Annotated in this window: 58 protein-coding genes and 1 tRNA gene (2 of these 59 only partly in view); 41 read left to right on the top strand and 18 right to left on the bottom strand. The window is 60.8% G+C overall.

What is annotated here, in order from left to right:
- Positions 1-578 carry the 5' portion of a Rossmann-fold NAD(P)-binding domain-containing protein gene (locus ACEWMW_RS03730; protein ID WP_409412547.1) on the bottom strand. Its footprint begins 265 nt before the window's first position, so only the first 578 of its 843 coding nucleotides appear in the window; it begins with the start codon at positions 576-578; the stop codon falls past the left edge of the window.
- A gap of 51 nt (positions 579-629) precedes the next feature.
- Here ACEWMW_RS03730 and pepN point away from each other — a divergent pair, with 51 nt between their 5' ends.
- The 9 genes from pepN to ACEWMW_RS03685 all read left to right on the top strand — a co-directional run bounded on the left by pepN (position 630) and on the right by ACEWMW_RS03685 (position 10,292).
- The gene (gene pepN / locus ACEWMW_RS03725; RefSeq protein ID WP_409412546.1) at positions 630-3,287 is read left to right on the top strand and encodes an aminopeptidase N; all 2,658 of its coding nucleotides are present in this window, start codon (positions 630-632) and stop codon (positions 3,285-3,287) included.
- Positions 3,280-4,053, top strand: coding sequence for a peptidoglycan editing factor PgeF (gene pgeF / locus ACEWMW_RS03720; protein WP_409412545.1), 774 nt, complete (start codon positions 3,280-3,282; stop codon positions 4,051-4,053). Before pepN ends, pgeF begins: the two co-directional genes overlap by 8 nt.
- Positions 4,054-4,238: 185 nt before the next feature.
- Positions 4,239-4,814 carry a ubiquinol-cytochrome c reductase iron-sulfur subunit gene (gene petA / locus ACEWMW_RS03715; RefSeq protein WP_409412544.1) on the top strand — a complete coding sequence of 192 codons (576 nt, stop codon included), beginning with the start codon at positions 4,239-4,241 and terminating at the stop codon, positions 4,812-4,814.
- Between the two features lie 17 nt (positions 4,815-4,831).
- Positions 4,832-6,124, top strand: coding sequence for a cytochrome b (locus ACEWMW_RS03710; RefSeq protein ID WP_409412543.1), 1,293 nt, complete (start codon positions 4,832-4,834; stop codon positions 6,122-6,124).
- 21 nt (positions 6,125-6,145) lie between these two features.
- Complete coding sequence (locus ACEWMW_RS03705; RefSeq protein ID WP_409412542.1) at positions 6,146-7,003, top strand: cytochrome c1; 858 nt, start codon at positions 6,146-6,148, stop codon at positions 7,001-7,003.
- A gap of 88 nt (positions 7,004-7,091) precedes the next feature.
- On the top strand, positions 7,092-7,628 hold the full coding sequence (locus ACEWMW_RS03700) for an adenine phosphoribosyltransferase (protein WP_409412541.1): 537 nt from the start codon (positions 7,092-7,094) through the stop codon (positions 7,626-7,628).
- An 83-nt stretch (positions 7,629-7,711) separates the two neighbouring features.
- Complete coding sequence (locus ACEWMW_RS03695) at positions 7,712-9,568, top strand: cation:proton antiporter (protein ID WP_409412540.1); 1,857 nt, start codon at positions 7,712-7,714, stop codon at positions 9,566-9,568.
- Complete coding sequence (locus ACEWMW_RS03690) at positions 9,565-10,155, top strand: OmpA family protein (protein ID WP_409412539.1); 591 nt, start codon at positions 9,565-9,567, stop codon at positions 10,153-10,155. Before ACEWMW_RS03695 ends, ACEWMW_RS03690 begins: the two co-directional genes overlap by 4 nt.
- A 63-nt stretch (positions 10,156-10,218) precedes the next feature.
- Positions 10,219-10,292, top strand: a tRNA-Gly gene (locus ACEWMW_RS03685).
- A 20-nt stretch (positions 10,293-10,312) separates the two neighbouring features.
- Here ACEWMW_RS03685 and panC read toward each other — a convergent pair.
- The gene (gene panC, locus ACEWMW_RS03680) at positions 10,313-11,161 is read right to left on the bottom strand and encodes a pantoate--beta-alanine ligase (RefSeq protein ID WP_409412538.1); all 849 of its coding nucleotides are present in this window, start codon (positions 11,159-11,161) and stop codon (positions 10,313-10,315) included.
- 71 nt (positions 11,162-11,232) lie between these two features.
- On the opposite strand from panC, the gene ACEWMW_RS03675 reads away from it, so the two are divergent.
- The 7 genes from ACEWMW_RS03675 to ACEWMW_RS03645 are packed head-to-tail and all read left to right on the top strand — an operon-like array spanning position 11,233 to position 18,932.
- A complete protein-coding gene (locus ACEWMW_RS03675) occupies positions 11,233-12,045 on the top strand; it encodes a division plane positioning ATPase MipZ (protein WP_409412537.1) in 813 nt (270 codons plus the stop codon).
- Between the two features lie 3 nt (positions 12,046-12,048).
- A complete protein-coding gene (locus ACEWMW_RS03670; protein ID WP_409412536.1) occupies positions 12,049-12,351 on the top strand; it encodes a J domain-containing protein in 303 nt (100 codons plus the stop codon).
- A complete protein-coding gene (pgmG, locus tag ACEWMW_RS03665; protein ID WP_409412535.1) occupies positions 12,348-13,775 on the top strand; it encodes a phosphoglucomutase/phosphomannomutase PgmG in 1,428 nt (475 codons plus the stop codon). The genes ACEWMW_RS03670 and pgmG overlap by 4 nt, the downstream gene beginning before the upstream one ends.
- Positions 13,776-13,802: 27 nt before the next feature.
- Entirely contained in the window at positions 13,803-14,474 is a 672-nt protein-coding gene (locus ACEWMW_RS03660; RefSeq protein WP_409412534.1) for a crotonase/enoyl-CoA hydratase family protein, read from the top strand.
- A gap of 59 nt (positions 14,475-14,533) precedes the next feature.
- Positions 14,534-15,397 carry a DUF2059 domain-containing protein gene (locus tag ACEWMW_RS03655; RefSeq protein ID WP_409412533.1) on the top strand — a complete coding sequence of 288 codons (864 nt, stop codon included), beginning with the start codon at positions 14,534-14,536 and terminating at the stop codon, positions 15,395-15,397.
- A gap of 45 nt (positions 15,398-15,442) precedes the next feature.
- Positions 15,443-16,429, top strand: a complete 987-nt coding sequence (locus tag ACEWMW_RS03650) for a calcium/sodium antiporter (RefSeq protein ID WP_409412532.1) — start codon at positions 15,443-15,445, stop codon at positions 16,427-16,429.
- Between the two features lie 37 nt (positions 16,430-16,466).
- Positions 16,467-18,932 carry a ligase-associated DNA damage response DEXH box helicase gene (locus tag ACEWMW_RS03645; protein ID WP_409412531.1) on the top strand — a complete coding sequence of 822 codons (2,466 nt, stop codon included), beginning with the start codon at positions 16,467-16,469 and terminating at the stop codon, positions 18,930-18,932.
- 11 nt (positions 18,933-18,943) lie between these two features.
- Here ACEWMW_RS03645 and ACEWMW_RS03640 read toward each other — a convergent pair whose 3' ends face one another.
- The 5 genes from ACEWMW_RS03640 to ACEWMW_RS03620 form a co-directional block, all read right to left on the bottom strand.
- Positions 18,944-19,324, bottom strand: a complete 381-nt coding sequence (locus tag ACEWMW_RS03640; RefSeq protein ID WP_409412530.1) for an ExbD/TolR family protein — start codon at positions 19,322-19,324, stop codon at positions 18,944-18,946.
- Between the two features lie 232 nt (positions 19,325-19,556).
- Positions 19,557-19,997: an ExbD/TolR family protein gene (locus ACEWMW_RS03635; protein WP_409412529.1), complete on the bottom strand. Its 441-nt coding sequence runs from the start codon at positions 19,995-19,997 to the stop codon at positions 19,557-19,559.
- A 30-nt stretch (positions 19,998-20,027) separates the two neighbouring features.
- On the bottom strand, positions 20,028-20,567 hold the full coding sequence (locus tag ACEWMW_RS03630; protein WP_409412528.1) for an ExbD/TolR family protein: 540 nt from the start codon (positions 20,565-20,567) through the stop codon (positions 20,028-20,030).
- A gap of 87 nt (positions 20,568-20,654) precedes the next feature.
- On the bottom strand, positions 20,655-21,446 hold the full coding sequence (locus ACEWMW_RS03625) for a MotA/TolQ/ExbB proton channel family protein (RefSeq protein WP_409412527.1): 792 nt from the start codon (positions 21,444-21,446) through the stop codon (positions 20,655-20,657).
- A 43-nt stretch (positions 21,447-21,489) separates the two neighbouring features.
- Positions 21,490-22,140 (bottom strand): energy transducer TonB, encoded by a 651-nt coding sequence (locus ACEWMW_RS03620; protein WP_409412526.1) that lies wholly within the window; start codon positions 22,138-22,140, stop codon positions 21,490-21,492.
- 343 nt (positions 22,141-22,483) lie between these two features.
- On the opposite strand from ACEWMW_RS03620, the gene ACEWMW_RS03615 reads away from it, so the two are divergent.
- Together ACEWMW_RS03615 and ACEWMW_RS03610 are read left to right on the top strand one after the other, a co-directional pair.
- On the top strand, positions 22,484-23,344 hold the full coding sequence (locus ACEWMW_RS03615; RefSeq protein WP_409412525.1) for a hypothetical protein: 861 nt from the start codon (positions 22,484-22,486) through the stop codon (positions 23,342-23,344).
- A gap of 98 nt (positions 23,345-23,442) precedes the next feature.
- Positions 23,443-24,753, top strand: coding sequence for a homoserine dehydrogenase (locus ACEWMW_RS03610; RefSeq protein ID WP_409412524.1), 1,311 nt, complete (start codon positions 23,443-23,445; stop codon positions 24,751-24,753).
- Here the strand turns inward: ACEWMW_RS03610 and ACEWMW_RS03605 are convergent.
- Entirely contained in the window at positions 24,750-25,223 is a 474-nt protein-coding gene (locus ACEWMW_RS03605; protein WP_409412523.1) for a hypothetical protein, read from the bottom strand. The genes ACEWMW_RS03610 and ACEWMW_RS03605 overlap by 4 nt on opposite strands.
- A 104-nt stretch (positions 25,224-25,327) precedes the next feature.
- On the opposite strand from ACEWMW_RS03605, the gene glpX reads away from it, so the two are divergent.
- On the top strand, positions 25,328-26,308 hold the full coding sequence (gene glpX, locus ACEWMW_RS03600; RefSeq protein WP_409412522.1) for a class II fructose-bisphosphatase: 981 nt from the start codon (positions 25,328-25,330) through the stop codon (positions 26,306-26,308).
- Positions 26,309-26,406: 98 nt separating this feature from the next.
- Here the strand turns inward: glpX and ACEWMW_RS03595 are convergent, their stop codons facing one another.
- Complete coding sequence (locus ACEWMW_RS03595; RefSeq protein ID WP_409412521.1) at positions 26,407-26,538, bottom strand: hypothetical protein; 132 nt, start codon at positions 26,536-26,538, stop codon at positions 26,407-26,409.
- A gap of 112 nt (positions 26,539-26,650) precedes the next feature.
- Between ACEWMW_RS03595 and ACEWMW_RS03590 the strand changes: the two genes are divergently transcribed.
- Positions 26,651-27,586 carry a ribose-phosphate pyrophosphokinase gene (locus ACEWMW_RS03590; protein ID WP_409412520.1) on the top strand — a complete coding sequence of 312 codons (936 nt, stop codon included), beginning with the start codon at positions 26,651-26,653 and terminating at the stop codon, positions 27,584-27,586.
- A 56-nt stretch (positions 27,587-27,642) separates the two neighbouring features.
- The gene (locus tag ACEWMW_RS03585; protein ID WP_409412519.1) at positions 27,643-28,029 is read left to right on the top strand and encodes a cupin domain-containing protein; all 387 of its coding nucleotides are present in this window, start codon (positions 27,643-27,645) and stop codon (positions 28,027-28,029) included.
- Between the two features lie 53 nt (positions 28,030-28,082).
- Here the strand turns inward: ACEWMW_RS03585 and ACEWMW_RS03580 are convergent, their stop codons facing one another.
- Positions 28,083-28,856, bottom strand: coding sequence for a helix-turn-helix domain-containing protein (locus ACEWMW_RS03580; RefSeq protein WP_409412518.1), 774 nt, complete (start codon positions 28,854-28,856; stop codon positions 28,083-28,085).
- 275 nt (positions 28,857-29,131) lie between these two features.
- Between ACEWMW_RS03580 and hisN the strand changes: the two genes are divergently transcribed.
- The 13 genes from hisN (at position 29,132) to ACEWMW_RS03515 (ending at position 41,838) form a co-directional block, all read left to right on the top strand.
- Positions 29,132-29,905 (top strand): histidinol-phosphatase, encoded by a 774-nt coding sequence (gene hisN / locus ACEWMW_RS03575; protein ID WP_409412517.1) that lies wholly within the window; start codon positions 29,132-29,134, stop codon positions 29,903-29,905.
- A gap of 13 nt (positions 29,906-29,918) precedes the next feature.
- Positions 29,919-30,854 (top strand): oxidoreductase, encoded by a 936-nt coding sequence (locus ACEWMW_RS03570; RefSeq protein WP_409412516.1) that lies wholly within the window; start codon positions 29,919-29,921, stop codon positions 30,852-30,854.
- A gap of 134 nt (positions 30,855-30,988) precedes the next feature.
- A complete protein-coding gene (rpmI, locus tag ACEWMW_RS03565) occupies positions 30,989-31,192 on the top strand; it encodes a 50S ribosomal protein L35 (protein WP_409412515.1) in 204 nt (67 codons plus the stop codon).
- A 106-nt stretch (positions 31,193-31,298) separates the two neighbouring features.
- Entirely contained in the window at positions 31,299-31,658 is a 360-nt protein-coding gene (rplT, locus tag ACEWMW_RS03560; RefSeq protein ID WP_409412514.1) for a 50S ribosomal protein L20, read from the top strand.
- A 116-nt stretch (positions 31,659-31,774) separates the two neighbouring features.
- Complete coding sequence (locus ACEWMW_RS03555; RefSeq protein ID WP_409412513.1) at positions 31,775-32,686, top strand: helix-turn-helix domain-containing protein; 912 nt, start codon at positions 31,775-31,777, stop codon at positions 32,684-32,686.
- 44 nt (positions 32,687-32,730) lie between these two features.
- Positions 32,731-33,837 (top strand): phenylalanine--tRNA ligase subunit alpha, encoded by a 1,107-nt coding sequence (gene pheS / locus ACEWMW_RS03550; protein ID WP_409412512.1) that lies wholly within the window; start codon positions 32,731-32,733, stop codon positions 33,835-33,837.
- A complete protein-coding gene (pheT, locus tag ACEWMW_RS03545; RefSeq protein WP_409412511.1) occupies positions 33,834-36,230 on the top strand; it encodes a phenylalanine--tRNA ligase subunit beta in 2,397 nt (798 codons plus the stop codon). Before pheS ends, pheT begins: the two co-directional genes overlap by 4 nt.
- A gap of 20 nt (positions 36,231-36,250) precedes the next feature.
- Entirely contained in the window at positions 36,251-37,795 is a 1,545-nt protein-coding gene (locus ACEWMW_RS03540) for a peptide chain release factor 3 (protein ID WP_409412510.1), read from the top strand.
- Between the two features lie 36 nt (positions 37,796-37,831).
- Positions 37,832-38,701 (top strand): alpha/beta fold hydrolase, encoded by an 870-nt coding sequence (locus ACEWMW_RS03535; protein WP_409412509.1) that lies wholly within the window; start codon positions 37,832-37,834, stop codon positions 38,699-38,701.
- Positions 38,701-39,255, top strand: coding sequence for a pyridoxamine 5'-phosphate oxidase family protein (locus ACEWMW_RS03530; RefSeq protein WP_409412508.1), 555 nt, complete (start codon positions 38,701-38,703; stop codon positions 39,253-39,255). The genes ACEWMW_RS03535 and ACEWMW_RS03530 overlap by 1 nt, the downstream gene beginning before the upstream one ends.
- A gap of 39 nt (positions 39,256-39,294) precedes the next feature.
- On the top strand, positions 39,295-39,990 hold the full coding sequence (locus ACEWMW_RS03525; RefSeq protein WP_409412507.1) for an endonuclease/exonuclease/phosphatase family protein: 696 nt from the start codon (positions 39,295-39,297) through the stop codon (positions 39,988-39,990).
- A gap of 157 nt (positions 39,991-40,147) precedes the next feature.
- Entirely contained in the window at positions 40,148-40,486 is a 339-nt protein-coding gene (locus ACEWMW_RS03520; protein ID WP_409412506.1) for a P-II family nitrogen regulator, read from the top strand.
- Between the two features lie 32 nt (positions 40,487-40,518).
- Entirely contained in the window at positions 40,519-41,838 is a 1,320-nt protein-coding gene (locus tag ACEWMW_RS03515) for an ammonium transporter (protein ID WP_409412505.1), read from the top strand.
- A gap of 130 nt (positions 41,839-41,968) precedes the next feature.
- Here the strand turns inward: ACEWMW_RS03515 and ACEWMW_RS03510 are convergent, their stop codons facing one another.
- From ACEWMW_RS03510 to ACEWMW_RS03495, 4 genes are read right to left on the bottom strand one after another with little or no spacing between them, the layout of a single operon-like run.
- Positions 41,969-43,558, bottom strand: coding sequence for a GMC family oxidoreductase (locus ACEWMW_RS03510; RefSeq protein ID WP_409412504.1), 1,590 nt, complete (start codon positions 43,556-43,558; stop codon positions 41,969-41,971).
- A gap of 24 nt (positions 43,559-43,582) precedes the next feature.
- Positions 43,583-44,509: a sterol desaturase family protein gene (locus tag ACEWMW_RS03505; protein WP_409412503.1), complete on the bottom strand. Its 927-nt coding sequence runs from the start codon at positions 44,507-44,509 to the stop codon at positions 43,583-43,585.
- Positions 44,502-44,912: a hypothetical protein gene (locus ACEWMW_RS03500; protein ID WP_409412502.1), complete on the bottom strand. Its 411-nt coding sequence runs from the start codon at positions 44,910-44,912 to the stop codon at positions 44,502-44,504. The genes ACEWMW_RS03505 and ACEWMW_RS03500 overlap by 8 nt, the downstream gene beginning before the upstream one ends.
- A 7-nt stretch (positions 44,913-44,919) precedes the next feature.
- Positions 44,920-45,360 carry a protein tyrosine phosphatase family protein gene (locus ACEWMW_RS03495; RefSeq protein WP_409412501.1) on the bottom strand — a complete coding sequence of 147 codons (441 nt, stop codon included), beginning with the start codon at positions 45,358-45,360 and terminating at the stop codon, positions 44,920-44,922.
- Positions 45,361-45,667: 307 nt separating this feature from the next.
- On the opposite strand from ACEWMW_RS03495, the gene ACEWMW_RS03490 reads away from it, so the two are divergent.
- The 7 genes from ACEWMW_RS03490 to ACEWMW_RS03460 all read left to right on the top strand — a co-directional run bounded on the left by ACEWMW_RS03490 (position 45,668) and on the right by ACEWMW_RS03460 (position 52,531).
- A complete protein-coding gene (locus ACEWMW_RS03490; protein WP_409412500.1) occupies positions 45,668-46,420 on the top strand; it encodes a cold-shock protein in 753 nt (250 codons plus the stop codon).
- A gap of 123 nt (positions 46,421-46,543) precedes the next feature.
- Positions 46,544-47,731, top strand: coding sequence for an aspartate aminotransferase family protein (locus tag ACEWMW_RS03485; protein WP_409412499.1), 1,188 nt, complete (start codon positions 46,544-46,546; stop codon positions 47,729-47,731).
- A complete protein-coding gene (gene argF, locus ACEWMW_RS03480; RefSeq protein ID WP_409412498.1) occupies positions 47,731-48,696 on the top strand; it encodes an ornithine carbamoyltransferase in 966 nt (321 codons plus the stop codon). The genes ACEWMW_RS03485 and argF overlap by 1 nt, the downstream gene beginning before the upstream one ends.
- A gap of 46 nt (positions 48,697-48,742) precedes the next feature.
- The gene (hslO, locus tag ACEWMW_RS03475) at positions 48,743-49,651 is read left to right on the top strand and encodes an Hsp33 family molecular chaperone HslO (protein ID WP_409412497.1); all 909 of its coding nucleotides are present in this window, start codon (positions 48,743-48,745) and stop codon (positions 49,649-49,651) included.
- Between the two features lie 134 nt (positions 49,652-49,785).
- Positions 49,786-50,148 carry a DUF3617 family protein gene (locus ACEWMW_RS03470; protein ID WP_409412496.1) on the top strand — a complete coding sequence of 121 codons (363 nt, stop codon included), beginning with the start codon at positions 49,786-49,788 and terminating at the stop codon, positions 50,146-50,148.
- Positions 50,149-50,205: 57 nt separating this feature from the next.
- Entirely contained in the window at positions 50,206-50,913 is a 708-nt protein-coding gene (queC, locus tag ACEWMW_RS03465) for a 7-cyano-7-deazaguanine synthase QueC (protein WP_409412495.1), read from the top strand.
- The gene (locus ACEWMW_RS03460; protein ID WP_409412494.1) at positions 50,891-52,531 is read left to right on the top strand and encodes a spinster family MFS transporter; all 1,641 of its coding nucleotides are present in this window, start codon (positions 50,891-50,893) and stop codon (positions 52,529-52,531) included. Before queC ends, ACEWMW_RS03460 begins: the two co-directional genes overlap by 23 nt.
- Before the next feature lie 8 nt (positions 52,532-52,539).
- Here the strand turns inward: ACEWMW_RS03460 and ACEWMW_RS03455 are convergent, their stop codons facing one another.
- From ACEWMW_RS03455 to ACEWMW_RS03440, 4 genes are all read right to left on the bottom strand, one after another.
- Entirely contained in the window at positions 52,540-53,088 is a 549-nt protein-coding gene (locus ACEWMW_RS03455) for a superoxide dismutase family protein (protein ID WP_409412493.1), read from the bottom strand.
- A 108-nt stretch (positions 53,089-53,196) separates the two neighbouring features.
- Positions 53,197-54,306, bottom strand: a complete 1,110-nt coding sequence (locus ACEWMW_RS03450; protein WP_409412492.1) for an OmpA family protein — start codon at positions 54,304-54,306, stop codon at positions 53,197-53,199.
- Positions 54,307-54,506: 200 nt separating this feature from the next.
- Positions 54,507-54,959, bottom strand: a complete 453-nt coding sequence (locus ACEWMW_RS03445) for a DUF2793 domain-containing protein (RefSeq protein WP_409412491.1) — start codon at positions 54,957-54,959, stop codon at positions 54,507-54,509.
- Positions 54,960-54,999: 40 nt separating this feature from the next.
- A protein-coding gene (locus ACEWMW_RS03440) for a phage tail protein (protein ID WP_409412490.1) crosses the window boundary here: on the bottom strand, positions 55,000-55,004 show its 3' end. 2,185 nt of this gene lie beyond the right edge of the window; 5 of the gene's 2,190 nt are visible here — the last part of the coding sequence; its start codon lies off the right edge, out of view; its stop codon occupies positions 55,000-55,002.

Here is a 55,004-nt window from a genome sequence, read left to right as displayed (position 1 = left end):
CTGGCGGGCAAATCATCGGCCAGATTGTAGGCACCGGGAGGGGCGTCTCGCTCGATTCCTGCAAGGATTCCGCTAACGATATCATCGACATGCACCCGGCTGAAGACCTGTCCGGGCATATCGATCCGGCGGGCCTTCCCCTCGCGCACCCGGTCGAGCGCGCTGCGCCCCGGACCGTATATTCCGGGCAAGCGAAACACTCGCGAGCCCAGATCTAACCATTTGAAATCGCAGTCAGATCGGGCCGAACGTCGACCTGTTCCGGTGGGTGAATTCTCGTCTACCCACGCCCCTTTGGCGTCGCCATAGACCCCCGTAGATGACAGGTAGACAAGCCGAGATGAGGCGAGATGGTTGCCAAATGTCTCGAGAACCGGGTCGGATCCCGAGCCCTTTTCGGGAGGTACGGAAGACAGCACCCAATCGGCCTGACGTAGTGCTTCGATAACCCCGTTGCGATCATCGAAATCGACATTGCCCGCGCTGCCGGTCGCATCGACATTCCAGCCGCTGTCCTTCAACCGCCCGGCAATGCGCGAGGCGGTGTAACCCAGCCCGAAAATAAACAGATTCGCCATCGCGGCATCCTATTGCTGGAACTTAGTCCAAAAGCCACTAGTTCACTCACCATGGATATTGCCAACACCCCCGCATCGCCCGACACCACTGCAACTTTGGCCGATGCGCCGCCTGAGCCCAAGGACCCGCCAGTGATCCGGCGCGAGGACTACAAACCTTTTCCCTGGACGATTGCCAAGACCCGGCTCGATTTCGAACTTGGGCTGGAAAAGACGCGGATCACTTCGAAGCTCTCCGTCGCCCCCAATGAGCAGGCCGAAACTTCCGATTCGATTCTTCTCAATGGCGACGGGATCGAGCCACTGGCGATCAGCGTCGATGGCGAAGCGGTCAATGACTGGACGATGCAAGAAGGCAACCTCGTCCTCCCGCTTTCGCAAGCAGCGCATGAGCTGGAGATAGTTACCCAGATCGATCCCTCTGCAAACAGCCAGCTAATGGGGCTATTTGCCTCGAACGGGATGCTCTGCACCCAATGCGAGGCCGAGGGCTTTCGCCGGATCACATTCTTCCCCGACCGCCCCGATGTGCTGTCGACCTATACCATTCGAATGAGCGGGCCGAAAGACAAGTTCCCTGTGCTGCTGTGCAACGGCAATAACACCGATAGCGGCGAGAACGCTGACGGCACGCACTGGGCCGAATGGCACGATCCCTGGCCCAAGCCGAGCTATCTTTTCGCACTTGTTGCCGGGCAGCTGGTCGCCAATTCGGACACTTTCACGACTATGAGCGGGCGCGAAGTCGAGCTTAATATCTGGGTCCGCGAAGCCGATCTCTCTCGCACCGACCATGCCGTGGAATCGCTCAAGAAGAGCATGAAATGGGACGAGGAGGTCTTCGGCCGCGAATACGATCTCGATCTCTACAACATCGTCGCCGTCTCCGATTTCAACATGGGCGCGATGGAGAACAAGGGTCTCAACGTCTTCAATACGAAATACGTCCTGGCCGATCCGGAAACCGCGACCGATGGCGATTTCGACGCGGTCGAAGGCGTGATCGCGCACGAATATTTCCACAATTGGTCGGGCAACCGCGTGACTTGCCGCGACTGGTTCCAGCTCTCGCTCAAGGAAGGGTTTACCGTTCTGCGCGACCAGCTGTTTTCGCAGGACATGCAGGGAGAGGCTGTCAAGCGGATCGAAGACGTGCGGATCCTGCGCGCCGCGCAATTCCCGGAAGATTCGGGGCCACTTGCGCATCCGATCCGGCCGGACAGCTACCGTGAAATCTCGAATTTCTATACGGCGACGGTCTACAACAAAGGCGCCGAAGTGATCCGCATGATGCGCACGATGGCCGGTGAAGAGCGCTTCCGCCAAGGCACCGATCTCTATTTCGACCGCCACGATGGTGAAGCGGCGACTTGCGAGGATTTCGTCACGGCAATCGAGGATGGTGCTAGCCTCGATCTGGAGAAATTCCGCCAGTGGTATCGCCAAGCAGGGACGCCGAAAGTGTCGGTCTCGCTCGATCACGAAGATGATACGGCGCTTCTGACCTTGAAACAGACGGTCCCGGCGACACCGGGCCAGCCCGACAAGCAGCCGATGCCGATCCCGCTGAGGCTTGCGCTATTCGATCGGGAAAGCGGCAAGCACGATGGCGAAGAGCTGGTCGTGCTGGATGAGGCCGAAAGCACTCTGGCGTTCTCCGGCTTTGCGAAGCCGCCGGTGCTCTCGATCAATCGCGGCTTCTCGGCCCCGGTTTCGATCGACCGCGAAGTATCTGGCGAAGACCTCGTCTTCCTCGCGGCACATGATGACGATCCCTTTGCACGCTATGAAGCGACGCAGGACCTGGCTGTGCGTCATCTCGTTGCTGCTGCATCGGGGGATGGCTTGTCCGAAGAGGCGAGAGGGCTGGGCCGTGCCGATATCCTGAAAGCCTTTTCTTCGACTTTGGCCGACACCTCGCTCGACGATTCGATGCGCGGCGAATTGCTGTCGCTTCCGGGCCAGACCTACCTTGCCGAACAGATCGAACAGGCCGATCCAGGCCGCATTCAGGACGAACGTGAAGGCCTGAAGACATGGCTTGGTCAGCAGCTCGAGCGGGAACTTGTCTCGCTTCATGAGCGCGCAACCGAAGTGCCTTTCGGCTTTAGCCAGGAAGCGCGCGGCAGCCGCAAGGTCAAGACCGCGGCGCTGATCTACCTTGCGGCATCCAATCCCGAGCTCGCTTCCAAACTTGCTGCCGCACAGTATGAAGCAGCCGACAATATGACCGATCGCCAAGGCGCGCTCGCAGTGCTCTCGGGTCTCGGAACGGCGGCACGCACCGACAAGCTGATCGACTATCATCGCCGCTACAAGGGCAATGAGTTGGTGATCGACAAATGGTTCGCCATCCAGGCGAGCTCGCTCCACCCGAGCGTGCTTGAGCATGTGAAGGCGCTGGCCGATCATCCCGATTTCACGATCAAGAACCCCAACCGCGTGCGCTCGCTCTACATGGCTTTTGCCGCGAGCCCGCACGCCTTTCACGCTGTCGATGGCGAGGGTTATCGCATGATTGCGGACCTTATCCTCGCGCTTGATCCGATCAATCCGCAAACTGCGGCACGTTTCGTTTCACCGCTCGGGCGCTGGCGCAGGATCGAGGAGGGGCGTTCGGCCATGATGCGCGAGCAGCTTGAGCGAATTGTCGCTGCACCGAACCTGTCGCGCGATACCGCCGAGCAGGTTACGCGCAGCCTTGGCTGATGTGCCTCCCCACCTTCGGGCTGAATGCCTGGAACCGGTCCCGCACGGCTTCTTCGGAAGCCAGGGCGGGGTGTCGATTGGCGCAGTTACGGGGCTCAATTGCGGCTTTGGCGCGGGCGATGATCCTGATGCAGTCGCCGCCAACCGTGATGCGGCGGCGCAGGCGATCCTTCCGCATGCACCGCTCGTTTCGGTTCACCAGATCCATTCGCCGACCGCTGTGGTGGTGGAGGAGCCCTGGGGCGACGATTCACGCCCGCAAGCCGATGCGCTGGTTACGGCGCAGCCTGGCATCCTGCTTGGCATTGTCACTGCAGACTGTGCACCTGTGCTGCTGGCCGATAGCGAAGCCGGCGTTGTCGGGGCGGCCCACGCCGGATGGCGCGGCGCGCATGGCGGTGTGATCGAGGCGGCGGTAGCCGCGATGGAAGGGCTGGGAGCCCAGCCCTCGCGCATCGCTGCCGCAATCGGCCCCGCCATCGCCCAGCAAAGCTACGAAGTGGATGAGCGATTCCGCGCAAATTTCACTGCGGCCGAGGACCGGTTCTTCGAGGCTGGACGCAAAGACCATTTCCAGTTCGATCTCGCAGGCTATGTCCACTCGCGGCTTGAACGCTGCGGCATTCACCGAATCGAAGACTTGGCCGCCGATACATACGCTAATGAGGCGCGCTATTATTCGTTTCGCCGTGCCACTCATCGCGGCGAGCCCACCTATGGGCGCCAGCTCAGCGTAATCGGACTTCCCGCCAGCGCCCGCAGTTAGTTGCACAGATGCGCACAGCTAGTGCCGAAAAGGCGGTTGGCATCGCGAACCTTTGCGTCTATCAGCCCGCCCAAACCGGCGCTTGATCGAGAGCGTGCGGTCGCGCGCCGCAGGTGCGTTCAACGATCCGATATTGTGTTTGGCGGGTTCGCCGGGCGCAGGAATAACAGGGCAAGGCAAGGCTGATGGCTGAAACTTCTGGCACCGCGTCACCCGAGACGCTCGCAGCGAGCGAAGAGGATGGCGTAAGGCGGCGCGACTTCATCAATATCGCGGCGGTCAGCGCCGCAGGTGTAGGCGGAGCGGCGACGCTCTATCCGCTGATCAGCCAGATGTCCCCTTCAGCCGACGTGCTGGCCGAAAGCTCGACCGAGCTGGACACGGCCGCCATTGAAGCCGGCCAGGCGATCAAGGCCATCTTCCGCAAGCAGCCGCTGTTCGTTCGCCGGCTTACCGAAGCCGAACTGGCTGAAGCCGCAGCGACATCGCTTGACGAGCTGCGCGATCCGGAATCGCTCGCCGACCGCACCAAGGAAGGCCACGCCGACATGCTCGTCACGATGGGCGTATGCACCCATCTCGGCTGCGTTCCACTCGGTGCTGCCGAAGGCGAGAACAAGGGCGAGTACGGCGGCTATTTCTGCCCCTGCCACGGTTCGCATTACGATACCGCAGGCCGCATTCGCAAAGGTCCGGCACCGACCAACTTGGTTGTGCCGGAATATGAATTCACCTCGGATACGGTCATCCGCGTCGGGTAAGTGAGAAGAGACAAGTTATGAGCTTTCCCTGGGCCAAGGAATACACCCCGACCAATCCGGTCATGAAGTTCTTCGACGAGAGGCTGCCTTTGCCGCGTCTCGTCTACAATGCCGTTGGGGCCGGTTACCCGGTACCGCGCAATCTCAACTACATGTGGAATTTTGGCGTCCTCGCCGGCTTCTTCCTGGTGTTGCAGATCATCACCGGCGTTGTTCTGGCGATGCATTATGCTTCGAACGCGACCGTCGCCTTTGCTTCGACCGAGCACATCATGCGCGATGTCAACTGGGGCTGGATGATGCGCTATGCGCACGCCAACGGGGCGAGCTTCTTCTTCATCGTCATCTACCTGCATATTTTCCGCGGCTTCTATTACTCGTCGTACAAGGCGCCGCGCGAAATGATCTGGCTGCTGGGCGTGGTCATCTTCCTGCTGATGATGGCAACCGCATTCATGGGCTACGTGCTGCCATGGGGCCAGATGAGCTTCTGGGGCGCGCAGGTGATTACCGGCCTGTTCGGGGCGATCCCGCTGATCGGTGAGCCGATCCAAATATGGATCCTGGGCGGCTTCGCGCCGGATAACGCCGCGCTTAACCGCTTCTTCAGCCTGCACTTCCTGCTGCCATTCGTGATCGCCGGCGTGGTGATCCTGCACATCTGGTCGCTCCACATTCCCGGCTCGTCCAACCCGACCGGCGTGGAAGTGAAGCAGGAAAGCGACACCATTCCGTTCCACCCGTATTATACGGCCAAGGACGGCTTCGGTCTGGGCGTGATCCTGATCCTCTTTGCGATCATGGTGTTTTTCCTGCCCAACATGCTGGGGCACCCTGACAACTATATCGAAGCGAACCCGCTCTCGACCCCGGCGCACATCGTGCCCGAATGGTACTTCTGGCCATTCTACGCGATCCTGCGCGCCTTCACTGTGGACTTCATCCTCCCGGCCAAGCTGTGGGGCGTGTTGGCGATGTTCGGATCGATCCTGATCTGGTTCCTGCTGCCATGGCTCGACAAGGGTCCGGTGCGCTCGGGTCACTATCGCCCAATGTTCCGCAAGTTCTTCTGGTTCGGCCTGATTCCCGCAATGATCGCTCTGTTCATCTGCGGCGGCGCTCCGGCAGAAGAGCCCTATGTGATGATCAGCCAGATCGCGACGGCGTATTACTTCATGCACTTCCTTGTGATCCTGCCGGTCCTCTCGGCATCGGAGCGCACCGAGCCACTGCCCAATTCGATCACCGATGCAGTGCTCCATTCGGACAAGAAGCCCGTGAAGGGCGAGAACGCCGAGCCGGCGGTTTAAGGACGAGAACGAGACAACGATATGATCAGAATACTCGCATCCCTTGTCGGTCTTGGCTTCACCGCGGTCGTGCTATTCGCGCTCGGCAGCGGCATCTTCACCGTTATCGATCAAGGAAAGCTCAAGGAAACTCCGCCCGAGTATGCCTTCAAGAAGGGTCCGCGCGATGTTTCGTTCGCGCATGACGGGCCGTTCGGTAAATTCGATCGGCCGCAGCTTCAGCGCGGCATGCAGGTCTACAAGGAAGTCTGTGCGGCTTGCCATGGCCTGAAATATGTCGCTTTCCGCGACTTGGAGAAGATCGGCTACACCGAAGGTCAGGTGAAGGCGCTTGCCGCCGAATTCCAGGTGCCGGGTATCGATCCCAACACCGGCGAAGCGGCTCTTCGTCCTGGCTTGCCGACGGATTACTTCCCGTCGCCCTATCCGAACGACGTTGCTGCAGCCGCTGCCAACAACAATGCGATCCCGCCGGATCTCTCGCTGATGACCAAGGCCCGGGCCAACGGCACTGCCTATGTCTACTCGCTGCTGGTGGGCTATCAGGAGCCGTCGGCGGAATTGCTTGCTGCGGCGCCCGATGCGGCACCGGGACCGGGTCTCTACCACAACCCGTACTTCCCCAACCTAAACCTCGCGATGGCTCCGCCACTGACAGTGGACGGCCAAGTGACCTACGCTGAAGGCAATCCGGAAGCGACGATCGAACAGATGTCGAAAGACGTGGCGGCTTTCCTCGCTTGGACGGCCGAGCCAACGCTCGAGAAGCGCCGCCAGACCGGCTGGCCGGTACTCGGCTTCCTGCTCTTCGCTACGATTCTTGCATATCTCTCGAAGAAGCAGATCTGGTCTGCTGTGAAGCCCAAAAAGCGCGACTGATCACCCAGTCGCTCGACATGAATATGCGCCCCTTGCATCCAGGTGATGCGAGGGGCGTTTTTCGTTCCGGAGCAGGATACAAGCAGCGATGACACCCGATGAGCTCAAGGCGCTGGTTCGCACGATCCCGGACTTTCCTTCACCGGGTATTCAGTTTCGCGATATCACGACGCTGATCGGCCACGGCGATGGCATGGCGCATACGGTACGGCACCTTGCAGACCACGCTCGCAAAGCCGGTGCGGATGCAATCGCTGGAATGGAGGCGCGCGGCTTTATTTTCGGGGCGGCTGTTTCCGTTGCTCTCGCGAAAGGCTTTGTGCCAGTGCGCAAGCCCGGCAAACTGCCGGTCGAGACGCTCGGCATCGACTACGCGCTGGAATACGGCACCGATCGGCTCGAGATCGATCCCGGCGCAATTGCGGATGGCCAGAATGTGGTCATTGTTGATGACCTGATTGCAACGGGCGGGACCGCATTGGCCACCGTCGAGTTGCTCCGGCAGGCCGGGGCGAGGGTCGAAACCGCCTGTTTCGTGATCGACTTGTCAGACCTCGGCGGTGCCGCGCAGCTTCGCAACGCTGGCGTCGAAGTCCTTTCGCTGATGCAATTCGAAGGCGATTGATCCGTTTAGCGAAGGCGGCGGGGATAGATTCTGCCACTGACGCATTGTCTGTTTAGCGCATGGCAGGCTACACGCACCTCTAGATGGAACAGCAAGCTCTTGTAATCGCCACGATTGGCGTGCTCGGAATCGGTGCGCAATGGATCGCATGGCGTACGGGTTGGCCGGCGATCGTGCTTATGCTCGCCGCCGGTTTTCTCGCAGGCCCGGTATTCGGCGTCATCGATCCGGAAGCGGCATTCGGGGACTTGTTGACACCGATGGTCAGTATCGGGGTCGCCCTGATCCTGTTCGAAGGCGGGCTGAGCCTGGACCTGCGCGAACTCAGGCATTCGGGTGCAGCCGTAGGCCGACTGGCCACCATAGGCGTGCTAGTGGGCTGGGCCCTCGGCTCGGCCGCAGGGTTCTACATCGCCGGCATGGTCTGGCCGGTGGCAATCCTCTTCGGGGGTATCCTTATTGTGACGGGTCCCACCGTGGTGATCCCGTTGCTTAGGCAGTCGAACGTCCAGACCCGGCCGGCGTCGATCCTGAAATGGGAAGCGATCGTCAACGATCCGACCGGTGCACTATGCGCCGTCATCGCCTATGAATATTTCCGCAAGGTCTCCGATAGCCCCGGGGCTTCGGTGTTCGAAGTGCTCCCCCCGCTGTTTGGCGCGATCATCCTTTCGGGCGCCATCGGTTATGTCGCCGCACGCGCTGTCGCCTGGGCATTCCCGCGCGGTGTGATACCCGAATACCTCAAGGTGCCGGTACTGTTTACCGTCGTCATTGGCGTGTTCGTTGCGTGTAACGCGATCGAACATGAAGCGGGCCTGCTGGCAGTTACCGTGATGGGAATCGCTCTTGCCAACATGGGCGTGACCAGCATCCGCTCGATCCATCCTTTCAAGGAGAATGTCGCGGTCCTGCTGATCTCGGGTATCTTCATCCTGCTTTCGGCCAGCCTTGAGTTCTCAGATCTCGAATACTTCAACTGGCGCTTCGGCTTGTTCCTGCTCGCGCTGCTTTTCCTGGTGCGGCCGCTGACCGTGCTGATCAGCCTGCTTGGCACCTCGCTGCCGTGGAACGAGCGGCTGTTTGTCGCCTGGATTGCCCCGCGCGGCATCGTGCTGGTGGCGATATCCGGACTGTTCGCGCTGCGTTTGACCGATCTTGGCTATGCCGATGGCAATGTCCTGATCGGCCTGAGTTTTGCGGTGGTTGTCACGACGATCGTGTCGCATGGCTTCACGGTCAATCTCGTCGCCAAATGGCTGAAGGTGAAAGGCGATTCACGCCCGGGCCTGCTGATCGTGGGCTCGACTCCATGGACGATCGATCTCGCCAAGCAGATGCAGGCCTTGCAAACGCCGGTGATGATCGTGGATTCGAGCTGGCAGAAGCTTGCGCCCGCGCGGCAAGATGGCGTGCCTTTCTATCACGGCGAAATTCTCAACGAGGCGACCGAGCACAATCTCGATCTCACACCGTTCCAGGTGCTGGTCGCCGCAACCGAAAACGAGGCCTACAACGCGCTGGTCTGCAACGAGTTCGCCCATGAGATCGGCCGCGATTCGGTTTACCAGCTCGGTGATCACGTGGACGAGGATGATCGCCACGCGCTGCCGCCCTCGATCCGCGGACGCGCGCTGTTCGAATCGGGCTTCGGCGTGACCGATGTGAACCAGCGGCAGGCCGATGGCTGGGTGTTCCGCAAGACCACGCTCTCCGATGAATTCGACTTCGAAGATGCGCAAGACAAGCTCCCGGACGCGTCGCACATGCTGATGCTGATTCGCGAGAGTGGCCGCCTTCGTTTCTTCACCCATGCCGCGCGCCCCGAACCTAGGGCCGGCGACACGATCATAACCTTTGCACCGCCCCGTGACCGGCAAGCGAGTGCTGTGACGGACGTGCGGCCCATCTCTCCCGAACCGACGGAGAAGCCAGCATGATCCCCAGCTACCGCGCGGCAGCGCCCCTTACCTTGATGACGCTTCTCGCTCTCACGGCGTGTAATCCCAAGGCAGACGAAGCGGATGAGCCTGGTGTCGATCCGGCCCCAGCTGCGACAGCGAGCCCCGTTTCGATTATCCGGCCTGAACTCGAAGAAGCAAAAGAGCTTCCGCTTGCTCCGCTGGAGCTGCGCGTGGCTTTTCCCGAAGGTGGTTACGAGCTCGATCAGCAGGCGAAGGACGTGCTGAAATCCGCGCTCGAATCGCCCCAGTATCTTGCCGAAGGGTTGATAACCTTGCGAGGTCACACGGATTCGGCCGGTAGCGATGACGCGAACTTGCGGGCATCCACGGCTAGGGCTGAGGCGGTAAGAGACCATCTGGTCGAATTCGGTGCCAGTGAAGAGCGCTTCACAATCATCGCAATCGGTGAGCAAAACCCGATTGAGCCCAATGCCAATCTGGACGGTACACCGAATGAAGCGGGGCGGCGCGCCAATCGGCGCGTCGATCTCGTGTTGACGGTCCCCTCGCGGCCGAAAGCAGAAGAGCCTGACGCTTCCCAAGAAAGCCCGCCGCCTGAGTAGGCAGAGCTGCACTGGAGTGTTGACGAATCCGCGCCGATAGGAGAAAGCGCTCCGCCTGAGCGGGCGGGTATAGCATAGTGGTAATGCTCCAGCCTTCCAAGCTGGCTAGAGGGGTTCGATTCCCCTTACCCGCTCCAAATCCCGCGAGCGCGAACAATCACACCGCAATGTTATCGATCAGCCGCGTGGCTCCGATCCGCGCTGCGACGAACAGACGCGCATTGCCATTGTTGGCATCCAGCAGACCGATCGAATCGGCATCGCGCAATTCGGCATAGTCGATCTTCTCGAAACCGGCTTGCAGGAGGTGCGCCTGAAGCGCTGCCAAAGTTGGCGCGACCTCGCTGCCCTTACGTATTGCCTCGCGGGCTTCAGCCATGGCGACAGGGATATTGGCTGCGGCGGCCCGCTGTTCTTGCGAGAGGTAAGCGTTGCGGCTGCTCATCGCCAGGCCATCTGCTTCGCGCACAGTGGGCACGCCATGGATGGCATCGACAGAGGGCATTGTAAGGTCGAGATCGCGCGACATTCGGCGAATGACGGCCAGCTGCTGCCAGTCCTTCTCGCCGAAAAACGCCATGTTGGGCCGCACCTGGTTGAAGAGCTTGCAGACCACTGTCGATACGCCGTCGAAATGTCCGGGGCGGTCATCGCCGCACAAACCGTCGCTGACGCCTGCAACCGAGATGTTTGTCGCATAGCCATCGGGATACATTGCTTCGGGCGTGGGTGCCCAAACCAACGCCACTCCTTCTGCCGCCAGCAGCTCCTCGTCACGCGCGAGCTGGCGCGGATAGGCATCGAGGTCCTCGTTCTCTCCGAACTGGCGCGGATTGACGAAGATTGATGCGGCCACGTGATCGGCATGCTTGCTCGCTTCGCGCACCAGCGTCAGGTGTCCTTCGTGGAGCGCGCCCATTGTCGGTACCAGCGCGAGCGTCTCGCCGTCCGAGCGCAATTCGTCCACAGCTTGGCGTAAGCCATTGAGGGTGGTTACGGTTTTCATGGGCCTCCGCCTCAGATATGGATCAGCCACTCGATAACCGCCACATGGCCGACTGGAAAGCCGCTTAACCCGTGTCATCGCCCGCTCCGCATCGTATTGTTTTCGCCAATGAGAAGGGCGGCACTGGTAAATCGACGACCGCCGTGCATGTTGCCATCGCGCTGGCCTACCAGGGCGCGCGGGTGGCGGCCGTGGATCTCGATCCGCGCCAGCGCACCATGCACCGCTATATCGAGAACCGCAGCGATACCGAGGCGAAGCGCCGCATCTCCCTCCCGGGAGTAACGTGCGAGGTGCTTGAGAACGGCACCACCGATGATCTCGAAGCGCTGGTCGCGCGGATCGGCGAGGGCATGGACTTCGTGGTGTTCGATACGCCGGGCCGCGATGACGAGCTCGCTCGCCATGCCGCGACCGAGGCCGATACGCTGGTCACGCCGATGAACGACAGCTTTGTCGATTTCGACCTGATCGGGCAGGTCGAGGGCGAGAGTTTCAAGGTCAAGCGGCTGAGCTTCTATGCCGAACTGATCTGGGAGGCGCGCCTCAAACGCAGCCGCGCCACCATCGAGCAGCATCGCCGCGAGATGGATTGGGTCGTGGTGCGCAACCGGACGGGCCATGTCGAAGCGCGCAACATGGCGCGTATCGAGCAGGCGCTCACCGAACTGTCCAAGCGCGTCGGTTTCCGCGTTGCGCATGGTCTTTCGGAACGTGTGATCTACCGCGAGCTGTTTCCTTCGGGCCTGACCTTGCTCGACAAGGGGCAACTGGGCGAGCTCGGCACCAGCCATCTCGTCGCGCGGCAGGAACTGCGCAATCTCATCAAGTCGCTCAATCTTCCGCAACCCGGGAAGCGCGAGCCCGAACTGGAGCTTGCCTGAGCCATGATCCGCCTGCTCGTTATCGCCGCGATTATCAGTGTCGGCTGCAAGATGGTGCTGGGCAAATGGCCTTGGGATTACCTGCGTGGGCCCGACACGAAGGGGCAGGCGCTGTTCAAGGCGCGCAAGCTGTTGGGCGTGCCGGAACGCGCCACGCATGCGGAGATCATCGAAGCGCACCGCCGGCTCATTACCATGATCCACCCTGACAAGGGCGGTACCAACGAGCAGGTCCACGAAGCCAACGATGCACGCGACTTGCTGCTCAACGATCTGCCGCATCAGGGCGAGGGTCAGATCAAATGAGCCACACGTTCGATCCCACGATCCTGCGCGAATATGACATCCGCGGGGTGATAGGGGAAACTCTCGGTCCGGATGATGCGCGCGCGATCGGACGCACATTCGGGACCATGCTGCGCCGCGAAGGCGGATCGAAGGTTGCCGTCGGCTATGACGGGCGCACCAGCTCTCCCATCCTGGAGCGCGCGTTGATCGAAGGGCTGACCTCGGCTGGATGCGACGTCCTGAGCATAGGCCTCTCGGCCACCCCGATGCTCTATTATGCCGAAGCGTCAGCCGAAGAGGTGCACGGCGGCATTCAGATAACAGGCAGCCACAATCCCCCCGATTACAATGGCTTCAAAATGGTATTTCGCGGGCGCCCCTTCTTCGGCGCCGACATCCAGGAACTCGGAAGGCTCTCCGCTGCCGGCGAATGGCTCGATGGTCTCGGGGAGGTAGAGACGCGCGATATCCTCAAGGAGTATGTCGACCGCCTGCTGCTCGGCCTGGACGGGATCGATCACAGCATTCTCGCCGGCATCAAGGTCGGCTGGGACGCCGGCAATGGAGCCGCCGGACCCGCGCTCGAGGCGCTGGCTGAACGGCTCCCGGGGGAGCACCATCTTCTTTTCACCGATGTCGACGGCCATTTTCCAAACCACCATCCTGATCCTACGGTTGAGGAGAATCTGGCGGACCTGAAGGCGCTCGTCGCGAAGAAGAAGCTCGATTTCGGAGTGGCATTTGATGGCGACGGCGATCGGATTGGCGCGATCGATGGCGAAGGCAGGGTGATCTGGGGCGACCAGCTGCTGATGATCTACGCCGAAGACCTGCTCAACGCGCGTACAGATAGCGCGGGTCCGGCGACGATTATCGCCGATGTGAAGGCCAGCCGGGCGTTGTTCGATCACGTTGCAGCGCATGGCGGCGAGCCATTGATGTGGAAGACAGGGCACTCGCTGATTAAGTCCAAAATGAAGGAAGTTTCCTCGCCGTTGGCGGGTGAAATGAGCGGCCATGTTTTTTTCGCCGATACCTATTACGGCTTTGACGACGCGCTCTACGCCGGCGTCCGCCTGCTGGCGGCTTCGGCGCGATTGGGTAAATCGGTCACAGATCTGCGCTCGGCCATGCCCGATATGATCAATACGCCGGAAATGCGTTTCCAGGTCGACGAGAGCCGGAAATTTGCGGCAATTCAGGAAGTTGAGGCGCGTCTGGCCGACAGCCCCGCGCCCGAGATCCAGGACGTTAACGGCACCGACGGCGTGCGCGTGACGACTGCAGACGGCTGGTGGTTGCTACGGGCCTCCAACACGCAGGACGTACTGGTCGCGCGGGCTGAAAGCGACAGCCAGGCAGGGCTGGAGCGCCTCCTGGCGCAAATCGACGAACAGCTAGCACTTTCCGGTCTTGAGCGCGGGGAAACCGTGGGCCACTAATTTCCGTCGCTATTGGTGGAGCAGAACATGACCATATCGCTCGAGATAACCGATGATGTCGCGCAGATCACGCTGGATGACGGGCGCGCCAACGCCATAAACCTGCCGTGGATCGACCAGTTCCTGGAGACCTTCACCGAAGCGGAGAAATCCGCCAAGGCGATCGTGATCGCGGGCCGTGACGGTATCTTCAGCGGCGGATTCGATCTCAAATGGATGCCGACAGCCAATGCTGAAGAGATCAAGCGCTTGCTCGATGGCGGCGGTGAGATCGTAACCCGTGTCTACGGCAGCGAGCGCCCGGTGGTCGCTGCATGTACCGGCCATGCGATCGCCATGGGGCTTTTCCTGCTGCTGAGCTGTGACACGCGCATTGGCGCGAGCGGCGATTTCAAGTTCGGCGCCAACGAGACCATGAATGGAATGAACCTGCCGGTCTTCGCCAGCGTCATCACCAAGGAGCGCTTCGATCCGCGCAAGCTCACCGAGCTGGTGATCCAGTCGCGCATGTTCGGGCCCGAAGATGCGCTGGCGTTGGGCGCGCTCGACAAGGTGGTTGCTCCCGATGCAGTGTTGGATACCGCGCGCCAGATGGCGAAGCTTCTCGCGCAGCTTCCGGGCGGGGCTTATGGATTCAACAAGCTCTCGATCCGCCAGCCTGCAATCGACCGTATCAAGGCGACCAGCGGCGGCTATTGATCATGCGCTCCAGTTGGCTCACAAGGCCTGCAATCGTTGAATTTAGCCGGAGCAATCCCATGAAATCCCTTCGAAAAGCCTCACGCTGGCTCGTGCCCTTTGCCGTGCTCGCAATGACTGCCCCGGCACGTGCCCAGGATGAGGTCGCCGATATCGATCCATCCGCCGAGGTGATGGAGGCGCTGACCCGGATGTTTGTCGCCGAACCGCTGACACCTGAACAGGAAACGCGGCTTCCCGCAGCGAGCGCGGCGGTCGGTATAATGATGCCCGAAGGCTTCTACGGCGAGATGATGAGCAACATGATGGACCAGATCATGGAGCCAATGTTCGATGCCATGGGCGACAAGATTGTCGAGGGCCAGATCAAAAAACAGGTCGGCCTGTATAGTTGGGAGTTACCCGAATTGGACGAGCCGCAACTGGATGAGATTTCCGGCATCCTCGATCCGGTGGCCGAGCAGCGGATGAGCCTAGTAACTACCGGCATGATCGACGGCATGATCGGCATGTTCACCAAGCTTGAACCAGCGATGCGCGAGGGTATGTCCCGGGCCTACGCCGTCAAGTTCAGCGAGGCCGAGCTGGCCGATATCAACGCTTTCTTCGCAACCCCTTCGGGAAACAAATATGCAGCGGAATCGATGATGTTGATGGCCGATCCGCAGGTCATGTCGGGAATGATGCAGTCCATGCCGGCGATAATGGAAGAGATGCCCGCATTGATGGCCAAACTCCAAGAGGAAGAGAAAAAGTTGCCTTCGCCCAGGGGGCACGGTGACCTGACTTCAGCAGAGCAGATGCGGCTTGCGGAGTTGTTGGGCGTCACCAGGGAAGAACTTGAAGCCCGGATGGCCGATGCCGCGGAGGAGCTTGAGGGTTCAGCCGAAGATGGCCAGACATTACTGGTCGAAGAAAATTAGGCTCCGCCTCAGGCGCCATTTGCGTAACATGAACTCGCACCTGCCATGATGACAGCCACCCTCCTTGTCCTCGGCGGCCTTGTTGCGCTGATGGTTGGCGGCGATGTCTTGGTAAGGGGAGCTGTGCGGCTTGCCGAGAAAGCAGGCGTAACTCCGCTTCTGGTCGGACTGGTGGTGGTCGGCTTCGGCACATCCATGCCCGAACTCGTCACCAGTATCGAAGCATCCATGATGGGATCGCCGGCGATTGCCTGGGGTAATATCGTTGGCTCGAATCTGGCCAACAGCCTGTTGATATTGGGGGCGGCAGCCGCGATCTCGCCGATGTACTGGACCCGTACGCACACATTGCGTGATCCGGCGGTGGCAGTTGCAGCGAGCGTGATATTGCTCGCCCTGGCGGCTCTTGGGCTGGGGCACTGGGGCATCGGCGTGGCGCTGGTGCTCGGCCTCTTTGGCTATATCGCCTGGTGCTACCGGTCGGAAAAAGCGGGCAAGGATATCGCAGCCGCGGAGAACGTCGTGCACGACCGGGCTACCGCGCTCGAGATGACTGATGCCAATCTGCATGGCAAACTGGACGGGTGGCTGGTGCCGATCCTGCTCACGCTGGCAGGTCTTGGATTGCTGATCCTTGGCGGGCAGGCGCTGGTAACCGGCGCAATTGATCTCGCCCGCATCCTTGGCATGAGCGAAACGCTGATCGGCCTGACTATCGTCGCGATAGGGACCTCGCTGCCCGAGCTGGTCACGACCGTGATTGCCGCGCGCAAGGGCGAATCGGGCATCGCGTTCGGCAATGTCATCGGCTCGAACCTCTACAACGCGCTGGGAATCGGCGGGGCGACGATGATGGTCGCACCCCAGGCAATCCCCTACGAGCTGCTGGTGCCCGATCTTCTGCTGGTTGTGGCGACCGCCGTCTTCCTGCTCGCCTGGCCATCATGGCGCGGGCGTGTGGGCCGCCAGACGGGCTTCATCCTGATGGCGCTATATGCCGGCTACATCGTGATGGCGGTGCTGCAAGGCTGACTAACGAAAGCTTGCGCGCTGCGAGCTGCCTGCTGCTATGACTTGTCCTCCCATGGCGAGTGAAGTTCCTCCAGAGATATCGGACTGGTTTGGTGCGCGGGGCTGGCGGATTCGCAAGCACCAGCATGACATGCTGGAAGCGTCCGAGGCAGGACGGCATGCCTTGCTGGTCGCCGATACCGGCGCTGGCAAGACGCTCGCCGGTTTCCTGCCCACATTGGCGGATTTCGCGCCCTCGCGGCTTGGCGGTAGCGAGCCGCGTGACGGGCTGCACACGCTCTATGTCTCACCGCTCAAGGCCTTGGCGCATGACGTTCAGCGCAACCTGCTGACCCCGGTCGAGGAAATAGGGCTGCCGATCCGGATCGAGACCCGCAGCGGCGATACGCCATCGGATCGCAAGAAGCGCCAGCGCAGCAAGCCGCCGCACGTCCTGCTGACAACGCCTGAGAGTTTGTCGCTGCTGCTCTCGTATCCGGAAAGCTTCGCACTGTTCCGAGGCCTCAAGCGTGTGGTGATCGACGAGGTGCATGCATTCGCCACTGGAAAGCGTGGCGATTTGCTGGCTCTGGCGCTCTCGCGTTTGCAGGCGATCGCGCCAGATATGCAGCGCGCGGCCTTGTCGGCAACGGTGGCTGATCCGGAAGGCTTTCGCGAATGGCTCGCCCCATGGGGCGATATTGACGCTGTCGAGCTGGTCCAGGGCGAAGAGGGGGCCGAACCGCAGGTTGAAATCCTGCTTCCCGAAGAAGAGCGCGTGCCCTGGGGCGGACATGCCGGGCGCTGGGCTATCCCGCAGCTTTACGAAGAGATCCGGAAGAACCAGACCACACTGGTCTTCACCAACACGCGGTTCCTGGCCGAATTCATCTTCCAGCTGCTGTGGGACATCAACGAAGACAATCTGCCGATTGGGATCCACCACGGCAGCCTTGCCAAGGAGGCTCGGCGCAAGGTCGAAGGGGCTATGGCGCGGGGCGAACTGCGCGCGCTGGTCTGCACCGCCAGCCTCGATCTCGGTGTCGACTGGGGTGACATCGATTGCGTTGTCCAGATGGGCGCACCGAAAGGTTCATCGCGGCTCCTGCAGCGCGTGGGGCGGGCCAATCACCGGCTCGACCAGCCCAGCCGCGCGATCCTCGTGCCGGGCAACCGGTTTGAATTCCTCGAAGCGACCGCGGCGAAGGATGCGGTCGACGAAGGCCAGCGCGATGGCGAGGATTTCCGCCCCGGCGGGCTCGATGTGCTGGCGCAGCATGTCATGGCCTGTGCCTGCGCCGCGCCGTTTGATGAAGCGGCGCTGCTCAAGGAAGTGCGGTCCTCGCTCAGTTATGCATGGGTTGACGAAGAGACGTGGCAGCGCGTGCTCGGTTTTGTCGAGAACGGCGGATATGCGCTCAAGGCCTACGACAAGTTCAAGCGCATTGTCCGGGACAAGTCGGGTGTGTGGCGGCTGACGCATCCGGAGCACGCTGCGCGCCACCGCATGAACGCTGGAATTATCGTCGATTCCGAAATGCTCGCGGTGCGTTTCAGGAACGGGCGCAATCTCGGCAAGGTGGAGGAGCGTTTCGCGGCGAGCCTCTCCCCGGGCGATACCTTCTTCTTTGCGGGCATGAGCCTTGAGGTGGAGAAGTTGCAGGACATGGACGTGGTCGTCCGTGCGGCCAAGAAATCTGCCACGATACCGAGCTACGGCGGGCAGCGCTTGCCGATTACCGCGCACCTCGCGGAGAGGGTGCGTAACATGCTGGTCGATCGGGCTGGCTGGGCTCGTTTTCCCGATGACGTGCGCGAATGGCTCGAGGTGCAGGACTGGCGCAGCCAGATGCCGGGGCCAGGATCGCTGCTAGTCGAGAATTTCCCGCATGCCCGCATGCATTACAGCGTCTACTATACCTTTGAGGGCTGGAACGCGAACCAGAGCCTCGGCATGCTGATCATGCGGCGGATGGAAGATCGCGGGCTGATGCCGGCGGGCTTTGTCGCCAATGACTATTCGCTGGCGGTGTGGGGGCTGCGCAAGGTCGAGGATCCTGCGCCGCTGCTGTCGCCCGATATTCTCGCGCATGAGTTTGTCGACTGGGTCCAGGAATCGCATCTACTGCGCCGCGCCTTCCGCGAGGTTGCAGTGATATCGGGCCTTGTCGAACGCCAGCATCCCGGCAAGCGCAAGAGCGGCAAACAGGTCACCTTCTCGACCGACCTGATCTACGACGTGCTGCGCAAATACGAGCCCGACCATGTGCTGCTCGAAGCCGCCTGGGCCGATGCGCGCGCGCGCCTGACGGACGTGGGGCGGCTGGCGGATTTGCTCGAACGTTCAGCCGAGCAGCTAGTTCATGTCCAGCTCGATCGCGTCAGCCCGCTGGCCGTTCCCATCATGACAATGATCGGGCGTGAAGCGATGCCGCAAGGGGCGGTCGACGAGGAGTTGCTGCTTGAAGCGGAGACGCTTGCGGGCGAAGCGATGCGGATCGATCCGGAACCCGAAGCGGACTGAGCATTCGCAAGCTAGTCACCGCTCTCGAACTCGCGATATTTGTGATTGCCGACAAAGGCGAAGGTCTCGATCCCCGAATCCTTGATCAGCGCGATCGTCCTGGCAGAGGCATCGTAGCTCGCATCAGGGTCGGGCTCGAAGTGGATCAGCACATCATCGGGATGATTGGCGCTCGAGGCGAGCTGATTGAGGAGCTCTTGCCGCCCCAGCACTTCGCCATTCCAGTAGAGCCGGTCTTGCCGGTCGATCGAGACGGTATTCACCGCTTCGATCGCCTTGCCGCCGGGACCCGTCGGCAGTGGGACTTTCAGCGAATGGGTGAGAATCGGGATGGTGATGATGATCATGATGATCAACACCAGCAGCACATCGATCAGCGGAGTGGTATTCATCTCGCCCATCGGTTGGTAAACTTGCTGGGTATACAAGGAAGCAGTCCTGCGCATGGCTCTCTCCCACGCTAACGGTCCACCCTGTCGAACGATGTTACACCATTACATGGGCGATTGCCAGCTGTACGCGTGCTGCGTGATTGATTGCGCTTAGGCAGAAACGGGCGCAGGCACAAAAAAGGGGCGGATCGCTCCGCCCCTTTCTCATTCGCAATTTTGGTACTGGTTCGGGCTATTCTTCGCCCTTGCCGAATGAACGGTATTTCTCGTTTCCGACGAAGCCGAATTTGGTAACGCCCGATGCCTTGATGATATTGAGCACATCGACCGACAGCTCGTAGCTGGCATCCGGCTCCGGCTCGAACTGGAGTTCGGGCTCAGGATTGATGTTGGTCGTCTCCTGCAGCAAGGTGACCAGCTGACCGCCGCTGATTGCTTCAGCATTCCAGAGGATCTCGTTATTGCGGGTTAGGACCAGCTTGTTCTTGATCGGATCGATCTGGATATCATCTGGTGCTTCCGAAGGCTGTGGCAAATCGATGCTCACTGCATGGGTCGCAACCGGGATGGTGATGATGAACATGATGAGGAGCACGAGCATGACGTCGATCAACGGCGTCGTGTTCATTTCCATCATCGGCGAACCATCGTCCTTACCGCCTGACATTGCCATGGGAAAATACTCCTAAGTTCTATCCGCCGATCAACCGTTCGGGTCGACCGGGTTGGAAATAAAGCCAACGGTCGGATAACCAGCGGCCTGGACGTTGTAGATTGCACCAGCAACGCAGCGCCATGGTGCATTCACGTCGCCGCGAATGTGCACTTCGGGGATGAGCTCCGGATTTTCCATCATGAATTCCGGTCCGCCAACGCGCTTCACGATGGCATCTAGACGCTCGAACGCCCTGTCGTACAACTCGGTAGAATCCACCGGTGTCGTGTTGTTGAGGTAGATGCGACAGTTTCCGTCGCGGGTCGCTCCGGTAAATCCGCTGCGAACAAGACCGGCAGTACGGCCTTCGGCATCGGTCGTGGAAACCGTGATCAGCAAGTTCTCGACCTTATCCTTCGATTCGACCGACTCCATAATCGGAATGCGCAGTTCTTCGATCGTCTGGATCGCGACCGGGACCGCGATGAGGAAGATGATCAGGAGCACCAGCATCACGTCCACGAGCGGCGTGGTGTTGATGTCTGACATCGGCGTTTCGCCGCCGTCGCCTCCCATCGAAATCGCCATGGCTAATTCCTATCCCTAAATTGCTTCAATCGGCGAGTGAACGGGTGGCCGGGCAGACGAGCTGCACACGGCCACCGGTCCATTCAATCAGGGCTTGCGTGCCGGAGCAGCAGCGGCAGCCGGCTTGCTGGCAGCAGCCTTGGCAGCCTGCTGCGTCGACGCCTTGGTCATCGTTGCCGGACGGACAGCGCCAGCCGAGCTGATGTTGGCCAGAAGGTCGGTCGAGAAGCCGGTCAGCAGCGCAGCGATGCGCTTGTTGCGGCTCTGCAGCCAGTTGTAGGCCATAACCGCAGGCACAGCCACGAGCAGACCGATAGCGGTCATGATCAGGGCTTCACCCACCGGACCAGCGACCTTGTCGATCGAGGCCGAACCGGCGAGGCCGATGTTGATCAGCGCGCGGTAGATCCCGATCACCGTACCGAGCAGACCGATAAACGGAGCCGTTGCACCGGTGGTTGCCAGGAACGGGAGACCGCCTGCCAGCTTCGCATTGATCGAAGCTTCCGAACGCTGCAGCGAACCGTGCATCCAGTCATGTGCTTCAAGCTGGTCGGTCATCTTGCCGTGCTCTTCTTCGGCTTTCACCGCGTCATCGACAAGCTGGCGCCATGCGCTGTTCTTCTCGAGCTTGGTCGCGCCGTCCTTGAGCGAGTTAGCTCTCCAAAAATTGGTGCGAACGGCTTTATACTGGTTGAGGATTTTCTGCTGCTCAAGCCATTTGGTAATCAGGATGTAGAACGAGCCGACAGACATGATGACGAGAACGCCAAAGATCGACCAGGCGATCAGGCCGCCCTGTTCCATGGCCTCCATAAAACCGAAAGAGTTGACTGGCGCCGCATCGTCGCCTGCCGCTGCTAGAAGTTCGATAATCATTGCGAATGGTCCTCTTCGTAAAACTTTGTTCTAGTTGCCTGCCTTAGTCGGGCAGGACGTAACGGATTGATTGAGACAATGTGTCGGAAACCGGATTGCCGGCAGCATTGAGTGCGGGGTTATAGCGGGCGTAACGCTGCATGCCTCGGCAGGCTGCATCGTCGAGCGTACTCGAGCCCGAGCTTCCGGTGACCGCACAGTTTTGAACCCTGCCGTCCGCGCCGACAGTGATCGTCATCCGAACCACGCCCTGTTCCTCCGCACGCAATGCGCGAGAAGGATAGTCGCCCTGGATACGTCCGGCCCAGCGACCCTGATTACGGGGAGATGCGCTACGAGCTTGGGACGGTGGTGCAGGCGGTGCAGGCGGTGGCACGACCAGCACCGGAGGTGCGGGCGGTGGGATCGTCGGCTGCGTTTGAATCTGAGGCGGAGCCGGCGCGATGTTGATCGGCGGCGGCGGCGCTACGGGAGGCGGCGGCGTATCCGGCACCTCTTCAGGCGGCGGCGGCGGCTCTTCCTCCGGTGGCGGCGGTTCTTCAATATCTACCGTCGTCACGCGTTCGACCGCTTTCTTCACCGCTTCATAAGCGAGTCCGGTGACGAGTGCATATCCGAGAGCAACGTGAATAATCGCGGCCACTACCAGCCCGATTATCCGATTCGTGCTCATCCCTTCGTCAGCATATGCCATTCAGTCGCATCACTCCATCTTCACAGGCCGGGACAAGTCCCGACAAAAATTGCGTATCCCACGATTCGCTTATCGTGCGCTACGCAAAGCTCGCTGTCCACCCTGTGAGGCCGTTCGGGACGCATGCCCCTTATTGAGGTCCGCGTTCCCGAAGGTCCCACGCGGACCTACCGAAGCTTATCAATTGTTATCTACTCCGGTTTCTTCGCCCCTTTAGCTTTCGAGTCGGGGACAGGCAATTGCTTTATCAGTTAACGTGCAATTCAGTCGCTTCAATCTTAAACTGCAAACTGGGCGATATGTTTCCAGCCAGGCAGTGTTCCGGCACCAGGGAGAGCAATGAATGCGTGAATTCGTGAAGTATCTCAGAGCGATAGGGGCTGCGTTTTTTTTCGCTTCGCTCGGTGTTGCTGCTCACGCCCAGAGCCGACCGCCGACCGCAGGCGCGCCCGCAGCAGCTGCCTATACCTATGCCGACCTCGCCGATTTGACCGACGCGGCTGCGCTTGTGGTAAAGGTCGAAGTCAAGCGTCAGGCCGAAGTGGAGGCGGAGAGAGCCCCGGGTCTACGGCCGGGATTCGCGCGTCTTTATGTTGAGGCGGAAACGCTCTCGCTGATTGCAGGTAGCGCTCCGATCGGCGAATCGCTGCGCTACCTTGTCGACGTCCCGCGCGATGATCGCGGGCGCGTTCCCAAGCTGCGGAAAGGCGAGTTCATCGTCTTCGCGCAGCCCGTTCCGAACCGGCCAAGTGAATTGCAGCTCGCCGATGCGCGCGCACAGTTGGATTGGGAGCCAGGGCTTGAATCGCGGCTACGCGCAATCCTTGCTGATCTGTATTCCGGGAATTCCCTGCCAGCCATTCGCGGCGTACGTGATGCGCTGTCCGTCGCGGGAAATCTGGCGGGCGAATCGGAAACGCAGATTTTCCTTGAGACTGAAGGCAACCGGCCCGTGGCATTGTCGATCATCAGGCGGCCCGGCATGAATCCGGTGTGGGGCTATTCGCAGGCCGAGATTGTCGACCAGTCCGCACGGCCGGCCTTGCCCGGTTCAGTAGACTGGTACCGGCTCGCCTGCTTCCTGCCGCGCAGCCTACCGGCCGAAGCCAACCTGGCGTTTGATGCGGTATCGCAGCAGCAGGCGGTCGCCGACTATGCATTCGTAATCGCGCAATTGGGCGCGTGCTCGCGCAATCGCGGCTAGCAATCCTTGCTAGGGGAGGGGCAAGACATTTTGGTTCCCACGACCCCGCTTCACGCGCTAGGCGGGCGCCATGAAACTGAACAGTGAAACCAACCAGCATGGCTGATCCGCTTCGAATCGGGATTGCCGGCTTGGGAACCGTCGGCGCAGGTGTCGTCCGGCTGCTCGACGCGAACGCCGCGCTTATCGCGGCGCGGGCGGGGCGCCCGATCATTGTGACCGCAGTCAGCTCGCGCGATCGCGCGCGCAATCGCGGCATCGACCTTTCGGGCTTCGGCTGGGAAGACGATATGACTGCGCTGGCCGCGCGCGATGATGTCGATGCCGTAGTTGAACTGGTCGGTGGATCCGATGGACCCGCACTTGTCCTGGCGCAGGCCGCGATAGCGGCAGGCAAACCTTTCGTGACCGCGAACAAGGCAATGATCGCACATCACGGAATCGCGCTGGCCGAAGCGGCGGCGGAGGCCAATTGCGCGCTCAAATTCGAAGCGGCGGTTGCGGGCGGTATTCCGGTGGTCAAGGGCCTACGCGAAGGGACTGCAGCGAACGCCATCGAGAGAGTCTACGGGATTCTCAATGGCACCTGCAATTATATCCTGACGACGATGGAGCACACCGGCGCGGACTTCGCCGGCACACTCGCCGAGGCGCAGGCCAAGGGATATGCCGAGGCGGACCCGACCTTCGATATCGAGGGCATCGATGCGGCCCATAAGCTGGCAATCCTGTCGGCGATAGCGTTCGGCACGCGGATCGATTTCGATTCCGTTCGCTGTACCGGCATCACGAAAGTGCGGGCTGAAGATATCGCGCAAGCCGACAGGCTTGGGTATGTCGTGCGGCTGGTCGGGATTGCCGATCTTGATACCAACGGCGACGGGCAGAAGCGGCTCCTTCAGCGCGTGCGCCCTTGTCTGGTTCCGAAGAACCATCCTCTCGCTGCGGTGGATGGGCCCACCAATGCCGTCGTGGCGGAAGGCGATTATTCGGGTCGCTTGCTGTTCCAGGGTGCAGGCGCGGGCGACAAGCCCACTGCAAGCGCCGTAGTGGCCGACCTGATCGATGTGGCCCGCGGCGAGGCAGGTCCTCCGTTCTCGGTACCCGTTTCGGAACTGCGGACGATGGAGGCGGCCGACCCCGGGCACCGGACCGGCAAGGTCTACCTACGCTTCACAGTTGCGGACCGGCCCGGCGTGCTCGCGGAAATCACTGCCGCGATGCGCGATGCCGACGTTTCGATCGAAAGCCTCATCCAGGAAGGGCGTTCGAGAGACGGCGGCGAAGTGCTGGTGGCCATCGTCACGCATGACGGACAGGAACGCTGCGTTTCGCAGGCGCTGGAACTGCTTGACGGGTCCGACAGCCTCACCGCGCCGCCGCTCGTCATGCCCATCATCCGCGACTAATCCGCAAGCTCCTCGTTGGTATCGGAAGGCGCGTTGCCGCGCGGTGCGAGACCTTGGCCGGCCCGTTCCGCATCCGATCCGGGCGGCGTTTCGGGCAGCTCATCAAAGTCGATCATGTAGGCCGGAGGCGGTGGGCATGGGGGAATGAAGCATAGCCCCGAGACCGTTGCCGGCCCCCGGAAGATCCCCGGTCCGGCGACATCCGGGGCCCTGGGATCACCGGCATTCATAGTCTCGCGAGCATAGCGACTTTCCGCTTCGTCCTCGCTCGACACCCGAAATTGGGACTGATCTCTTTTGCGCCGGCATACGATGATTTCACCCGTGAGGATCGCTGCCTCCTGCTCATCCGAGCAATCTTCCATCGGCGGCGGCGGGCCGTAGGCATCTTCTGCGGCGGCGATCGCGGCATCGGTGTCGCTGGAGCGATTGTCCTGCGCAAATGAAGCTTCCGAGAAGAGGCCGGCCATGGGTATGGCGATCAGACAGATGAAAGGGCGCAGGCCTCGTCTCGACAATCTCACCCTCCAAGTCTAAGCGCTCGCCACGAAGCCTAGCAGGGACTGAATTACCCATGAACGCCGCCAAAACTTCTGCCTCCCATGTTCTTGATCGCGTACTCGTGCTGGAAATGGTCCGTGTGACCGAAGCAGCCGCGATTGCCGCTTCCGACCTGATCGGGCGCGGTGACGAGAAAGCCGCCGACGCCGCCGCCGTTGAAGCCATGCGCAGGGCGTTTGACGAGCTTTACATGGACGGTACGGTTGTGATCGGCGAGGGCGAGCGTGACGAGGCGCCCATGCTCTTCATAGGGGAAAAGGTTGGCGGTGCGCCGGGGCGCGGCCCCAAGATCGACATCGCGCTCGATCCGCTCGAAGGCACGACAATTACTGCCAAGGCAGGACCTAATGCATTAGCCGTGTTGGCAGCTGCCGAAGAAGGCTGTCTGCTCAATGCGCCCGATGTCTACATGGACAAGCTGGCCGTAGGGCCCGGCTATCCGGCGGACATTATCGACCTCGCCAAGAGCCCAACTGAAAACGTCAAGGCCGTGGCCGAAGCAAAAGGCGTGGCGCCGAATGAGATTATCGTCTGCGTGCTCGATCGCCCGCGCCATGCCGATCTCATTGCCGAGCTGCGCGAGATCGGCTGCGGCGTCGTTCTGATCGGAGACGGCGATGTCGCCGGCGTTATTGCGGTGACCGATGAAGACACCACGATCGACATGTACATGGGCCAGGGCGGTGCACCCGAAGGCGTGCTCGCTGCAGCGGCGCTGCGCTGCGTCGGGGGTCAATTCAATGGCCGGCTGGTGTTCCGCAATGATGACGAGAAAACGCGTGCCCGCAAATGGGGCATTGAGGACTTCGACCGGATCTACAAGCTCGAAGACCTTGCCAAGGGCGACTGCATTTTCGCCGCTACCGGGGTCACATCCGGCTCATTGCTCGATGGCGTGAAGCGCCTGCGCAGCGGTGTCATGACAACCGATAGCGTGGTCATGCGCGCCAGTTCCGGGACCGTGCGCTGGATCAAGGGCGAGCATAGGTTCTAGCAGATCGCGGACCGTGCCCAGGCGGCCTGCGCCGCTGCGGCCCTGCGCACTTCAAACAAATGAGCGCCGCAAGATCCAGGATAGCATCGGGCATAATCCTAGTCTGACGGGTCAAGGTCGCCGGACTGCGAATCCTGTTCGTCAGGCAATGGATCGGACGGGCCGATCAGGAGCCGCGCGACGAGCGCGATAAGAACGATTCCGAAGATGATCCATGCGGCATGGTCCATAGCGTTGCAGCCTATCCACGATCGGGCCGCTCGGCAATGTTGCAATCGCCTCTGTGCTGGCTAGAGCCTTGGCGAAGCGATTCTCCAGCGGGCTTTTGAGGGATACCCAGCGATGAAGATCATGTCCGGCAACGCCAACCTGCCCTTGGCACGAGCGATTGCCGCCTACCTCGAAATGCCTCTCACCGATGCCAGCGTTCGCCGCTTCGCCGATGAGGAAATATTCGTCGAGATCCACGAGAACGTACGCGGAGAGGATGTCTTCCTGGTCCAGTCGACCAGCTTCCCGGCGAACGACAATCTGATGGAACTCCTGATCTGCATCGACGCGCTCAAGCGCGCCTCTGCGCGCCGGATTACGGCGGTCGTCCCCTACTTCGGCTACGCACGGCAGGATCGCAAACCGGGCCCGCGTACGCCGATCTCCGCGAAGCTGGTGGCCGACCTGATCACCAAGGCCGGCGCTGACCGCGTACTCTCGGTCGACCTGCATGCCGGGCAGATCCAGGGCTTCTTCGACATTCCGACAGACAACCTCTTCGCCGCGCCTGTCATGGCAGCGGACATCCAGGCGCGCTACGGCGACCAGGACTTGATGGTGGTTTCTCCGGACGTGGGCGGCGTCGTCCGTGCCCGTGCGCTCGCCAAGCGGCTAGATAACGCACCACTGGCCATCGTCGACAAACGCCGCGACCGTCCCGGCGAATCGGAAGTGATGAACATCATTGGGGATGTTTCGGGCCGACACTGCATCCTGATCGACGATATCATCGATTCGGGCGGCACTCTGTGCAACGCGGCGCAGGCCTTGCTCGACGAAGGGGCAAAATCGGTCGCCGCCTATATCACTCACGGCGTGCTTTCGGGCGCTGCCGTATCGCGGGTCGATGGCTCGGCGCTCAAGGAACTGGTGATCACCGATTCGATCAATGCGACCGAGGCAGCAGACCAGTCCGAACGGATCCGCATCCTCACTATCGCGCCGCTGATCGGCGAGGCGGTGCGCCGGATTGCTGACGAAAGCTCGGTCTCGAGCCTGTTCGACTGATGGTGAGGCGCGCTGCCACTTTGGCAATCGCGCTGCCCCTCTCCTTGTCGGCATGCGTGTCCCACAAGCCTGTCGAACCGGTGCGCGCACCCGGCGTTCAACTGGCCGTCGAGGGACCGATCCTCGGGGTGGAGGATCGTTATCTTGTCTCGGGTATCATAACGCTTGCACCAGATGGCCTCGTACCGCGCCATGTCCATGATGGTGAGGAAATGCTGGTCGTCCATTCCGGTTCGGTCGAGCTATCATGGTTCGCGGACGATGGCTGGTCGCAAGTTCAGACAAAGACCATTGGTGCAGGTGAGGGATTTCGCATCCCCCCGCATACAGTCCATTGGGCGAAAGCGGGACGTGAGGGGACCTTGGCTGTCTCGACTTGGGTCGTACTCGAAGGCGCTCCCTTGCGGCGCGAGGTAGCAACGCCGGCGGATGTAAAAGGGTGATACCGCCCGGCGATTCCGCGGGGCATTTCGCGTCAGGCGAGCAGCCCTAAGGGTCAGCTTTCCCAAGGGCGCTTTTCGCCGCCTTCGAGCCTCCCCAGTGCTTCGAGACGGCGCGATTGCCGCGTCTCAAGCGCCAAGGTGAGTAGCGGCAATGGTGTCTGGACGAACTGCATTGGGCTCATCCCGAAGAACTCGACGAACTCCCGGTTGAGATGCGACTGGTCGAAATAACGCAGCAGCATTTCATCGCCCTCGTCATAGTCGCCCACGCCCCGCAGGATTGCGGCCATGTCGAGCGCGCGAGCGCGGCGCAGCACTTTTTTCGGCGAGAGACCGAAATCACGCTTTACGATCCGTTCGACCTTCTTGGCTGAAACCTCATGCTGTTCGGCGAACTCGCTCACCTTGATATTGGGGTCGGCCAGCGCAGCCATATCGAAGGCGCGTGTCAGCGCGTCGGGTTCCTTTCCGCTCTTATGTTCCAGATATTCGCGCATGATCTCTTCGACCATCAGCATCATCGCTTCGGAGTTTCCAACCAACCCTTCAAAGCGAGCAAAAAGGTTATCTCTGTCGAATCCGAATGCACTATAATCGATAATCCGATCCATCGCAGGGCCCATGGGGAATGGACCGAGTGCGCCCATCGCTCCGGGTTTCAGCGCAACAGAAAGTGTGACGAAATCGCCGTCTACATGGACCGGAAGACATTTAGAGTTCGGCCCGCAGAACACAGCCGTGTCGCTGAACTCCTGCTTCCCTTGGTCCAGCTCGACAACCCAGCTACCTTTGAACAGCATGCGCAAGATCGGAGTGTCGTAAAACATTCTGCAGCTAACACCCTGGCCGCGTTCGATGCTGACGTTTGTTGTGAATACTCGTGCAACCCACGGGGCGAGGTCTTTTGCTGGGGCGCGATTGGCGGCCAATGGCTGGCCATCAGCTGTCTCGGCCGATTGTGAGCGGATTCCCGGCGACTTCGCTGGTTTGGCATTGTCGAACGACATTGCGCTATGGACCCTGTTTTCATTGGCTACCCGGAGGGTGCTTTAGCAGCTTTGTGTCTTGACCGGAAGGATCGGCGCAACGAAAGGCTCGGGCCATGACTTCCAACAGTGATCTTGCTCTGGCCAATGCTCTTGCCGAAGCCGCCGGTGCGGCAATCCGTCCGCTGTTTCGCGGCGAGTGGTCGCAGGAGCAAAAGGCCGATCGCAGCTTTGTTACCGAGGCCGACCGCGCCGCCGAATCTGCCATGCGCGCGATCATCGAGGACCAGCGGCCCGATGACGGGATCATTGGTGAGGAATTCGGCACACGCAACGAAGGCGCCGGCCGCCAATGGGTTCTCGATCCGATCGACGGCACTACCAGCTTCATTGCCGGACGCCCGATATTCGGCACGCTTATCGCGCTCGTGCAGGACGGCTGGCCGGTACTTGGCGTCATCGACCAGCCAATCGCGCAGGAGCGCTGGGTCGGCCGGATCGGCGAAGGGACGACTTTCAACGGAAAGCCCGCACAGGTCGCGCCGTGCCGCGAGCTGTCCGACGCGGTTCTGGCGACTACGACCCCGCATCAGTTTTCTGGAGACGATGTCGATGCCTTCATGGGCGTCGCGAAATCGGTCGCCGAACGCAAGATCATCTACGGCGGCGATTGCTACAACTACGCCCTAGTGGCGAGTGGCCACGTCGATCTGGTGATCGAGGCCGGGCTCAAGCTATATGACTATGCCGCGCTGGTTCCCGTCGTGGAGGGTGCAGGCGGCATCATGAGCGACTGGCAAGGCAATCCGCTCGATGCCGCGAGTGACGGAAGAGTGATTGCGCTCGGCGATCCCGCGCGCCTTGAAGACGTGCTCGAAGCGATGGGCTGATAGGAGGCTGAGCGTGCCGAAGATTATCGATACCGGGATCAGGGATTGGACGCCTGGCGAGCTTCCCAATCTTAAGGGCAAGCGTTACTTCATCACCGGGGGCAATTCAGGCATCGGCCTCGAAGCCGCCAAAATTCTTGCCAAGAACAATGCCGATGTAGTTATCGGTGCGCGGGACCAGGCCAAGGGCGAGGCTGCCGTCGCTGAAGTGAGCCTGTGCGGACCGGGCAAAATCAGTCTTGTCCAGATCGATCTTGCCGACTTGTCGTCAGTACGGTCGGCGGCGGAACAGGTCACAAATGACTTTGGCCCGCTTGATGCGTTGATCAACAACGCCGGGATCATGCAGACTCCCAAGCAGAAGACTGCCGACGGGTTCGAAATGCAGCTTGGCACCAATCACCTTGGCCACTTCCTCCTTTCGGGTTTGCTTTTCCCGCTTGTGGGTGAGGCGGGAGGCAGGATCGTCACGGTATCGTCGATTGCGCATAAATTTGGTTGGATCGACTTCGACAACCTGATGCTTGAGCGTGGTTACGAACGATCGCGAGCCTATGCGCAGAGCAAGTATGCCAACCTTGTCTTTGCGATCGAATTGCACCGCAGGCTCCGGGCTGGCGATTCTTCCGTCGCTTCGATCGCCTGCCATCCCGGCTATTCGGCGACTTCTCTCACCAGCACCGGGCCCAATGCAGTGATGGCGGGCATCTATTCGATCTCGAACGCCATCTTCGCTCAGCCGGCCGAGCTCGGCGCATTTCCGACGGTTCTCGGAGCGGCTGATCTGCGCGCCGAAAGCGGAGCCTATTATGGTCCGCGGGGCTTGTTTGACGCGCGCGGCCCGGTGGGAGACGCCGAGATCGAGAGGCGCGCTCTCAAGGAGGACGTCGCCAAGCGGTTGTGGGAGGTGAGCGAAGCACTCGTAGATTTCGAATGGCGTCTGCCCTGACAGCATCCGCAAAGCTTGCAATCCTCGCGCGAAACGCTAAATGCGCGCCCTTCACTGACACGTGATTCATGAGCCTGCCTGGCTGAAAGGGCTGCCAGGGCCGGTTGGACGTGTCTCTGCACTAGGAGATGAAAATGCCCAAACTGAAGACCAAGAGTGGTGTGAAGAAACGCTTCAAGATCACCGCCACCGGCAAGGTCAAGCATGGTGTCGCCGGAAAGCGCCACCGTCTGATCAGCCACAATGCGAAGTATATCCGCCAGAACCGCGGCACCAAGGTGTTGTCAGAAGCCGACACTAAGACCGTGAAAAAGTGGGCCCCATACGGGCTGGATTAATCGAAGAGCGGCTCCAACCCCCTCCCCTTGTCCTCAAGCAGCGAAGCGATAGGACGCTAGGAGACGGAGACGGGCCGGGACCGAGTTTCTAGAAGGATATACTGACATGCCACGCATCAAGCGCGGGACCACCACCCGCACCAAGCACAAGCGGCTCCTCGAACAGGCCAAGGGCTATCGCGGTCGCCGTAAGAACACCATTCGCATCGCGCGCCAGGCCGTCGAAAAGGCCGGCCAGTACGCGTATCGCGATCGCAAGGTTAAGAAGCGCAATTTCCGTGCGCTGTGGATCCAGCGGATCAACGCAGCGGTCCGCGCCGAAGGTCTGACGTACTCGCAGTTCATGCACGGCGTGAAACTTGCCGGCATTGAGCTCGATCGTAAGGTCATGGCGGATCTCGCCATGAACGAGGCGGCGGCTTTCAATGCGATCATCAAGCAGGCGAAGGACGCGCTTCCGGCCTGATCGCGAACGACTTGTGAATATCAAAGGGCGGCCCTGTTGGGCCGCCCTTTTCTTTTCAGTTCAAACACCTATGAAAGTTTTCGGGCTGAGCGTCGGGCGCAGCCGGAGGGTCGCCTTTGTCCGAAGAATCGGTGAATTTTGCTGAACATGAGAGCAACGGCCTGCGCCTCCGGCTGGCTGGGCCGCCTCCCGATCTCGCACCATACCTGTCAGGCTATTACCGGACCGAAGTGGCCCAAGGGACCACTATCGAAGACTGGCTCCCTCCCGAGGAGGCCAATGTCAGGACCGGCACTGCAGAAATCTATGAAGCAAGCATCGGAGAATTTCCGCTTGCCACCGTTCCGCCTGCGGTTCTGTCTGGACCAACGGACAAGGTTACCCACCTTCGCATTCGCAACGGCAAGTTCTGGGGCATCGGCTTTACGCCGGCAGGTTGGGCGCGATTTATCCGGATACCTGCAAGTACGATGGCCAATCGGTTCAGTAATATCGGAGAAACGCCGGCCGATCGATCGCTTGCAGATTTGCTCGAATCGCTGCGTGAGGACGGAGATGATCTGCCGAATGCTGTAGGCCGGATCAACGCAACCCTGAGACAATTGATGGGGGCGAGGCCGGCGAATGAAAGCACGATACATGCGGTCCACATGAGCACGCTCTCCCCGGAAGCCACTTCGGTACCGCCGATCGCGGCGATGGCGGGGATGAGCACACGTACTTTCGAGCGCTTCTGCAAGCGGCATTTCGGGTTCACCGGGGGTGTGTTGTTGCGGCGCCAGCGCTTCTTGCGCAGCCTTGGCAAATACATGCTGGACCCCTCGATGAGATGGATAAGTGCGCTCGACACGCATTATGCCGACCAGGCCCATTTCATCCGCGACTTCAGGGCTGCCATGAACATGACGCCCAGCGATTATGCTGCGCTGGCGCACCCGCTTGTCGGAGCGGCGGTATCGGTTACCAACATGGGCGGGGGAGTTGCCCACCAGGCACTTTACAAGCCCGCAGGCGTCCCGGACCGCTAAACTGGGCTTTAGCATTGCGGCAGTTGCCGCTAGAGGCTCCCCGCATGAGTGAATTGGATCAGATGCGCGAGACGGCCCTGGCCGCGATTGCTTCGGCGAACAATGCCGATGCGGTCGAGAAGCTGCGTGTGGAATATCTCGGCAAGCAGGGCTCGATTTCTGCCTTGCTGAAGACATTGGGCAAGATGAACCCCGAAGAGCGGCAGACCGAGGGTCCGAAGATCCACGGCTTGCGCCAGGCGGTTACGGACGCGCTTCTTGCGCGCAAGGCCGAGCTCGATGTAGCGGCGCTCAATGCGCAGCTGGCACGCGAGGTTGTCGACCTATCCTTACCCGCATCATCGGCCCCGAAAGGTTCGGTCCACCCGGTCAGCCAGGTGATGGACGAGCTGGCGGAGATCTTTGCCGATATGGGATTCTCGGTCGCGACCGGCCCCGAGATCGAAGACGACTGGCACAATTTCACCGCGCTCAACATGGCCGAGACGCATCCGGCACGTGCGATGCACGACACGTTCTATTTCCCCGAAAGCGACAACAATGCCGACGGGAACCGGATGCTGCTGCGCACGCATACTTCGCCGGTGCAGATCCGCAGCATGGTGGAGCAAGGCGCTCCGATCCGGCTTATCGCCCCGGGCCGCGTTTACCGCAGCGACAGTGACGCAACGCACACGCCGATGTTCCACCAGGTCGAAGGGCTTGTGATCGACCGCGATATCCATCTCGGTCATCTCAAATGGACGTTGGAGACGTTCCTGAAGGCGTTTTTCGAGCGCGAGGATATCGTTCTGCGCCTGCGCCCCAGCTACTTCCCCTTCACCGAGCCTTCGGTCGAAGTCGATGTCGGCTGGGAAGAAGTCAACGGCCGCCGCGTGCTCGGCGGCGATGGCGATGCGCCCGGCCATGGCTGGATGGAGCTGCTCGGCAGCGGGGTGGTCAACCGCAAGGTAATCCAATTTGCCGGGCTGGATCCCGATGAATGGCAGGGCTTCGCCTTCGGTGTCGGCGTCGACCGGCTCGCGATGCTGAAATACGGCATGGACGATCTGCGGGCCTTCTTCGATGGCGATCAGCGCTGGCTTGACCACTATGGTTTCTCGCATCTCGACCAGCCGACATTGTCCACAGGCGTAGGGGCGAAAGCATGAAGTTCTCGCTCGAATGGCTCAAGTACTTCCTTGAAACCGAAGCGAGCGCGGCGGAAATAGCGGCTGCGCTCAACCGGATAGGACACGAGGTCGAAGGGCTCGAAGACCCGGCGGATCGGCTGGAGGGGTTCTGTGTGGCCACGGTCCTGACCGCCGCCAAACATCCCGATGCCGACAAGCTGCAGGTGCTCACTGTAGACACCGGGGAAGGCGATCCGCTGCAGGTCGTTTGCGGCGCGCCCAATGCGCGTGCGGGAATGAAAGGCGTGCTGGGCCTGCCTGGTGCGGTGGTCCCGGCGAACGGAATGGAATTGCGCAAGAGCGCGATTCGCGGCGTCGAAAGCAATGGAATGATGTGCTCGGTGCGCGAGCTCGAACTTGGCGACGAGCACGACGGCATTATCGAACTGCCCGAAGAAGCACCGGTCGGATCGAGCTTTGCCGAATACAGTGACGCCTCGCCGATCTTCGATGTGGCGATCACGCCCAACCGGCCCGATTGCATGGGTGTCTATGGCATCGCCCGCGATCTCGCGGCGGCGGGCGTGGGCACGTTCAAACCGATCGAAGTGTCCGAGATCGAAGCGGCCGGGCCGTGCCCGGTCGAAATTCGTACCGACGATTCCGAAGGCTGCCCGGCATTCTATGGCCGCGTGATCAAGGGCGTCGACAACACGGTGTCCTCGCCCGACTGGATGCAGCGACGTTTGATTGCAGCGGGCCAGCGCCCAATCAGCGCGATTGTCGACATCACCAATTATGTGTTGCTGGCTTTCGGCCGCCCGGCGCACGCCTATGACCTCGCCAAGCTGACAGGCGCCGTCGTGGCGCGCCGCGCCAAGGATGGCGAGAAGGTCGAGGCGCTCAACGAGAAGACCTACACGCTCGATTCCAGTATGACGGTGATTGCGGACGATGCGGGCGTGCACGACATCGCCGGGATCATGGGCGGCGAGCATTCGGGTGTGACCGAAGGTACCGCCGACGTGCTGCTCGAGATCGCCTATTTCGACCCGGAGCGGATCGGTGTGACTGGGCGCAAACTGGGGCTCGCCTCGGATGCCCGTACGCGGTTCGAGCGCGGGGTCGATCCCGAATTCCTCGATGACGGTCTCGCGATCCTGACCAGTTTGATCCAGCGTGTTTGCGGCGGCGAGGCGAGCGAAGTCATGCGCGCCGGTTCACCGCCGACCGCGCCGAAGCAGGTCGCGTTCGATCCTGCGCTGACGGAAAAGCTGGGCGGCATCGCAGTTGGCGATGAAGAGCAACGTGCGATCCTGGGAAGCCTTGGCTTCGAAGTGGGGCCCAACTGGCAGGTCTCCTGCCCGCCGCGCCGCCACGATATTGAAGGCGCTGCAGACCTTGTCGAAGAAGTCGTCCGGATTCACGGGCTCGATGCGGTGCGAAGCGTCGCCTTGCCGCGCGCGGATGGCGTCGCGCGCCCGACTGCGACTGCGGAACAGGCAGCCGAGCGCAAACTGCGTCGTGCCGCTGCCGCACGCGGGCTCAACGAGGCTGTGACATGGTCGTTCATTCCCGAAGCCGATGCCGATCACTTCACTGAAGGCAATGGCGGCCTTTGGGTGCTCGAGAACCCGATTAGCGAAGACATGAAGGCAATGCGGCCGTCGATGATCCCGGGATTGCTGGCTGCGGCCAAGCGCAACCAGGATCGCGGCGCGGCAAGCTCGCGCCTGTTCGAAATCGGAAGGCGCTACTTCCGCGGCGAGAAAGGTGCGAGCGACGAACGACCTACGTTGGGCGTATTGCTCGCCGGCGAGAAGACGCCGCGCGGCTGGGATAACGGTAAGGCTGAAAGCTTCGACGCGTTCGATGCCAAGGCTGAGGCGCTGGCGCTGCTCGAAGCCGCAGGTGCTCCGGTCGCGAACCTGATGGTGATGGGAGAGGCGGGGTCGCAGTTCCACCCGGGCCAGTCCGCCACGCTTCGGCTCGGACCCAAGAACGTGCTGGCACGTTTCGGCGCGCTGCATCCCGCCACGCTCAAGGCGTTCGATATCGATGGGCCGGTGATGGCAGTCGAGCTGTTCCTCGATGCAATTCCTCCGCGAAAGGGCGGCGGCTCTTTTGCTCGCCCGGCCTACGCGCCGCCCGCATTGCAAGCGATCACGCGCGATTTCGCATTCCTTGTCCCTGTCGATCTCGCGGCGGGCGATCTGGTGCGCTCCGTAAACGGTGCGGACAAGCAGGCGATCACCAGCGCGCGTGTTTTCGATGTGTTCGCCGGACAGGGCGTGCCGGAAGGCAAGAAATCAGTCGCTGTCGAAGTCACCCTCCAGCCGGGCGAAAAGAGCTTCACCGACGAGGAGATCAAGGCGATTTCGGACAAGATTGTCGCAGCGGCAGCCAAGCAGGGAGCGGAGCTGCGCCGCTAGGCCGAGCAGACCGACACACCATGTCCAATCGCCGTACTTTCGCGATCATTTCGCACCCTGACGCGGGGAAAACCACGCTGACCGAGAAGCTCCTGCTGCAAGGCGGCGCGATCCACCTCGCGGGCGAGGTCAAGGCGCGCGGGCAGGCGCGGCGGGCCCGTTCGGACTGGATGAAGATCGAGCAGCAGCGCGGTATTTCGGTGACCTCGAGCGTCATGACGTTCGAGAAGGAATATGATGGCGAGACCATCACCTTCAACTTGCTCGATACCCCGGGGCACGAGGATTTCTCCGAAGATACCTATCGCACTCTGACCGCGGTCGATTCGGCGATCATGGTGATCGACGCTGCCAAGGGGATCGAGCCGCAAACGCGCAAGCTGTTCGAAGTGTGCCGCCTGCGTAGCGTGCCGATCATCACCTTCGTCAACAAGGTCGATCGCGAAGGGCGTCCGCTGTTCGAGATCCTCGATGAAGTGGCCGATGCACTGGCGCTCGATGTCTCGCCGCAAAGCGCGCCGCTGGGCATGGGCGGATTGTTCAAGGGCGTACTCGATTTTGCGAGCGATACGGTTGCGAAGCCCGAAGGCGACAGCAAGGAATATCTCGGCACGCGCGAACCGTTTGATGGTCTTGTGGACGAACTGGACGAGGAACGCGCCGAAGAGATCGAGTTGACCCGGATCGGCTATCCCGAATTCGATCTCGAAGCCTATCGGAACGGCGATCTCACTCCGGTCTTCTTTGGCTCTGCGCTCAAGAATTTCGGTGTCGAGGAACTGATCGATGCGATAGCGCGCTGGGCACCGCCGCCGCGCCCTCAGCCAGCGGGCGATGCGCAGATCTCGCCCGAATACGGCGAGGTGACCGGCTTTATCTTCAAGGTGCAGGCCAATATGGACCCCAACCACCGCGACCGGATCGCTTTCATGCGGCAGGTCTCGGGCACCTTCAAACGCGGCATGAAGCTGACGCCTTCGGGCCTCGGCAAGCCGATTGCGATCCACTCGCCGATCCTTTTCTTCGCGCAGGACCGGGAGATTGCCGACACCGCGGAAGCGGGCGATATCATCGGCATCCCCAATCACGGGACATTGCGCGTGGGTGATACACTGTCGGAGAAGAACCAGGTCCGCTTCACCGGCCTGCCCAACTTCGCGCCGGAAATCCTGCGCCGGGTCCAGCTCAAGGATCCGACCAAAACCAAGCAGCTCAGGAAGGCGCTGGACGATCTCAGCGAAGAGGGCGTGATCCAGGTCTTCTACCCAGAGATCGGCGGGCAATGGATTGTTGGCGTCGTCGGCCAGCTCCAGCTCGATGTGCTGATCTCGAGGCTTTCCGCCGAGTACAAGGTCGAGGCCATGCTCGAAGATTCGCCCTTCGCCACGGCCCGCTGGCTGAAGGGCGAACAGGCGGCGCTCGACGAATTCGAGAACTTCAACCGTGCGCACCTGGCCAAGGATCGCGACGGCGACCTCGTCTTCCTCGCCAAAAGCCCGTGGGATGTCGGCTACCAGGAAGAGAAGAATCCGGAGCTTAAATTCTCCGCCACCAAGGAACGCTAGCTTGCGAGAGCGCGCGCCGCGCGGCATGGAAGTGCCATGAACGGTTCAGGACCCACATCGCAGACCTTTGTCTCGCAGCGCCTCAAGCTCAACTACTTCGATTGGGGCAACAGCGACAAGCCGCCGCTCGTCATGGTGCATGGCGGGCGCGACCATGCCCGCAACTGGGATTGGGCGGCAGAGCAGCTGCGCGACGATTGGCACGTCGTGGCCATGGATCACCGCGGACACGGCGATTCGGACTGGGTGTCTGACGGGAATTACCATTCCAACGACATGGTCTACGATCTTGCGCAGCTGGTTCATCAGCTTGGCGCAGGGCCGGTGACGATCGTCAGCCATTCGATGGGAGGCAATGTCGCACTACGCTATGCCGGGGTGTTTCCGGACATGGTGAAGAAGATCGTTGCGATCGAAGGGCTGGGTCCCAGTCCCTCGCGTCAGGAGGAAATGCGCCAGACGCCCTATCCCGAGCGCTTTGCCGAATGGATCGGCAAGAAGCGCGCCGCTTCGGGCCGTTCTCCGCGCAAATACAAGAGTATCGAAGATGCCTTTGCGCGCATGATCGAGGAGAATTCCTACCTCACCGAAGAGCAGGCACGGCACCTCACAATCCATGGCGTCACGCGCAATGAAGACGGCACCTACACCTGGAAATTCGATCCGCATCTCAATGTCTGGGGCGTGGAGGATATAGCTGACGAATTCCTCTACGAGATCTGGGGTGCGATCATCGCGCCGACCCTGTTGCTTTACGGTGCGGACAGCTGGGCCTCGAATCCCGAGAAAGATGGCCGCATCCGGTATTTCAATAATGCCCAAGTGATCGAATTCGAACAGGCCGGGCACTGGCTCCATCACGACCAGTTCGAGCGGTTCATGCAAACGCTGAAGGATTTTATCTGATGGCCGATTTCTTCGATGCCCTGGAAGACAAGCACGTCGCAATGATCGCCAAGCAGCCGGTCTTCTTCGTCGCTACAGCGGCCGAGGATGCCCGGATCAACCTCAGCCCGAAGGGTTACGATGCGTTCCGCGTGCTGTCGCCTACGCGGGTCGCCTATCTCGACCTGGGCGGCTCGGGCAACGAGACGCATGCGCATCTGTCAGCGGACGGGCGCATTACGGTGATGTTCTGCAACTTTGATCGGCCCGCGTTGATCCTGCGGATCTACGGCAAGGGCAGGCCGGTGCTGCCGCAGGACGACGAGTGGGAAGCACTGGCAGCGCACTTCACCTTGCTGCCGGGAACACGGCAGATCTTCGTGATCGATGTCGAAAGCGTGCAGACCTCATGCGGCTGGGGCGTGCCCTTCATGGAATATGAGCGCGAGCGCGAGACGCTCAAGAAAGCGCATGCGCAGTCCGATCCCAAGGAGTGGGAGGCTAAGACCGCTGGACGGACGAAAAGCATCGACGGGCTGCCGACCCGCGCTACCGATCGCTATATTGCAGGATAAGCAGGCACTGATCGCGAGCCGATGCGTTAAGTCACCAACGTGCAGCTGACCTTCGCCAGTTATAACATCCACAAGGCGGTCGGGCTTGACCGCAAGCGCGATCCCGAACGCATCCTCTCGGTTTTGCGCGAGATCGATGCCGACGTCATCGCCTTGCAGGAAGTCGACCGCCGTATCGGCCAGCGAGCAAGCGTGATCCCTCGCGCGGCGCTGGACGATTCCCCGTGGCGCGCGGTCCCGGTATCGCGCAGGGCGCGCAGCCTCGGTTGGCACGGCAATGCCTTGCTTGTGAGAAGAGGCATGAAGATCATCGATTCAGAGCCGCTGGATTTACCTACTCTCGAACCGCGCGGTGCGGTGCGCGCCGACCTCGAACATGACGGTCAGGAATTCCGCGTCGTCGGCATGCATCTTGACCTCTCCGGCCTGCGTCGCCGCGACCAGATCAAGGCGATCCTGCGCAAGTTGCGGGAAAGCAGTTCCGACAAACCAACCGTATTGATGGGCGATTTCAACCAATGGGGGCGAGTGAGCGGCGCTATGCGGGTTTTTGGCGCTCATTGGACCATGATTGCGCCGGGGCGCAGTTTCCCGAGTCGGCAACCGCTGGCGCGGTTCGATCGGATAGTGACATCCGATCACTGGTCATGTCACGAAGCAGACGTGCATCATACCGTGCTGTCTGCCCAGGCTTCCGACCATTTGCCGGTCTGGGCCACGCTCCGCAGTGCCTAAAATATCACCATTTGCCTAATTTCTAAGCAAATAGGGAATTGCGCCTGCGACTGCCCAGTGTGTAAATACCTGTAATTCTGAGACATTCTGATTCTGGCATGCCCCTTGCTGCATGTGCGAAGTCGGCGACGGGGCCGGCCAATAGAAAGGGGCACGGATGAAGTTCATCATCGCCATAATCAAACCATTCAAGCTCGACGAGGTGCGCGAAGCGCTCTCGGGCATCGGTGTCGCCGGGATGACCGTTTCGGAGGTCAAGGGTTTCGGCAGGCAGAAAGGCCAGACCGAGATCTATCGCGGGGCCGAATACTCGACCAACATGCTTCCCAAGGTGAAGCTCGAGATTGCAGCCGGTGACGACCTTGCGCCGCAAGTGATCGAGACAATCCAGCAAACCGCCAGCACCGAAAGCATCGGCGACGGCAAGATCTTCGTCTTCGACCTCGCTTCGGCAACTCGCATTCGCACCGGCGAAACCGGCGACACCGCCCTGTGATGAGGGCTCTAATCGACATGAGGGGCACCCCAATGATCCGCACACTTTCCGGCCTCGCGGCCACGGGCGCTGCGCTTTTCGCCAGCAGCGCCGCCTTCGCACAGGAAGCGGCTGAAGCTGCCGCTGCCGTTCCCAATCCGGGCAATAATGCCTGGATGATGACATCCACCCTTCTGGTCCTGCTGATGATCCTGCCGGGCCTGGCGTTGTTCTATGGCGGCCTGACCCGCTCGAAGAACATGCTTTCGACCATGACGCAGGTCGGCGCTACCGCCGCGCTGGCGATGCTGGTCTGGGTGATGTGGGGCTACTCCACCGCATTCGGCCCCGAAGGCAACGCCTTCTTCAGCTGGGGCAATGCTTTCCTGATGGCGAGCACCTACGAGAGCACCGCGGCGACATTCTCCGACGAAGTGATCTCCGAGTTCGTCTTCATCAGCTTCCAGATGACCTTCGCGGCGATCACTGCTGCGCTTATTCTGGGCGCGACGGCTGAACGCATGAAGTTCACCGCCGTGATGGCATTCGTGCCGATTTGGCTGACAATCGTCTATTTCCCGATCGCGCATATGGTCTGGGCCGGCGGCGGACTATTGTTCGAAGATGGCGCGCTCGACTTCGCTGGTGGCACTGTGGTGCACATCAACGCGGGTGTTTCAGGTCTTGTACTGGCTTACCTGCTGGGCAAGCGTCGCGGTTATCCCGCTGAGCCGATGCCTCCGCACTCGATGACGCTAACGCTCGTCGGCGCAGGCCTGCTGTGGGTTGGCTGGTTCGGCTTCAACGCAGGTTCGGCGCTTGAAGCCGATGCCTTTGCCGGCCTCGCCATGCTCAACACCTTTGTCGCGACGGCTGCTGCTGCGCTGACCTGGATGGTGATCGAGCGGATGATGGGCCACAAGGGGTCCGCTCTGGGCTTCGCTTCCGGGATCATCGCTGGCCTGGTCGCAGTCACCCCGGCTGCGGGCAATAGCGGGCCATTCGGCGCGATCCTCCTCGGCATCGCTTCCTCGGCAGTCTGCTACTTCTTCGTCGCCAAGATCAAAGCCAGGTTTGGCTATGACGACTCGCTGGATGCTTTCGGCATTCACGGCGTGGGCGGCATCGTTGGCGCCATCGGCACCGGCCTGGTCTACCAGCCGTTTCTCGGCGGCCCCGGCGACGGCTCGACCGCGGTTGGCGAGCAGCTCTGGACCCAGACTTTCGGTGTCCTTGTCACGATTGGCTGGGCCGGTGTCGGCACGCTGATTGCTGGTCTCATCGTCAAGCTCCTGATCGGCCTGCGGGTTGATGAAGAGAGCGAAGTGGACGGGCTCGATATCTCCGAACACGGAGAACGCGCTTACAACTGATCACGAGATTGGCGGGTGGGGATTTCTCTCCTCTCCATCCCTGCCCGCCTCCCCATGTTCCTCCTGCGAACATACGACTATCCGGGCCGGGGCGCTAAGCTCCGGCCCCTTTTTCGTAGGTAGCGCAGGATCAGGCGGTGGCCGCTGCCTTGACGAATTCGGCACAGCGCTCGCCGATCATGATGCTCGGCGCGTTGGTGTTGCCGGAGACAAGGCGCGGCATGATTGATGCATCGGCAACCCAGAGGTTCTCGACGCCCCTGAATGCCAGCGTCGGATCGACCACGTCATTGTCGTTGGGCCCCATCCGGCACGTGCCGACAGGGTGATAGATCGTGTCCGACACTTCGCGAATGCGCTTTTCCAGCGCTTCGTCATCATTGTAATCGATCGGGTGGCGATCGCGTGCACCGGTCTCGGAGAGCGGCGGTGTTTCCGCGATCCGCGCCATCAAACGCGCCCCTTCCTTGAGCAGTTCCATATCGCGATCGTCCGAAAGGAAATTCGGGTTAATCGAAGGCGCATCGCTTGGATCAGCGCTGTTCAGTTTGACCCAGCCCCGGCTTTCCGGGCGCAAGACGCACACATGGAGCGAGTAGCCGTGCTCCTTCAGCTTCTCGCGCCCGTGATCCTGGATGATGGCTCGCATAAAATGATATTGCACATCAGGCGCGGGGGCGTCGGGGCGGATCTTCACGAACCCTCCGGTTTCCGCGATGTTCGAAGTCATCAAGCCGGTGCGATGCTTACGATATTCGAAGTACGACTTCGCCACAGCAAGGATTCCGCGCAGCGACCCACCAAACAGGCTGAGGTCGTTGAGCTCATAGCTGGTGAGGAAATCGCAGTGATCCTGCAGGTCTGCGCCCACCGCATTCTTGTCGAGCTTCACATCGATGCCGTGCTTGCGCAGCTCTTCACCCGGTCCAACACCCGACAGCATCAGAATTTGCGGGGAGCCAAATGCGCCCGCCGATAGCACCACGCCGCCCGTCGCCTTGATCGTCTCGCGCTTGCGCCCACGCTTGATGGTTACACCCGTCGCGCGCCCGTCTTCGATCTCGATCCGCTCGACCAGCGCACCCGTTCGGATGTCGAGATTGGAGGAATTCTCGAGCGGTTCGATAAATGCGCGCGATGAGGACCAGCGCTCGCCATTGCCTTGCGTAAGTTGGTAGACCCCGACGCCTTCCTGGCGTGCGCCGTTGAAATCGTCATTGCGCGGGATCTGCAAATTGGCGGCTGCGTCGATAAAGGCGTGTCCGATAGGGCTGGGGCTGATCGCATCGCTCACGCGCAACGGACCATCAGCGCCATGGTATTCATCTCCGCCGCGAGCATTGCCTTCCTGTCGCTTGAAGACGGGCAATACGTCGTCCCAGGCCCAGCCGGTGCAGCCGAGTGCGGCCCAGTTGTCGTAGTCCCATGAATGACCGCGAATATAGACCATGCCATTGACCGCGCTCGATCCGCCGAGGCCGCGCCCGCGTGGCTGGTAGCCGACCCGTCCGTTCAATGCTTCCATCCGCTCGGTATCGAAGCGCCAGGTGCTGCTCTTGGGCATAAAGCCCAGAAAGCCGGGCGTGCGGGTGAAAACGTGCTTGTTCTCGCCGCCTGCTTCGATCAGGCAAACGCGCTTGGTGCCATCTTTGGCCAAGCCCGCAGCTGCGGCGCTTCCCGCGCTACCTCCGCCGATGACGATATAGTCGAACTGGTCCATGATTATCCTCACTTTGAAGAAAGGCTAGGCGGGCCTCTCGCTTCTCGCAATCGGGTTTTCATTCGGGACCCGTCTTTGCCGAGATAACCACCGCTCGCGGATCATGTCCGAAGTGTCACGGCTGCCGTCATGCGTCCAGCCTGGTGGCCGCCACAGGTAGGAGAATTTGTGACGCCACGGCGCGCGCCAGACATCCTGTGCAATTCCGATCCATTCATGAAACACTGCCCACAGCAAGTTGAAGCTGCCCAGCTGCTTGACGATGCCGTAGCGGATGCGCTCATCGCTGGTTTCCGCTTCGAACGTGCCAAACATCTTGTCCCAGATGATGAAGACCCCTGCGTAATTGCGGTCGAGATAGCGCGGATTGGTCGCATGGTGCACGCGGTGGTGGCTTGGCGTGTTCATCACTGCTTCGAACCAGCGCGGCATGCGGTCGATCGCCTCGGTGTGGATCCAGAACTGGTAAATCAGGTTGAAGCCAGCGCAGATCGCCAGCATCCCGGGATGGAAGCCGATCAGGATAAGAGGCAGGCGGAAGAGGAAACTGCCGGCGAAGAAGCCGGTCCAGGTCTGCCTCAGCGCGGTCGAGAGATTGTAATGCTGGCTCGAGTGGTGATTGACATGCGCCGCCCAGAACCAGCGCACCCGGTGGGCTGTGCGATGGAAAACATAGTAGGCAAGATCGTCGAGCACGAAGGCGATCGGCCAGACCCACCATTCCCACCCGATATCGAACAGGCGGAATTCGTAGACCCATAGCGTGAGCGCGACGACGAAGCCGCCGAACAGGACGCCCGCGACCGTGCTCCCGAGCCCGAAGGAGAGGCTGACCAGCGTGTCTTTCGGCTCGTAGGCATCCGGACGCCGCTTCCGCGCCCACACCATTTCGATCAGGACGAGCAAGACAAACCCTGGCACGGCGTAGTCCACCGGTGAAAAGTCAGGCATGGCGTGATCCGGCTATCGCAGCAATCCGTTCTTGCCATGGGCCTGGATCGGAAAGCTTCATCCGCAAATCACCAAAGCGCCGGTCTCCCGTCCGCACTTCCAGCCGATCTTCCTCGACTGCCGAGCCGCTGCCGGGACCAAGAAGGCGACCGGCAAACTTGTTGCCGTGCTGGCGCATGATCATAACCTGCCCGGACCCATCGCGCATGATTGCGGACCGACCGTCGCTACCAACTTCAATCTCTTGAGGGTCGAACCCGTTCAAAACCTCGTCGGCCAATTGACGCGCATGGTCTTCGCTTTCGATTCGTAACTCGCCGCCGAGGCCAAGCTTCTTTGCTATCCACGCCAGAACCAGGATCGCAAGCAGGGATCCGACAAACTGGATGGCCGCCGCGCTCATTCTCCAGCTATCCGCCAGCCTGTGATGCGAGCATATCCATTGCCGGCCTGACCGGCGAAACATCGTAGCCGGCCGCCATCGCGCGGCTGGCGATGTCATCGGGATCGCGCCCGATTGATGCTTCCGCCAGCGCCCATAACAGGGTCGAGCGTGTTCCCGAGCGGCAATAGGCGAGCACCTTGCCCTCGGCATTATCCAACGCTTCGCGCATCGCTGCGACCTGGGTTTGGCTGAAACCCGCGTGCGTAATTGGAATGTGTGCGAATGCCATGCCGCGCTCTTTCGCCGAAGCCTCGATCTCACCTACATTGAGCTGCCCGGGTTCTTCGTCATCGGGGCGATTGCACACAATGAGGCCTACACCATCCGTGCCTGCGGTTTCGAGGTCGGCCAGCGAAATCTGCGGGCTGGCTGACACGGTATCTGACAGCTTGCGAAAATCGCTCACGTGGGTTCACCTTCTCTTTGCAGGCCGGATGGTCTGCACTCCTGTATCACGTCCTGCCGATGCATCGAGCAGCAGACAAGCCAGAACATACCTGCTCCCCGGCTCGATATGCGAAAATGTCACAAAAGAACGGCAAGAAAGCAACAAATGTCAAATCGCTCGCAACACGTGGTTTTTCACGCTATGCAGGGGGTTTGAAAGGCGGGGGTAGGTCGATTCTACACGTTCCTGCTGTGGCAGATCCAGTTTGCGGCCCGGATCTTCCATGCTGAGTGTTTGGGCGGCGTGACAGGATACGACTAGAATTATGGGTTACGATAAAGGGCGTCGCCGCGGTAGGGACAAGCGCGACGGTTTCGGTGAAGACAGCTTCGATCCTTTCCAGGGTGGTGGCGATTTCGGTTCACGTGACAATTTTGGCGGCGGAGGCGGTGATCGCTTCGGCGGCGGTGGTGGCGGCGACCGTTTCGGTGGCGGCGGCGGCGATCGCTTCGGCGGCGGTGGGGGCGGTGGTCCTCGCGGCGGCGGAGGCGGTGGCGCCGGTGGTGGGGGCGGTTTCAACCGCATGCCTGCCCAAGTCGTCGGGACCGGCAAAGGCACGGTAAAGTTCTTCAATTCGCAAAAGGGTTTCGGCTTCATCCAGCAGGAAACCGGCGGTGAAGACGTTTTCGTTCACATCAGCGCTGTCGAGCGAGCCGGACTGGAAGGCCTTGCCGAAGGGCAGGAGCTTGAGTTCAACCTGGTTGATCGCGGCGGCAAGGTTTCGGCGCAGGATCTGCAGGTCGTAGGCGAAGTCATCGCTGTCGAACAGAAGAGCGCTCCACCTCAGCGCGAGCTGACCGGCGAAAGAGCGACCGGCACGGTCAAGTTCTTCAATTCGATGAAGGGCTTTGGCTTCCTCGTGCGCGATGATGGCCAGCCCGATGCATTCGTGCACATCAGCGCGGTCGAACGATCGGGCCTTCACGGCCTCAATGAGGGAGAGCGTTACGAGTTCGATCTCGAGGTCGACCGACGAGGGAAATATTCGGCTGTCAACCTCGCGCCCGTCGAGGGCTGACAGCCGGGCTTGCCAGCCGCCGGCGATGGCGGCACAAGCCTCTTATTGATTGATGGGTGGCGGCTCCTTGCGGGGCCGCCATTTGTCGTTTGACTCGTTTCGAAATTCTTCCGGAGATATCCGATGACCATTTCCCCATTGATGCCAGTTTACCCTCGTTGCGGCGTGCGGCCTGTGCGCGGCGAGCATTGCCACCTGATCGACGAAGACGGCACGCGCTATCTCGACTTCGCCAGCGGCATCGCCGTGAACTTGCTGGGACATTCGCATGAGGGGCTGATCGGTGCGATCCAACGTCAGGCCGAGACCCTGATGCATGTCTCCAACCTTTATGGCAGCCCGCAAGGCGAAGAACTGGCGCAGATGCTGGTCGACAATACCTTTGCCGATACGGTGTTCTTCACCAACTCGGGTGCGGAAGCTGTCGAGACGGCGATCAAGACCGCGCGCGCTTACCACCAGTCTGTGGGCGACGACGAGAAGTACGAACTCATCACATTCAAGAATGCCTTCCACGGCCGCACGATGGCAACGATCAGCGCATCCAATCAGGAGAAGATGCATCACGGCTTCCTGCCGCTGCTTGCCGGGTTCAAATATGCCGAGTTCGATGATCTGGAGAGCGCCAAGGCGCAAATGGGTCCGAACACGGCGGGTTTCCTGGTCGAACCGATCCAGGGTGAGGGGGGCATCCGCCCGGCCTCGGAGGAGTTCATGCAAGGACTGCGTCAGCTGGCCGACGAGAACGACCTGATGCTGGTGCTGGACGAGGTGCAGTGCGGCGTTGCCCGCACCGGCACACTTTACGCCCATGAGCAATATGGCATCACGCCTGATATCGTGGCCACAGCCAAGGGCATCGGTGGCGGGTTCCCGCTCGGCGCATGCCTCGCAACCGAGAAGGCTGCGCGCGGCATGGTCTTCGGCACGCATGGCTCGACCTATGGCGGCAACCCGCTCGCCATGGCGGCGGGCAAGGCCGTGATGGAAGCAGTGGCGAACGAGCAATTCCTCGCCGAGGTGCGCGAGAAAGGCGAGCGCATTCGTACGCGGTTGGAGCAATTCATCGGTAACTACCCCGAATTGTTCGAACTTGTTCGCGGCAAGGGTCTGATGCTTGGGATCAAGATGAAGGTCGAAAGCCGGCCCTTCTTCGTCCACTTGCGCGACAACCACCAACTGCTGACTGTAGCCGCCGGCGATAACACGCTGCGCGTGCTTCCACCGCTGGTCATCGGCGATGCCGAAATCGATGAGTTCTTCGAGAAGCTGTCTGCCGGTACGGCCAGCTATGATCCGGAAGCGAGTTGATGTCTAGCGAAAGCCTGCTGGACCTGGCACCGAAGGTGCGCAACTTCCTCGACCTGGGCGATGCCGGCGGTGATGCCATCGCCGCGATGCTGAACGATGCGCAAGATCGCAAGGCTGCTCGTAAGGGTTGGCCGAAAGGCAGAGCCGACGCTGACAAGCCGCTCGAGGGCCATGTGCTCGCGATGATTTTCGAGAAGAGTTCGACCCGCACGCGCGTGAGTTTCGATATCGCCATGCGTCAGCTTGGCGGCACCACGCTGATCATGGACACCGCGACCAGCCAGCTGGGCCGCGGCGAGACCATTGCCGATACGGCGCGGGTGCTCAGCCGTATGGTCGATACAATCATGATCCGGACCGATGACCATGCCAAGGCGCAGGAGCTGGCGCATTATGCTCATGTTCCGGTCATCAACGGTCTGACCGATCGCTCGCACCCATGCCAGATCGTCGCGGATCTCCTGACTGTGATCGAGCATGGCAAGGCGCTGCCGGGGCTCGAATTGGCTTGGCTGGGAGACGGCAACAATGTGCTGCACTCCATCCTCGAAGCTGCGGGACTGATGAAGTTCAATGTCCGTGTCGGCACGCCGGCCGGCTATGAGCCGGACGCCGAATTCGTCGAAATGGCCCGTACGGGCGGGGCGCAGGTCACCTTGACGCACGATGCAAGCACAGCCGCGCAAGGGGCAGATGTCATCGTCACCGATACGTGGATCTCGATGGGCCAGGACCATGCCGAAGCGAAGCTCGCGGCGATGGAGCCTTATCGGGTCGACGAAGCGCTAATGGCGACAGCCAAACCTGATGCGAAGTTCCTCCACTGCCTTCCCGCGCATGTTGGTGACGAAGTCAGCGATGGGGTGTTCGAAGGGCCGCAATCGGTGGTGTTCGACGAGGCCGAGAACCGCATCCACGCGCAGAAATCCATACTGCTATGGGCACTCGGCCACCTAGGTAGCTGAGGAGGGGGCTTCCGCTGGTCTCATTGCTCCCCATATACTGGCCGCAATGAGACAACAGACACCGCAAGCCAAAACCGAGATCTATGCCGACCAGGTGCTGGGCTTCACCTTACCTGCGCGAAATGCGCGGGGCCGCGCCGCTCGGCTTGGCGAACCACTCAGGGAAGTTCTCGCCGCACATGACTATCCGGCGCCGATCAAGCATTTGCTGGCCGAGGCGCTGGTGCTCGCTGCTTTGCTTGGGAGCCTGATCAAGGGCGAGAAATCGCAGCTGACAATGCAGGCCCAGACTGAGCAAGGCGTCGTACGCCTGCTGGTGGTGGATTATCGCGGCGGAGAGCTGCGCGGCTATGTCGATTTTGACGGGGATGCGCTCGCCGAACTTGGAGCAAACCCGTCGCTTTCGACATTGTTCGGCAAGGGCTACCTCGCGATAACCTTCGATGTCGGGTCAGAAGCAAACCGTTACCAGGGTATTGTACCGCTTGAGGGCGAATCCCTGGCGGAAGCGTGCGAGAGTTATTTCGCTCAGTCGGAGCAGGTTCCCACGCTGGTGCGAGTTGCGGTCACGTCGAATGAAATGGGATGCTCGGCGGCAGGTTTGCTGGCTCAGCACCTTCCCGATGGCGAAGAAGGGCGCGAGCGGCTGCACGCCCGGATGGACCATCCAGAATGGGAACATGTGGCGATCCTCGCTGCAAGCATTCGCCACGAGGAATTGCTGGATCCGGCACTCTCTATGGATGCGTTGATCTGGCGGCTCTTTCACGAGGAAGATGAGATACGTATCCAGCCGGGTGCGCAGCTTGAGAAGGGCTGCCGTTGCTCGATCGAGCACTATGAGCAGGTTCTGTCCCAGTTTCCGGAAGCAGAGCGCGCCGAGATGCGTGGCGAAAACGGTGTAATTACAGTCGATTGTGCCTTCTGCTCGAAGAATTTTCCAATCATGCTGTAATTGTTCAGCTTGGTTATGGCATAAGAGCGAACGTGGAAAGATTTGCAGTCCCTCTGGTGAAGCTCCGAAAGGCGCTTTCGCGGCATCAAGCTTTTGGCTCAATTGGGAAAATTGGGACAATGGCGCTTGCCTGCATGGCCTCACTTGCTGTCGTGCCCGCAGGTGCGCAAGCGCCGGGCGCCGACCTGCTTGGAAGTCTCAAGAAGGGTGAGTGGGAAGTTCGCCACCGAGACGGAACGGCGAATGAGCGGATCTGTGTGCGAACGGGCCGGGAGCTGATCCAGCTGCGCCATCAAGGGCAGACTTGCCGACGCAGCTCGGTAGAATCGGAACAGGATGAAATGGCGGTTCAATATGTCTGCCGAGGCAAAGGTTATGGCCGCACCAGTGTGCGAAAGGAAACTGCCACACTCGTACAGCTCGAAAGCCACGGAGTTGCCAACGATCTGCCATTCCATTTCACCGCTGAAGCGCGCTACATCGGGACTTGCGGCTAAGGCAGCCTAGCCCCTGGTCCATTGCGGACTTATCGCGAAGCGGTTAGCGCTCCCGAAATGGTCGGAGATCCCGGAACAACCAAACCAGTTGCGGTCGTGCTGCTTTCGGGCGGACTCGATTCGATGGTCACTGCAGCATTGGCGCGCGAGCAAGGGTTCGACGTGCTCGCGCTGACGATCAATTACGGGCAGCGCCATCGGCGGGAACTTGAGGCGGCGAATGACATCGCCCAGCGGCTTGGCGCCGTTCGTCATATCATGTTGCCGCTCGACCTCCGCGCTTTCGGCGGGTCAGCCTTGACCGACGATATCCCGGTGCCGAAGTCCGGACTGGCAGGCGATATTCCAGTAACCTACGTCCCCGCCCGGAATCTCGTGTTTCTGGCTCTGACGACCGCCTGCGCCGAAGCGGCTGGCGCGAGCGACATCTTCATTGGCGTTAATGCACTCGACTATTCGGGCTACCCCGATTGCCGACCCGAGTTCATTTCGAGTTTCGCTGAGACCGCGCGGCTGGCCACCAAAGCAGGGGTCGAGGGCCAGCCTTTCACAATCCATGCCCCTTTGCAGATGATGACCAAGGCAGAGATTGCCAGCGAATCAGCGCGTCTTGGCCTCGATCCCTCGTGGAGTTGGTCGTGCTACGATCCCCAAGCCGATGGATTGGCATGCGGGCTTTGCGATAGTTGCCGCCTCAGGAGAAATGGCTTTCACGAAGCTGGGTTAGTCGATACCACCCCTTATGCGGCACCAAAGCCGGAGTAATCGGGGAAGAGGTTTGAGCGAGGAAGCCAAGGTATCGGCGAGCGAAGCAGCGAGCCAGAAGGTGCCGACATACAGCTGGTATGCCCTGGGCGTGCTGGTCGTGGTCTACATGCTGAACTTTATCGACCGGCAGATCCTTTCGATCCTGGCCAACGATATCAAGGCTGATCTTGGCGTTTCGGACGACTACCTGGGTTTTCTTTACGGTACCGCATTCGCGGTCTTTTATGCCTTGTTCGGAATTCCGCTCGGCAAGCTTGCCGATAGCTGGAAGCGCATCAGGCTGATGGCCATTGGTCTTGCGCTGTGGTCGACCATGACCGCGCTTTCGGGATTTGCCAAGAACGCCGCAACGCTCACCATCGCCCGTGTCGGGGTGGGGGTGGGCGAAGCGACTGCAAGTCCTTCTGCCTATTCGCTGATCTCGGACTGGTTTCCCGCAAGGCTGCGTGCCACGGCGCTCGCGATCTACTCGTCCGGGCTCTACATCGGCGGCGGTATCTCGCTCCTGATCGGTGCGCTCGTCGTCGAAAACTGGAACGCGACTTACCCTGGAGGCGGACCGCTGGGTCTGGTCGGTTGGCAAGCTGCGTTTCTCGCAGTGGGCATTCCGGGCCTGTTGCTGGCAATCTGGGTTCTGTCTTTGCGGGAGCCCGTTCGCGGCGCGATCGACGGAATGCCGACACCTGAAGATCCGGCACCATGGTCAGGCTTTTTCGATGAGCTGCTGCAAGTCATTCCCCCCTTCACGCTGATCGGAGCGGCCAAGCGCGGCACGATGGCGCTACTCTACAACATCGCAGGCGCGGTATTCTTTGCCGTTCTGGGATGGGTGTTGTCGCAGAATTTTCCCGCCACCTCTTCGATCGTATCGGGCTATTCCGATCAGTGGCTCTTCCTGGGGGTCGGCTACTATGCGGTTTTCAGTTGGGCGATGGGCCTGCGCGCACGCGACTTGCCGACGTTCCATCTCACGTGGGGTTCGCCGGCATTCCTGACGGTCATTCTCGGTTATGGGACGGTCGCCTTCATGGCCTATGCGGCGTCTTACTGGGGTGCGCCCTATGCCGAGCGCACGATGGGTGTCGACAAGAGCGATCTGGGATGGTTCCTCGGCGCGCCTTCCGCGGTTGCGGGATTTCTGGGGGTGATCCTGGGAGGGCGGATGGCGGACTACCTGCTCGAGCGCCGTCCCGATGGTAGGGTCTGGGTGATCCTGTTCGGACTGGTGGGAACTGTGCCGCCTACAATCGTGGCCTATACGACCGACAATGTGGTCATCTTCTATATCGCCAGCTTCTTCACGCAGATGGTTTCCGCATCCGCGCTCGGCGCAGCTGCTGCGACAAGCCAGGCACTGGTGCTGCCGCGCATGCGGGGGCTGGCGACGGCTACGTTCTTTCTCTCGACCACGTTGATCGGCTTGGGAATAGGTCCGTTCCTTGCTGGCTATGTCTCGGCAACCAATGGCGATGATCTCTCGATCGGAATGCTGGCGACTTTGGTCGCTGCACCCTTCGGGCTCGTCATGTTGATCGCCGCGCTCAAGCTGGTGCCTGCGTCGGCAGCAAGCGTTGTAGAGCGCGCCAAGGCTGCTGGCGAAGTCATCGACAAGTAGGTCTGGGACTAGCTCCGGGTCAGGGCACCACAAGCAATGCGAGATCCGGCTGCACCAGCGGGGTCGCTCACGTAATCGTCCGGTCCTTCGTGGATGACAACCGCAGTACCGTCATCGTCAAAGAGATACCCAAGTAGGTCCTCGAGTTCGCCTTGAAGTTCCACCGTGGCATTACCCGACCCATCTGGGCCGATATCCAGGTTGGGGAGGTCGCCAAGGTGCTTCCCATCGGGATTTTCGCTGCCGTGGCTCTTGCCCAGCGGATTGAGGTGTCCGCCGGCCGATGTGAAATCAGTCGCGCTGCAGTCGCCGGCGGTGTGGAGATGGAATCCGTGCGGCCCCTGCGCAATGCCTTCGACCTCTACCGCGACCATCAAGCCGGATCCGTCACCCGACAGCACGGCTGAACCAAGCACTTTGCCTTCCGCATCGGCCAGTTCCGCAGTGGCCAAGGGCTGGATGAGCGGCTCTCCTTCAGAGACCTCCTGCGGTTCGGAAGTACAACCCACAAGAGCGGTTAGTGAAGCAATCGCGGCAAAGGTTATCGATCGTGGCATGTTGGATCCTTTCGGATATGGGTTACACAATGACTATCGGTTCCGCGCAACAAAAAAGGGGCCGGATTTCTCCGGCCCCTCTCTTTTGTTTGTTCGCCTGAGCGAGACTTACATGCCCGAACCCGGACCGTAAGTGATCTCAACGCGGCGGTTCTGCAGTTCGCGGACACCGTCAGCAGTCGGAACGCGCGGCTCCGATTCACCGAAGGCTTCGCTCGAAATGCGACCGTCTGGAACACCGCGGCCCGCGAGATAATCACGCACCGATGAGTTACGACGCTCAGCCAGACCCATGTTGTAGGACACAGTACCCGAACGGTCAGTGTGACCTGCGAGCATGACCGAAGCCATACCGCAATCAGCGTAAGCCGAAACGGCGTTGTCGAGGATCGTCGCTGCTTCCGGAGTGATGTCCGACTCGTCCCAGTTAAAGAAGACGATGTACGGGCCCGTGTTGCACACCGGAGCCGGAGGCGGCGGCGGAGGCGGTGGGGGCGGAGGCGGCGGCGGCGGAGGCGGCGGCGGCGGAGGAGGCGGCGGAGCCGGCTCATCACCACCGAAGTTGAAGGTGAACGTTCCGAGCAGCGAGTGCGAACGGAAGTCTGCTTCGTGCTCGCCGCCAACAGCATCAACCACCCCAACGCTCGGTGCGTTGTAGAATCGATACTTCAGGCCGGCGTCGATGTTGTCAGTCAGCGGAGCGCGAACGCCAGCGAGGAGCTGCCAGGCGAAACCGCTGTCGGAATCATCAACGATTGCTGGGGCGCGTTCCCATACCTCGAAATCCATTGAGGTTCGAGCGACGCCCACACCACCGCCGACAAAGCCCTGCAATCCATCATCAGGCCCGAAGTCGAGCAGACCATTGAGCATAAAACTGAGCGAATCAGCGCTCCCGCGTGCAGTGTAAGTACCAGCCGGAATACCGAGCGGTGCGACATAATTGTCGAGAGTGGCTTCATCGACATCGGCTTTGCGATAGCTTGCTTCGGCTTCAAGACGGAAGCCGCCGAAGTCGTAGCCAACGATACCGCCGAAGTCATAGCCCTTGTCAAAATCCAGGCTCTGCACATTGTCAGCGGTCTCAAGTTCGAGATCGAGGTCTTCGACTAGCATGACACCGCCATCGAGTTCGACGTACCATTGATCGTCGCGGGCGAGGGCAGGCGTTGCAAGGGCCGTTGAGGCCATTGCCATTCCTAGGACCAGTTTCCGCATTATTTTATTCCCCTTAATTAGCGTAATTTAGCCACCGAGTGGCAGGTTTTTATCTCTTCCTCATTTCTGAGGCAAGCGGACACTCGTCCGCAACTGTTGCAAGAATGTCTCTTTTACCCTCCTATTGGGCAATTCATTTAAGGATTACGACCCTCCTGTGCGGTTGAAACGCAAGCAGACAGACATGGTTCCGGTCAATCTCACGAAAAAATCCCTGCATCGCGAAGTGTTTCGATAAGGTTTACGATAGCATCGCGTGCCTCATTGTCGATTGAATTGCCGCCGCTCGGAGCCGCAGGTGCGGCGGGTCGTTGCCAGGCACCGTCAAAATACAACATCCCGCCACTTGAAAGGTCTTGTAGCCGCATTCCAGGTCGTGGCTCGACAATAAGCCATTGTCCAGCCTGCCAAGAGGCAATGGAAGATGCACTTGCATCCCATTCACCGGTCGGGGCGGGGCCGATCAACCATGTTTCACCCTCAAGAGGCGAGACAGGGGGTGTGTTGCTCTCTCCCTCCACTGCCGCGTGTAGCAGCGCGTCGGACAAGGCGTGTGCCTCATTGATATAGAAGTCTTTTTGCGCTTGGCCGGAAAAGAGGTTGGGAAGCTTGTAGCGCGGGGTCGTGTTCGTGAAGCTGACAGGGGTGACCATGAAGAAATCTCTCGTTTCTTGGGGCTGAAAGAATTTGGACTTAGG

This window comes from Litorerythrobacter xanthomarinus, assembly GCF_046254955.1.
Lineage (GTDB): Bacteria > Pseudomonadota > Alphaproteobacteria > Sphingomonadales > Sphingomonadaceae > Qipengyuania_C.
The sequence above is the reverse complement of the archived record's forward strand: the minus strand, read 5'-3'. Positions and strand labels throughout refer to the sequence as shown.

What these genes read in the sequence shown, in the direction of transcription:
- pepN (WP_409412546.1), top strand. Translation starts at nt 630, where the DNA reads ATGGATATTGCCAACACCCCCGCATCGCCCGACACCACTGCAACTTTG.
- petA (WP_409412544.1), top strand. Translation starts at nt 4,239, where the DNA reads ATGGCTGAAACTTCTGGCACCGCGTCACCCGAGACGCTCGCAGCGAGC.
- ACEWMW_RS03710 (WP_409412543.1), top strand. Translation starts at nt 4,832, where the DNA reads ATGAGCTTTCCCTGGGCCAAGGAATACACCCCGACCAATCCGGTCATG.
- ACEWMW_RS03705 (WP_409412542.1), top strand. Translation starts at nt 6,146, where the DNA reads ATGATCAGAATACTCGCATCCCTTGTCGGTCTTGGCTTCACCGCGGTC.
- ACEWMW_RS03700 (WP_409412541.1), top strand. Translation starts at nt 7,092, where the DNA reads ATGACACCCGATGAGCTCAAGGCGCTGGTTCGCACGATCCCGGACTTT.
- ACEWMW_RS03695 (WP_409412540.1), top strand. Translation starts at nt 7,712, where the DNA reads ATGGAACAGCAAGCTCTTGTAATCGCCACGATTGGCGTGCTCGGAATC.
- ACEWMW_RS03690 (WP_409412539.1), top strand. Translation starts at nt 9,565, where the DNA reads ATGATCCCCAGCTACCGCGCGGCAGCGCCCCTTACCTTGATGACGCTT.
- panC (WP_409412538.1), bottom strand. Translation starts at nt 11,161, where the DNA reads ATGAAAACCGTAACCACCCTCAATGGCTTACGCCAAGCTGTGGACGAA.
- ACEWMW_RS03670 (WP_409412536.1), top strand. Translation starts at nt 12,049, where the DNA reads ATGATCCGCCTGCTCGTTATCGCCGCGATTATCAGTGTCGGCTGCAAG.
- pgmG (WP_409412535.1), top strand. Translation starts at nt 12,348, where the DNA reads ATGAGCCACACGTTCGATCCCACGATCCTGCGCGAATATGACATCCGC.
- ACEWMW_RS03660 (WP_409412534.1), top strand. Translation starts at nt 13,803, where the DNA reads ATGACCATATCGCTCGAGATAACCGATGATGTCGCGCAGATCACGCTG.
- ACEWMW_RS03655 (WP_409412533.1), top strand. Translation starts at nt 14,534, where the DNA reads ATGAAATCCCTTCGAAAAGCCTCACGCTGGCTCGTGCCCTTTGCCGTG.
- ACEWMW_RS03650 (WP_409412532.1), top strand. Translation starts at nt 15,443, where the DNA reads ATGATGACAGCCACCCTCCTTGTCCTCGGCGGCCTTGTTGCGCTGATG.
- ACEWMW_RS03645 (WP_409412531.1), top strand. Translation starts at nt 16,467, where the DNA reads ATGACTTGTCCTCCCATGGCGAGTGAAGTTCCTCCAGAGATATCGGAC.
- ACEWMW_RS03640 (WP_409412530.1), bottom strand. Translation starts at nt 19,324, where the DNA reads ATGAATACCACTCCGCTGATCGATGTGCTGCTGGTGTTGATCATCATG.
- ACEWMW_RS03635 (WP_409412529.1), bottom strand. Translation starts at nt 19,997, where the DNA reads ATGGCAATGTCAGGCGGTAAGGACGATGGTTCGCCGATGATGGAAATG.
- ACEWMW_RS03630 (WP_409412528.1), bottom strand. Translation starts at nt 20,567, where the DNA reads ATGGCGATTTCGATGGGAGGCGACGGCGGCGAAACGCCGATGTCAGAC.
- ACEWMW_RS03625 (WP_409412527.1), bottom strand. Translation starts at nt 21,446, where the DNA reads ATGATTATCGAACTTCTAGCAGCGGCAGGCGACGATGCGGCGCCAGTC.
- ACEWMW_RS03620 (WP_409412526.1), bottom strand. Translation starts at nt 22,140, where the DNA reads ATGGCATATGCTGACGAAGGGATGAGCACGAATCGGATAATCGGGCTG.
- ACEWMW_RS03615 (WP_409412525.1), top strand. Translation starts at nt 22,484, where the DNA reads ATGCGTGAATTCGTGAAGTATCTCAGAGCGATAGGGGCTGCGTTTTTT.
- ACEWMW_RS03610 (WP_409412524.1), top strand. Translation starts at nt 23,443, where the DNA reads ATGGCTGATCCGCTTCGAATCGGGATTGCCGGCTTGGGAACCGTCGGC.
- ACEWMW_RS03605 (WP_409412523.1), bottom strand. Translation starts at nt 25,223, where the DNA reads ATGGCCGGCCTCTTCTCGGAAGCTTCATTTGCGCAGGACAATCGCTCC.
- glpX (WP_409412522.1), top strand. Translation starts at nt 25,328, where the DNA reads ATGAACGCCGCCAAAACTTCTGCCTCCCATGTTCTTGATCGCGTACTC.
- ACEWMW_RS03595 (WP_409412521.1), bottom strand. Translation starts at nt 26,538, where the DNA reads ATGGACCATGCCGCATGGATCATCTTCGGAATCGTTCTTATCGCGCTC.
- ACEWMW_RS03590 (WP_409412520.1), top strand. Translation starts at nt 26,651, where the DNA reads ATGAAGATCATGTCCGGCAACGCCAACCTGCCCTTGGCACGAGCGATT.
- ACEWMW_RS03580 (WP_409412518.1), bottom strand. Translation starts at nt 28,856, where the DNA reads ATGTTTTACGACACTCCGATCTTGCGCATGCTGTTCAAAGGTAGCTGG.
- hisN (WP_409412517.1), top strand. Translation starts at nt 29,132, where the DNA reads ATGACTTCCAACAGTGATCTTGCTCTGGCCAATGCTCTTGCCGAAGCC.
- rpmI (WP_409412515.1), top strand. Translation starts at nt 30,989, where the DNA reads ATGCCCAAACTGAAGACCAAGAGTGGTGTGAAGAAACGCTTCAAGATC.
- rplT (WP_409412514.1), top strand. Translation starts at nt 31,299, where the DNA reads ATGCCACGCATCAAGCGCGGGACCACCACCCGCACCAAGCACAAGCGG.
- pheS (WP_409412512.1), top strand. Translation starts at nt 32,731, where the DNA reads ATGAGTGAATTGGATCAGATGCGCGAGACGGCCCTGGCCGCGATTGCT.
- pheT (WP_409412511.1), top strand. Translation starts at nt 33,834, where the DNA reads ATGAAGTTCTCGCTCGAATGGCTCAAGTACTTCCTTGAAACCGAAGCG.
- ACEWMW_RS03540 (WP_409412510.1), top strand. Translation starts at nt 36,251, where the DNA reads ATGTCCAATCGCCGTACTTTCGCGATCATTTCGCACCCTGACGCGGGG.
- ACEWMW_RS03535 (WP_409412509.1), top strand. Translation starts at nt 37,832, where the DNA reads ATGAACGGTTCAGGACCCACATCGCAGACCTTTGTCTCGCAGCGCCTC.
- ACEWMW_RS03530 (WP_409412508.1), top strand. Translation starts at nt 38,701, where the DNA reads ATGGCCGATTTCTTCGATGCCCTGGAAGACAAGCACGTCGCAATGATC.
- ACEWMW_RS03520 (WP_409412506.1), top strand. Translation starts at nt 40,148, where the DNA reads ATGAAGTTCATCATCGCCATAATCAAACCATTCAAGCTCGACGAGGTG.
- ACEWMW_RS03515 (WP_409412505.1), top strand. Translation starts at nt 40,519, where the DNA reads ATGATCCGCACACTTTCCGGCCTCGCGGCCACGGGCGCTGCGCTTTTC.
- ACEWMW_RS03510 (WP_409412504.1), bottom strand. Translation starts at nt 43,558, where the DNA reads ATGGACCAGTTCGACTATATCGTCATCGGCGGAGGTAGCGCGGGAAGC.
- ACEWMW_RS03505 (WP_409412503.1), bottom strand. Translation starts at nt 44,509, where the DNA reads ATGCCTGACTTTTCACCGGTGGACTACGCCGTGCCAGGGTTTGTCTTG.
- ACEWMW_RS03500 (WP_409412502.1), bottom strand. Translation starts at nt 44,912, where the DNA reads ATGAGCGCGGCGGCCATCCAGTTTGTCGGATCCCTGCTTGCGATCCTG.
- ACEWMW_RS03490 (WP_409412500.1), top strand. Translation starts at nt 45,668, where the DNA reads ATGGGTTACGATAAAGGGCGTCGCCGCGGTAGGGACAAGCGCGACGGT.
- ACEWMW_RS03485 (WP_409412499.1), top strand. Translation starts at nt 46,544, where the DNA reads ATGACCATTTCCCCATTGATGCCAGTTTACCCTCGTTGCGGCGTGCGG.
- argF (WP_409412498.1), top strand. Translation starts at nt 47,731, where the DNA reads ATGTCTAGCGAAAGCCTGCTGGACCTGGCACCGAAGGTGCGCAACTTC.
- hslO (WP_409412497.1), top strand. Translation starts at nt 48,743, where the DNA reads ATGAGACAACAGACACCGCAAGCCAAAACCGAGATCTATGCCGACCAG.
- ACEWMW_RS03470 (WP_409412496.1), top strand. Translation starts at nt 49,786, where the DNA reads ATGGCCTCACTTGCTGTCGTGCCCGCAGGTGCGCAAGCGCCGGGCGCC.
- queC (WP_409412495.1), top strand. Translation starts at nt 50,206, where the DNA reads ATGGTCGGAGATCCCGGAACAACCAAACCAGTTGCGGTCGTGCTGCTT.
- ACEWMW_RS03460 (WP_409412494.1), top strand. Translation starts at nt 50,891, where the DNA reads ATGCGGCACCAAAGCCGGAGTAATCGGGGAAGAGGTTTGAGCGAGGAA.
- ACEWMW_RS03455 (WP_409412493.1), bottom strand. Translation starts at nt 53,088, where the DNA reads ATGCCACGATCGATAACCTTTGCCGCGATTGCTTCACTAACCGCTCTT.
- ACEWMW_RS03450 (WP_409412492.1), bottom strand. Translation starts at nt 54,306, where the DNA reads ATGCGGAAACTGGTCCTAGGAATGGCAATGGCCTCAACGGCCCTTGCA.
- ACEWMW_RS03445 (WP_409412491.1), bottom strand. Translation starts at nt 54,959, where the DNA reads ATGGTCACCCCTGTCAGCTTCACGAACACGACCCCGCGCTACAAGCTT.